General features: G+C 66.0%; 18 protein-coding genes and 1 tRNA gene (1 of these 19 running past the window's edge). 12 read left to right on the top strand and 7 right to left on the bottom strand.

What is annotated here, in order from left to right:
• A protein-coding gene (locus AB4Z47_RS20060) for a sigma-70 family RNA polymerase sigma factor (RefSeq protein ID WP_441952809.1) crosses the window boundary here: on the top strand, nt 1–40,659 show its 3' portion. It extends 21,543 nt beyond the left edge of the window; 40,659 of the gene's 62,202 nt are visible here — the last part of the coding sequence; its start codon lies off the left edge, out of view; its stop codon occupies nt 40,657–40,659.
• Nucleotides 40,660–41,010: 351 nt separating this feature from the next.
• On the opposite strand, the gene AB4Z47_RS20055 is transcribed toward AB4Z47_RS20060, so the two are convergent.
• On the bottom strand, nt 41,011–41,685 hold the full coding sequence (locus AB4Z47_RS20055; protein ID WP_441952807.1) for a FadR/GntR family transcriptional regulator: 675 nt from the start codon (nt 41,683–41,685) through the stop codon (nt 41,011–41,013).
• Between the two features lie 249 nt (nt 41,686–41,934).
• Between AB4Z47_RS20055 and AB4Z47_RS20050 the strand changes: the two genes are divergently transcribed.
• Complete coding sequence (locus AB4Z47_RS20050) at nt 41,935–42,864, top strand: dihydrodipicolinate synthase family protein (protein WP_441952805.1); 930 nt, start codon at nt 41,935–41,937, stop codon at nt 42,862–42,864.
• Nucleotides 42,865–42,887: 23 nt separating this feature from the next.
• Entirely contained in the window at nt 42,888–44,363 is a 1,476-nt protein-coding gene (locus tag AB4Z47_RS20045) for a sialate:H+ symport family MFS transporter (RefSeq protein ID WP_441952803.1), read from the top strand.
• Here AB4Z47_RS20045 and AB4Z47_RS20040 read toward each other — a convergent pair.
• The 4 genes from AB4Z47_RS20040 to AB4Z47_RS20025 all read right to left on the bottom strand — a co-directional run bounded on the left by AB4Z47_RS20040 (nt 44,355) and on the right by AB4Z47_RS20025 (nt 48,168).
• A complete protein-coding gene (locus AB4Z47_RS20040; RefSeq protein WP_441952801.1) occupies nt 44,355–45,332 on the bottom strand; it encodes a DUF5996 family protein in 978 nt (325 codons plus the stop codon). The genes AB4Z47_RS20045 and AB4Z47_RS20040 overlap by 9 nt on opposite strands.
• A 129-nt stretch (nt 45,333–45,461) precedes the next feature.
• Nucleotides 45,462–45,713: a microaggregate-binding protein 1 gene (mbp1, locus tag AB4Z47_RS20035; RefSeq protein WP_441952799.1), complete on the bottom strand. Its 252-nt coding sequence runs from the start codon at nt 45,711–45,713 to the stop codon at nt 45,462–45,464.
• A 116-nt stretch (nt 45,714–45,829) separates the two neighbouring features.
• Nucleotides 45,830–46,576: a glucose 1-dehydrogenase gene (locus AB4Z47_RS20030; RefSeq protein WP_441952797.1), complete on the bottom strand. Its 747-nt coding sequence runs from the start codon at nt 46,574–46,576 to the stop codon at nt 45,830–45,832.
• Between the two features lie 200 nt (nt 46,577–46,776).
• Nucleotides 46,777–48,168 carry a WS/DGAT/MGAT family O-acyltransferase gene (locus tag AB4Z47_RS20025; protein ID WP_441952795.1) on the bottom strand — a complete coding sequence of 464 codons (1,392 nt, stop codon included), beginning with the start codon at nt 48,166–48,168 and terminating at the stop codon, nt 46,777–46,779.
• A gap of 160 nt (nt 48,169–48,328) precedes the next feature.
• Between AB4Z47_RS20025 and AB4Z47_RS20020 the strand changes: the two genes are divergently transcribed.
• On the top strand, nt 48,329–49,231 hold the full coding sequence (locus tag AB4Z47_RS20020; RefSeq protein WP_441952793.1) for a metal-dependent hydrolase: 903 nt from the start codon (nt 48,329–48,331) through the stop codon (nt 49,229–49,231).
• A 71-nt stretch (nt 49,232–49,302) separates the two neighbouring features.
• Nucleotides 49,303–50,334: a PDR/VanB family oxidoreductase gene (locus tag AB4Z47_RS20015; RefSeq protein WP_441952813.1), complete on the top strand. Its 1,032-nt coding sequence runs from the start codon at nt 49,303–49,305 to the stop codon at nt 50,332–50,334.
• 3 nt (nt 50,335–50,337) lie between these two features.
• Here the strand turns inward: AB4Z47_RS20015 and AB4Z47_RS20010 are convergent, their stop codons facing one another.
• A complete protein-coding gene (locus AB4Z47_RS20010; RefSeq protein ID WP_441952811.1) occupies nt 50,338–50,811 on the bottom strand; it encodes a hypothetical protein in 474 nt (157 codons plus the stop codon).
• 610 nt (nt 50,812–51,421) lie between these two features.
• Here AB4Z47_RS20010 and AB4Z47_RS20005 point away from each other — a divergent pair.
• Both AB4Z47_RS20005 and AB4Z47_RS20000 read left to right on the top strand, forming a co-directional pair.
• Entirely contained in the window at nt 51,422–52,411 is a 990-nt protein-coding gene (locus tag AB4Z47_RS20005; RefSeq protein ID WP_441952791.1) for a zinc-binding dehydrogenase, read from the top strand.
• 63 nt (nt 52,412–52,474) lie between these two features.
• Nucleotides 52,475–52,636 carry a hypothetical protein gene (locus AB4Z47_RS20000; RefSeq protein WP_441952790.1) on the top strand — a complete coding sequence of 54 codons (162 nt, stop codon included), beginning with the start codon at nt 52,475–52,477 and terminating at the stop codon, nt 52,634–52,636.
• Nucleotides 52,637–52,642: 6 nt separating this feature from the next.
• Here AB4Z47_RS20000 and AB4Z47_RS19995 read toward each other — a convergent pair whose 3' ends face one another.
• Nucleotides 52,643–53,074 (bottom strand): nitroreductase/quinone reductase family protein, encoded by a 432-nt coding sequence (locus AB4Z47_RS19995; RefSeq protein ID WP_441952788.1) that lies wholly within the window; start codon nt 53,072–53,074, stop codon nt 52,643–52,645.
• A gap of 118 nt (nt 53,075–53,192) precedes the next feature.
• Between AB4Z47_RS19995 and AB4Z47_RS19990 the strand changes: the two genes are divergently transcribed.
• The 5 genes from AB4Z47_RS19990 (at nt 53,193) to AB4Z47_RS19970 (ending at nt 57,414) form a co-directional block, all read left to right on the top strand.
• Nucleotides 53,193–53,266: transfer RNA gene (locus AB4Z47_RS19990), tRNA-Ile, on the top strand.
• A gap of 97 nt (nt 53,267–53,363) precedes the next feature.
• Nucleotides 53,364–53,591 carry a hypothetical protein gene (locus AB4Z47_RS19985; RefSeq protein WP_441952786.1) on the top strand — a complete coding sequence of 76 codons (228 nt, stop codon included), beginning with the start codon at nt 53,364–53,366 and terminating at the stop codon, nt 53,589–53,591.
• A 148-nt stretch (nt 53,592–53,739) separates the two neighbouring features.
• The gene (locus AB4Z47_RS19980; RefSeq protein WP_441952784.1) at nt 53,740–54,237 is read left to right on the top strand and encodes a tyrosine-type recombinase/integrase; all 498 of its coding nucleotides are present in this window, start codon (nt 53,740–53,742) and stop codon (nt 54,235–54,237) included.
• Between the two features lie 451 nt (nt 54,238–54,688).
• Nucleotides 54,689–55,006 carry a hypothetical protein gene (locus AB4Z47_RS19975; RefSeq protein ID WP_441952782.1) on the top strand — a complete coding sequence of 106 codons (318 nt, stop codon included), beginning with the start codon at nt 54,689–54,691 and terminating at the stop codon, nt 55,004–55,006.
• Entirely contained in the window at nt 55,003–57,414 is a 2,412-nt protein-coding gene (locus tag AB4Z47_RS19970) for a tetratricopeptide repeat protein (RefSeq protein WP_441952780.1), read from the top strand. The genes AB4Z47_RS19975 and AB4Z47_RS19970 overlap by 4 nt, the downstream gene beginning before the upstream one ends.
• Nucleotides 57,415–57,671: the final 257 nt, after the last annotated feature.

Here is a 57,671-nt window from a genome sequence, read left to right as displayed (position 1 = left end):
CTGGCCGATCCGGCGGGAACGATCGACCAGTTCCGGACCCGCGGTGCGACACCCGAGGCACTGGCATCGGTCGGATCGGCGCTGGCGGACCACCGGCAGGCGGATGCTGCGCTGGCCCAGGCACAACAGACGCTGGCCGATGCGACCGAGATGCTGCGGGACAGCCTGCCGACGATGATCCGGGGCGGGGTGGGAGTCCAGCAGGTGCTCGCGGCACTGCTCGCCGATCCGGCCGCGACTGTCGAGCAGTTGCGAGCATGGGGTGCAAAGGTATTCGCGCTCAACGCGATCGGCCCGGCTCTCACCGAATACCGCCGCGCGGACGAAGAAGTGCGGCGGGCCGACAAGTCGGGTGCCGAGCGGATGCAGTGGGCGCTCCCGGCAGAGGTCGAGAGGGTCTACCGCGCTCGGAAGGCGCGAGAAGCCGAGCGCATCGTCCCGGCCCGTCAGCCGCGTCCGGTCGCGCTACCGGAGCCGGACGGCGACTGTGTGGTGTTGGCCGGGCAGGCCGCCAACGACTACTACCTTGCGGTGCTGGGCGACGAGTACCGCAGTGTGCTGGGCAGCGAGCGTGCGGTCACGCTGCCGGACGCACCGGTCGACCACGCCACCACGCGACCCGAGGACAGCGGTACTCCGGGTGCGGCGATGTCGTGGCAGGCCAGTGGACACCTCAGCTACTTCGGGGCCGGCGTCGACGGGTTGTTCGAGGTCGAGGCCTGGCTGACCGGAGCCGAAGCAGGGCAGACCCTGACCGGGCAGGAGCGTGAGCAGCAGCGGAAAGCAGCCTCGGGGCGCAGCGTCCTGGTGGTGGAGTCCTACAGCGAGGACCACTTCCACGCTTATTTCGTGGTCAACCACGAGGGCGAGCTGTTGAAGTTCGACCGCACCGGCAACCTGGTCGGCGAGTTCATCCCGGCCGAGGGTGCCGGCCTGGTTCGCACCGTGCACGGTGTGAAACTCGGCGCGGACGGCAAACCGGCAGAGCCGCTGGCCGTCGACGCGGAAGGAAACCCTGCCGACCCGCTGGACCCGGATTCTCAGCTCACCACCCCGCCGGCCCCGGGCCCGCACGTCGGCCAGATCACCGGCAGGCACTCCGGCCGCCTCGACGACGCCGGTTCGGACCACGGCGACGGCGACGCCGGTTCGGGTGACCGGGACGCAGCCGCGGACGAAACGCCGCCGGCGCAGCCGACGGAAGCGGACGACCCGGTCGACGGCCGGCTGCCGGGAGCGCTGGTCGGCATGCGGCGCAACGCCGACGCGCGGGTGGACGAGATCTATGCACAGCTGTTGGTGTACCGGGGGTATCCGGCGGACGCCGGAGCCCGCGAAGAGCTGGCGGAGCGCTATCCCAGGCTGGTTTCGGAGCTGGAAGGCCACCTCGGGCTGGCTGCGGGAACCCTGACCGACGAGCTACAGCTGTCGCGGGCGCTGGACGCCGTCGCGAAGAGGGAAGTCACCTCATGGCGGCTGCGGCACCTGGCGGAAGCGGTTTCCATCTCCCGAAGCCACCGGGCGATGTATGCCGAAGCCGATCGGCTGACCCACCGCAGTCGGCAGCTCAACAGGCTGGAAGCGGAGCTGAACGAGTTGTATCGGGCTGATCCGCGAAGCGAACAGTTCCGGTCTTTGGCCGCCACATCGGCCCGGCTGTCCGAGAAGGCCCGGGAACTCGACGAGCTGTCCGAACCCCAGCTGTGGCCGGAGCAGATCCTCGGAGTCTCCGAATACGGTTGGCGTGCCGGAGCGTCGCGGCCGGATGCGGATGGTGAGCAGGCGTTGCGCGACCGGCAGGAGATCCTCCTGGCCGGACTGCAGCGGGTGCCCGAGGTGGACCCGGCGACCGCGAACCTGGGCGAGCTGCGCCGCGTGCTGGCACAGCAGCCGCAGCGGTTGGCGCGGCTCGAACCACTGGTGCGGGAATGGGTGCAGGTGCGTCGGCTGATAGAGCTGGTCGAGCTGGTCGACCGCCGGGAACACCGGATCCGCCAGCTGGAACTCGATCTGCATCTCGGTCTGGACGGCGCGGTCGGGAACCTCGATGTCTTCTATTCGGCACGGGACACCAGGATCGGTCTCGGAGTCGAACTGGCCGCGATCCAGCTGCGCGTGACGAACGCGAGAGACACCATCGCGCAGGAGGGTCGCCGGTTCATGGTGTCCCCGGACGACCCGGTCGCGGATACGGTGCGGTGGCTGACCGAGCAGCGTTCGGCGTTGACCGACCAGCTCAGGCAGATGGGCGCCGACGAAGGTACGGATATGGATCCGATCTGGGTCGGCATGGTCGCGGAACGGCTCGAAAAGTTCGGCCCCCGAGCCGACCAGGAAGTGGTTGCCCTGATCGAGCCGCTGCAGGCGCTGGACCAGGTGCTGAAAGCCGCTCGACTGCTCGACGACACCGACGACCGAGTGGTCGACGTACTCGACGGCCTGGAAGCAGCACTGGTTACGGCGGATACCCGGCAACGGGAACTGTCCAGGCAGCTCGCCGTGGCCGACCCGGCCCCGGAAGCGGCGGCGCTGCGGGCGAATGCAGCACAGCAGGTGGAGCGGTGGACACGGCGACTGCGGCTGTTGCAAGACCGCCGTGACCGGCTCGAGCGGGCAGCCCAGCGGCTGCGCGAGGTACAAGCCGAGCTGCGGCAGCCGGAGAGATGGCGCCGCATGACATCCGCCGACCTCGACAAGGCCGAACGGGAATTCGTTCGCGAACTGGACCGGGCCTTCGAGCTCGCGAACTCCTCGCCGGGAAACCCGAGGTTCGCGGCGCAGCCCGCGGACCAGACCGAGGCGACGGATGCTCGGCAACCGGCAGCGACCGACCGCCTCAGATTCGAGCCGGACGGGACGACTGAATACCAGCCGAGTGCGGCCGATCCATTCGACACCGGCGACCCTGCCCATGCCCGGGAGGCGCTGACCGAGTCGGTGCGGGTGGGCCTGGACACCCTGCCCGCGCATGTGCGGACCGCAGGGGATGTGCAGGCGATCACCGAGGCCTTGGTGAACGGACGCCAGCGTGTCCTGGATGTGCTGCGGGGCTTGGGAATAGCGCAAGCCGAGTTCGACGCCCTGTCGAGAGCGTTCCGGTGGTTCGTCTTCGCAGACGAGACGGCGCAGCAGGTCGCGCAGCGCTCGAACGCAGCGGTTGCTCCGGAGTCCGACCCGGATGTGTCGCGGGAGCCGGAGGCGGATGCGGCCCGGGCACGCTCCACGGCGAGTGACTCGGCGGATGCGCAGCGCCGGGCTTTGGGGGGCGGGCTTCCAGCCCGCCGGCAGGTGCTGCCTTCAGTCGGCGACGGTGTGGCGTTATGGGTGGACGTCGACGGTCGCCGGTCGGGCGCTACCGTCCCCCGTCCGTTCAACTGCGGTCCGCGGGTGCAGTGGTTCGCGCGTGATGCGGTGGGTGGGGTTGTGGGGGCGGCGATGCGGCCGCGGGATGTGAACCACCCGGGCATCGCTCTGGCCGGGATGGACAAGGTCACCCTGGTCGAAGACATGAACGTCGGCTGGCTCGAGCAGCCGTTCGGCGTCGGCACCACCGGTCTGGCGGCAATGGTCGAGCATGCCCGCCTGACCGGTGGGGTTCTGGTGGGTGGCGTGGCTCCCGCAGGCGGCAAGGGCATGGGTCATGCGTTCGCGGTGGTGCGGGTCGACGAGCGGTTCGCGAAGTTGCTCAACGACCTTCCGAAGTCGGTGCGTGGCCGCAGGCGGGTGAAAGTCGGCGAGGTGGTGGTGTTCGACAACGCCCGCGGCGGCTTGCTGCGGCGTAAGGCGGTCGACAAGTGGATGAAGTCCGGCTGGGTGGGCTCCGAAGATGTGCATGTGGCCGGTTGGGATGCCGCGGGTACGGCGTTGGAAGGGTTCGACGCCGAGGTGCAGGCCCGCCGTGGCCCGGACGAGAATCTCGGTGCGGGGCGGGGCGTCGACGTGCCGACCGAGCCTGCCGCGAACCCACCCGAACCCCGCACATCCCCGATGGGGGATCGGGCTGCCAGCGCTTCCAGTCCGACTCGGCCGCTGGGACAGGGGTCTTCCAACGGTGGAAGTTCCCGTCATGGAAGTTCCCGCGACGAGCCCAGCCCTGAGCATGCTCCGCAACCCGGGCAGCCTTCGGGCCCCGAAGTGGTCGGGTCTCGGGCGCGCGCGGCGGCGCGAGTCGCGGAGTTCCGTCAGCTCTACGCGCTGGACTTGGCCTTGGCCGGTGTCCGGGAAGGCGTCCTCGACCTGGCCGCGCCTCTGGGGCTCGTGCCACAACGGCAGGACCCGGAATCACTGGCGCAGGCGCTTCGGGAACTGCGGGCGGCACAGCCGGGTGAGGTCGATCCCGCTCGTGCCGAGCAGATCCGGGTGCTGACGGAAGCGCTGCGGAATTACCGGCAGGTGTATGAAGTATCGGGTCGCTTCCACGCACTGCACGGCGAACGAGTGCGGGCCGAACTGGACTTCGAAGGTCTTCGGTCGGAACGTGACCTGTATGCGGCCGAGCATGGCTTGGATCCTGAGCGGCTGCCGGATCCACCTCCCGAAGCGATAGCCGAGGTGGTGTCCCGGCTGCACACTGTCCAGGAGAAAATCACCCGTCTCGACGGTCTCCTGAGTGTGCTCTCGACCCGGATTCTGCGGCTGACCGATCCGCCGATCCGCAATACCGAAGGGCCTGCGGTGGTGGCGACTGCGGCGGCGGTCACCGGCAATCCGGAGATCCGCCCGCTGAATCGGGACGTCGCCGACGTCGCGGCACCGATGTTCGAGTTGGCGGCCGCGTTCGGTTCGCAGCCACAGGAACTCGGTGACTACGACGACGTGGTCGATATCTTGAGAACATTGGGGCCTGACGCCGCGGTGGTCATCTGTGACGATCACTCGGACGACGACGGCAGCTACGTTGTGGTCAACAGCGGTCATCGGATCCGGCGGGTGGGGGTCCTCGGCGCCACCAGCACCGAATTCGCGCCGACGCCACGAGAAAAACGAATACCGCTGCGCGGCTTTGTATTCGATCGCCACGGTAATCGCGAGCGCCGTCTGGGCGATGCCGCCCGCGGCGCGCTGGAGGACCTGGTATCGCATTATCAGGAGACGGCGCGAGAAGAGTGGAAGCTGCGACGGCAGGCCCTACGGGAGATGAATATCGAGGCCGATACCGATGACGTCGACCTCGACGAGCTGGTCGCCGAGCTAAGGGGCAGATCCGAGAATACGGATGCGGATCTGCAGGCGATCGCGAAGTTGCAGTCCGTTGTCGACAGCAGCTCGTTCATTCGGCGCCAACTCGCCGATATCGAGACCGCCGCCGAGGTGGTTATGGCAACCGGCGCAGTCGCGGCGCCGGCCGCACCGGAGGTGCCACCGGACTGGTACCGGCATGCGATGACCGCGGGATTCTCGGGCTCGGCACTATTCGATCTCAAGGCTCCCACGGGCAACGGGCATTCCCGCCTCGTTCTCACCGCTGATGTCGTGGACTGGCAGGCTGAGGAACTGCTCGGTAGGAATGCCTGCCATATTCTGGCCGGTGCCCTGCGCAGCATGACCGGATGGGATGTCGTCACGATAGACCGTCTCGAGAACGGGAACTGGGAAACGACGCACAGCGGAATACTCACCCCCGACGGCGATGTCATCGATATCTTCGGGCGCACCGAGCTGGCGGCGGCAAAAGCCAGATATGGCACCGAGGAGACCGTGCGACATCGGATAGTGCCCGGTGACCGCATTCCCGGCGATGTGATGCTCGAAATGGAAGAGGTCCGCGGCAACGGTCTATGGTGGGCGGCTGTCCTGGGGGGACACCACACCGCAGTGGTGAGCCAGTTCGCGCGACACCTGCTGCGTATCCATGGCTATGCGGAAATCGCCGAAACCGTGTTGCGTGGTGAAGACGCGACCGTGCTTGCCCGGAATTATCGATCGGCACGGCAATTCGAGAACATCGACCCGTTGCGCGAACTCCCCGATTTCCAGCGGCGGATGTTCGACGCCGCGGAGGACGACGGCGACCGGCGGGTGCTGGCGCAAGCGAACCCGATATCGATCTGGCAAACCTTCGAGGCATTGCCCGCGCAGCTGCGCGACACCGCGATACTCCGATTCGGAGCAGCCAAGACGATCACCGAGACCGCCGACGAGCTGGGGATCACCCGGGAACGGGCGGCGGAAACGCTGCGCACGGTGGCGCGGACCGTCGCCGAAGCGGTGCGACAGCAGCAGTTCGAGGCGAACATGGCCGGCTGGGACCGTCCGACCCTGCGTGCGGTGGCCCGGCATGCCGGGGTCGGCGCCACCACCGTGCACCGTGTCGTCCACGACCTGCCCGGGGTGTCCACCGAAACCCGGCAACGGGTCCGCCGGGCCATCGTGGAACTCGCCGAGCTGCCAGGTGCCGAACTCGGCGACGGGTTGTCAGTGCATGCGGTGGCTCATTATCTGGGTATCCCGGCCGCCACCGTGGCCCATGCGATTGCCGGCCATCCATGGAGTAGCACCGAGACCCGAATCCGAGTGCATAAGGCTATCGAGGCACTCGGTGGCACCCCACCGGAAACACTGCCGTCCCCGGAGACCGTCCAAGCGAGGCGAGTGTTCGGCAAGCGCGTCATCGAAGTGGTGAACGACGGCGTGTTCGCCGAGGGTTGGGCGGATCTGGCCGCGCATCTGGATGACGGCCGGAAGAACTGCGGACCGCTGGTGCAGTGGCAGGCCAAGGACTTCCTCGGGGCGGCCGGGGAGAACATCGACGCGGCAGATCCGAACGACACTCGTTTCCTCGTGGACGGGATGACCGGCGGCGAGTTCGCGGCGCGTTTCAAAGCCCGCTGGGCGCGTGATCCATTCGGGGTCGGCTCCGCAGGACTGGCGAGGGTGGTGCGCCATGTGTGGTTGCACGGTGGGCTGGTCGCCGGAGCGATGGAGTTTCCGGGCCAGGGTGCACACGCGTTCGCGGTGTTCAAGGTCACCGAAGACTATGCCGCCCGGCATCCGGAGCTGGGCCTGCATGTCGGTGAGATCGTCGTGTTCGACAACGCCGCGGGCGGTTTGATCCGCGGTACGGACGTGGACGACTGGGTCCGCCTGGCCGCCGAGGGCGTCGGCGAGGTGCACGGCATCGTCTTCGACGAAAACGGCAAGCCTGCCCTTCCGTCGGACGGCGACCGGGCGGGTGGCCGCGGTCCAGTGGGGGTGATCGGGGCGCGGCCGGATCAGCACCGGAGCGCGGCACCGGACCGGAGCGCGGAGGTCGTGCCCGAGCCCGAACCCGACTCCGCCGAGGTCCATGCTGCCGGCCGGGATGCGAACGGCGAAGCGTTGGAAGGGTTCGACGCCGAGGTCCAGGCGAACCGCGGCCCGGTCGGCAACCTCGGGGCCGACTTCGGCGGGGTCGATTTTCCGGATTTCGATAGCGTGCCGAGTCGGGTCCGGGCAGATTCGAATGCCGTCGAATCCTTCGCATGGCCAAGAAATCCTCCACCTCGGGAAGGTCCGGAGTGGCATGCATATCTGAGAGCGTGGGAAAGATGGATGGATGCGAATCCATCGATAGCAGATGATTTCCTTGACCTCGACAGTTACCTTTGCTGGGACGATTACCGGGAAATGCAAGCGGAATTGCGAAATCGGCACACCGTCCCACTGACGCCGGAGCGGCAGAGAGTGGTCGATGGAGCCGTCAGGGCGCTCGGCAGAGTGCCGGTATTTCAAGGCCCAGTGGTGCGGCACGTGAACAACCTTTCACCGGAAGTGCTCGATCGATATCAGCCGGGAAATACCGTGACCGAGGAAGCCTTCACCTCTACCACGATGAACCTGGACGGCGTGCCGATTCATAAAAACAGGGCGGACGTCGAGATGCGGATAGTGAGCAAGACAGGAAGGAATATGCTATATGTTCCTCTTGTCATAAGAGGCGACGATGAAGTTCTATTTCCACCCGGAACACAATTTCATGTCACCGACCGATACTTCGACGATGAGTCCGGACACATCGTAATCGAAATGGAGGAGATCACCGAAGCCGTGTTGCGTGATGAAGACGCGACCGTGCTTGCCCGGAACTACCCATCGAAGCGGCAATTCGCAGCAGCCAAGACGATCACCGAGACCGCCGACGAGCAGACCACGGCCGCCGAAGCTACTCCGGTGACCGGTAGCGTCGCCTTGATCCTGCTGGAGGCGATCCACACGCACGACCGCGACGTGCTGTTGCCCCTCGCGGCGGAGTTGGGCGACGAGGACCGAATGGCCTTCGAGTACTACTTCGGGGAGAACGGGAAGGAGCAAAGCTCCAGGATCGACCTGGAGGCACTGCTGGGGTTGAGCCTGCCGGGGGTCGATTTGCGGTTGTATCGGCTGGCTGAACTGCTGATCGGCCGGCTTGCGCCGGAATTCCTGGAGCGCTACACGAGTCTGGGCACATTGCGGCGGCTCACGGTCCGGGATGTGGCCGAGGCCGTGGGTTTGAGTCGAGGGACGACCTCCACCATTCTCAACAGCAACCGTCCCGGAGTGGCATCTAGGGCGGTTGTGGCCAAGACCAAGGCCGCGGCTGCGCGGCTGGGATGGGTGGCCGGTCGGCGCCCGGGAATCGTTGTCGATGCGAGTACGACATCGGTGCACCGATCCTCGACTTCACCCGAGATCCCGGCGGTGGGCCGGCTTGCAGGTGAAGATTCGGACGGTGTCGCCGCATACCGGTCGGCACCGAAACGGAAAGGTGCGGCCACCCGTCGCTACCAAGCGGAGGTCGATCGGCGGGCAGGGAAAACCGACAACGCGCTCCAAGCTTTCCCATCGGGGGATATGTCACAGCTGATGCAGCTGCACAGCAGAGCGGCGCTGGTGCAGTTCGGCCTGCGGAATCCGGTGGTGGGTGCGCAGTTGACCGCCCCCGAACGGCGATACCTCACCCTCCGATTCGTCGAAGGCCTGAACCTCGACGAGATGGCGGAGCGGATGGAGCTGCACCGGTGGATGCTGGGTGGCTTGGAACGTCGGGCCGTGGCCGAGCTGACGGCGGCCATGCTCCGAGCAGACCCCGCATCGGTCGCCTGGTTCGGGCTCGCGCCCGCGCTGTTCGAGGGCCGACCGGTGAGCGAGGTCGAGGCGGCCTTCGGTCATCGGCGGGCTCAGCTGCTGGGGCATGTCGGTGAGGCGAGTGCGCTTTTGCTGGAGCACGGTGCGGAGCTGGATCGCCTCGATCCTGGTTTGGGGGACGGGATTTCGGTGGTGGTGTGCACGCCGCCCGATCCGTCGTCGTCGGACGACACCGGTGTGGTGCACCGGTTGGTGCGGCGCGTCTCCGACGGAATCGCACGGATCGAGCGGTGGTCGGTCACCCAGCAGCTGGACGACTTCCGCCCGACCGCCGCTGTGTCGACCGAGCCGGTGCTCGGCCTGTTCCTGGACAAACTGGGCCGTCCGGTTTCGCTCGGCGGCGAACCCCGGGGCGATCGGGAAGAATTCCGGGTCGCCGACACATCGTTGTTCAACGGATGCGCCGCGGTAGTGGTGGAGTTCGTGCTCGACTTCGTTGAGGGCGTGACCAAGGTGCGGCCGGCGTTGCCGCCCCTGCCGGACACTGCCCACGTGGCCGGGGTGAGCGAGGAACAGTACACGGCGGCCGTCGGTGGGGAGTGGAATCCGCCGTCGGCCGGACTGGATTCGCTGCAAGCGGTGCTCGACTACATCGAGGAGCGCGGTGGTGCGATCGCCGGCGCGATGGAGTTCGGTGCGGCCGGCGCGCATGCCTTCGGGGTGGCGAAGGTGAACGGCCAGGTAGTGGTGACCGAGAAGATCAACGGCGTCAAGCGGACCTGGAAGGGCGCGGCACAGATCGCCGAGTGGCGCCGAGAACGGGAGAACATCGGCATCACCGGAGTGAAGGTGATCGTCTTCACTGCGAACGGCAAGCCGAAGATCAAGTACCGGCCGGGCCGGAATCGCGCCACCCTCATCGCGGCAGGTCAGGCCCCGGCCGGCCAGATCAAAGGCCTGCCGCCGCAAGGTCCCCGGGCAGGGCCCGGAGAGCCGGAACCCGCTTCGGGGCGCCGGGAACTACGTGAGATGGCCGCGGCCGCCAGCATCGACCCCGCTGCGTTCGATCGGCTCCGGGAACGTTTCGAACCGGATGTCCGACGAAAAGTTTCGGGTGTCCGTCAGCTGAGCCGAGACGAGGCGGACCGGCTGGTCGACGAGATCTTCCGCCGGTTCGGCATTGCACTGCGCTCCGGATCCGCGGAACGGGATGCGGCGGCACTGTTCGAGATGATCGAGCGCAATGTGCTCGGCGATCACCAGCGATTGGTGTTGTTGCGTGCCGGGGTCTGGGCCGCGCTGGTCGGTAGGCAGCGCGCGCAGGCCGGGGTTCCGGGTGGTCTGCTGGCCCGGGCCGATCAGCAGATGCTGGCGCGTGCCCTGGCGCGGCTCACCCCGCAGGAGCACCAGGTGGTGATGTTCCGGTTCGGGCAGCGACTGACCAGGTTCCAGGTTGCCGATCGGATGCCGGCCTATCGGAATGCGATCGCGAGCCTGGAACACCGGGGGGTGCGGGTGCTGGTCCGTGAGGTTGCCACCCGACTCGGCGTGCCTGTGCCCTCGGAATGCGATGAACCGCAGCCCGGCAACCGGGGTTTGGAATTCCTGTTGGGGGTGGATCGGCTTCCCTCGGTGGACGCACCACTGTATGCCCAATTGCAGTCGGCAGTGGATAGCCGGGCACCACAGTCAATGGCTATTGCGGTAGATCTGGCGAGTCTGTTGGATGCCTTGAATCAGCTTCCGGACGAACAGCAGAAATTCGCAAGTCTGGTTCTGCTGCTGGGGGTTTCGTCGCATGATGCGGCAACATCGCTGGGGTTCACAGGGCGATCCGGTCGAACCCTGGCCGAGAGGACGTGGACAGCACTGCGAGCAAGGCTCGAAGCGTTCCACAGGCAAGATCTCGAGGATACCGAGGGCCCCGAGCAGTCAGTGCGCGAGCCTGTCGTCGAATCGGTTCAGCCGACTATTGTCGATACCCGGGCCGAAGCGTTGCGCGATGCGGTGACTCGGATGCGTGATGTTTTGCACGCCAATCTGACCCGCATGTCCGATGTGCTGCACGAGTATCTCGAACTGACGGATTCTGCTGTTGTTGCAGCTGTCCCGGAGTTCGGCACCGACCGAGTGGCGGAAAGATACTTCGAGCGGTTGGTGCGGGCTGCACAAGCAGGTAATGCCACCGCATTGTTCCGGTTGAGCGAGTTCTGCTACGACTCGCTGTTGGCCGATACCCGGTTGACGCCGGAGCAGGCCGACGAAGTCTTCGCCGGTATCGTCGGCGGCCGGTTGCCGGACGGGGCGGATGTCGGTGACTGGTTGGGGTCGGTGTTGGAACAGGTACTGTCCGGTGCGCTCCCCGAATCCCCGCCATCTCCGATTGTCCGGAGCGTTTCGGGTGACAGCGACACACCGGTCCCGGTCGACGCCGGGAGCGGGATCGATTCGTTCGACATTTCCGTGTTTCCGGAATCGACTGCCGGCTCCAGGTATCCGCTGCCCGATGTCGTGTTCTCCGAAACATTCGAGGGCAATCCGGAATTCCTGCCCGGAGTGGATGTGTTGCACGCGGTACAGCGTGATCCCGGGCTGCGACCGATGCTGTGGGCCTATGTCGAACAGCTCGGCAGCCAACAGCGGGAAGATTTCATTCGCTGGTTCGTGCACCGACAGCGGATACCGGACATCGCTGAGGCTCATGGCGTTCCGGTGCCCAGGGTCCGGCGGCGGATGCACACGGTGGTGTCCTTGTTGGCAGGGTGGCTGTCGGGAGAGGTCGCCCCCGGTCCGGCTCGCGAGGCCATGGTCTCGGTACAGCTGGCGTACTGGTCCGATTTCACCTTCGAACAAGTACTTGCGCAGGCCGATCGGCTTGCCGATGACCAACAGGATATCTTCGGGCGCTGGTTCATCCGTCGACAGACGATCGAGGCGATTGCTGCCGAGACCGAGACGATCACGATGGCGGTGCGCAGGGTTCTGCACGCCGCCGCAGTCCGGGTGAGCGCGGCACTGCGTGCGGACGCGCAGCTGATGCAGCCGCCGCAGCCGGGGGCGGTCGATGAGACGAGCAGGCCCGGAGGGTATGTCGGACCGTTGCTGCGGGCGGGGCAGACCGAGCCGAAGGACGCTGCGGCGCTGCTGAGGTTGAGCGAGCTGTTCTACAACTCGCTGTTGGCAGATCCGAAACTGACACCTGACCAGGCCGAGAAAGTGTTCATCCGGATTGCAGGCGGCCGCTTGGGTGATGGGGAAAATGTCGGCGACTGGCTCGGCTCAGTAGTGGACCTGGTGGATGCTGTTGCCCCCGAGGTCGCCATCGGCTGGCAGCCGCCGGGCGATCTGCCTGCGGTCGCGGCGGAGGTGGCCGCGCTCGAGCCGGAGGTGCACACCTGGATCGCCGAACTGGAGAACTTTCTTCAATCGCTGCACCCATTGCGGTCGGAGTTGCTGAGGCAGTGGTACTCCGGGAATACGGTGGCCCAGCTCGCTGCGGCGAAAGGGTATTCCGAACAGGTTGTCGCACATCAGATTCGGATTCTGGTTCGGGAGATGGCCGGGCAATTGGTCGATCCCGAAATACTCGAACAGCACCGCAGGCAGTTTGCGCGGCGCAGCCGGACACCGGACGAGACGATGCTGTTCCTCGAAGCGGTGTACGCCCACGAACCGGAACTGGTGATGCAGTGCGCTCGGAAGGTGCGCGGACCGGACCGGGCCGACCGCAAATACTTCCTTGCGTATTTCCGGGATGGCAAGACCGGTGCCGAAATCGCGCGCAAGTACGGCGTGGATGCTCGCGGTGTACAACATCGTCTGAGTCGATTTGTCGGTCAGGTTGTCGACCGGCTTCCGGTGGGCCATGCCGAACGCTATGTCGGCGGCGGCACGCTTCGACGGGTCGAGCTGCGCGATATCGTTCGCGCCTCCGGGCATTCCGAGCTCACCGTCTCGGCGGCGCTGGGGGCGCGCCGCGAACGAGTTGCTCCGGCCACGGCGGAACGGATACGAGAAATAGCACGCCGGCTCGGCTACCAGACGCGGTACACCGGTGTCCGATCGAGTGTGGTCCTGGAAGGCGGTCCGCCGCATTCGCCGGTCACGACCGTCGAAGAAGACGACGGAACCCCTTATCTATTGCGTGGCAAGAGCTTGCGGGTGGTCCGGGCAGCCGATCCGGTGGACCTGGAACCGTTGATTCCGAAACTGGATGCCGGCCTTCACGAAGTGGCCAGGTTGCTGTTCTGCCACGACGTTCCCGTCCCCATCGTGGCGAAGCACCTGGGAATCCCGGAGACCACGCTCTACGCGCAGCAGAGTCGGATAGCGCGAGACCTCGACATACTGTTGTCCGGCGGGATGCTGCTGACCGATCAGCAGGCGACCGCGGTGTTGTGGCAGATTGTGGTCGCCGATCCGCAGCGTTTGCATCCGGAGCAGATGCTGGGCACCGGCTTGCTGCTGGACACCTATCGGCACCATTTCGACGAAGGGCAGTCGGTGGCCGCGATGGCGACCGACGACCCGGACGGTGTCGCCGAGGCCACGATCTACGATCGGATATATCGGGTCGCCCAGCTGATGACCAGAGATCTTTCGCCTCGGCTGGTGGCGAAATACCTGCGGGACAGCGAAAAGGCGCTCACCGACGGCGACGCCGTGTCGGTGGTCCGAAAGATACGGAGCCGACTGCCTGATGTCCTCACGGCGCAGGTGGAGCAGCTGTCGACGGCGGACCGGGCACTGTATGAGCAGTTCTTCGTCCAGAAGCGCAAGATGAAGCAGATCGCAGCCGCGACGGACACCGCCTGGACCGAAGTGCGGGACAGCGTCTACCGGATCGCACAGGGGTTTGCCCGTCAGGTGCCCGACCAGCTGCGGGACTTCGCCTCCGCGGGGCGGTTGGCCGACGGCGCGGCGTTGATGATGATCGAAGCGGTCGCGCGGATCGATGTGGCCGAGTTGACCCCGTATCTGGCCGAACTCGCACCGCGACAGCGGGAATACTTCGAGCTCTATCTGGAGCAGGGGCAGAATCCGACGCAGATCGCGGACGAGCGGGGGCATGAGCGCGAAACGGTTGTCCAGGTGTTGTACGCCATGGCGCAGACGCTGCTGTCGCACCTGGACCCCGAACTCGTCTGGCGTTACCTCGGCAATGGTCCGCTACGCCGAATCACGTTGGCAGACATCGGAAAACTGACCGGATTCGCCACCGTGACGGTCCGGAACGCGCTGAGCGGCCGTTCGGCCGATTCCGGCGCCACAGATCGGATTCGGGAAGTAGCAGCCCGGTATGGCTGGACGCCCGGACACCGAGCCGTGGTCGTCGACGCCGCGGAGGGGCCGTCGCCGGTGCCGTCGATGGATGCCGCTGTACTCGCGGAGAACCCGCCCCGAACTCGGGCCGAACGGGCGGTTCGGGCCGCCGAGGAATCGGCACTGCAGGCGGCGATCGGCCTGCTGCCGCCGGAATACCATGAGTTGGCCGGGTTGTCGGGTGCGCAGCCGCTGACCGACGTACAGGCCGCTGAGCGGACCGGTTTGCTGGTACGGCAGGTCAAATCGATGCGGCGCTACCTCATGCCGCGTCTGGCCACCGCATTGTCGACCGGGCGGCTGTTGACCGACGGGGACGCGCTTTTCCTGATGGAGGCGGTGCAATCGGGTGGAGACGAGATTTCCGCGCTGCGCTCGGTGCTGTCGCCGACCGAATGGCAATACGCCGAGTTGTACCTGGTACAGGGGCTATCGGTGGCCGAGGTCGCCAAACGCACAGGACGGGAGCCGAGCACGGTCCGCACCGAGCTGACGCGGATCGCCCCAACACTGCTCGGGGAGCTGCCGGAGTACCTGGTCCAGGGGTACTTCGACCAGGGCACCCTGCGCCGCGTGACCTTGGACGATGTAGCGAAAAACGCAGGAGTCTCGAAAGCCACGGCGGATCGAGTGTTGAACGGTCGCGGTGGTGGCAACCCGAAAACGGTGCGGCGGGTGCGCGCCGAGGCCCTCCGGCTCGGCTGGACCCTGGAGCGCCGCGGCGTCGTGGTGGTGACCGAGGGCGGGGTTCAACCGGTGCGCGTGCAGCGTCCGCTGCGGTTGCGGGGCACGGTGACCGCCGCGCAGGAACAGGCACTGGCCACTCTGGCCGAGACGGCGTTTGCCGAGGCAGGCGACGGTGCTGTGCCGAATTCCCCGCATCCGCTGCTCCCCGATATGCGGCGCTTGCCGCGGCTGTGTGGCCCGGTGGCCTTGCGGTTCGGCCGCGATGTGTTGGGCCTGGATGTGGACGCACCGTCGTTGTTCGACGCGGCTGTTCGCGCCGAGGGGATGTCGGGGGAGGCGGTTGCGGTTGCGGCGAAGGGGAATTGGGAAGGTTTCGCCGATGTCGCAGCGATGGCGGAGCGGGCGAATGCCGGTGCAGTGGTGTTGGGGGCGGTGAATTTCGGGGGAGGCCTGGGTGGGCACCTGTTCGCGGTGTATGCCGACGAGCAAGGCCAGGTGTGGGTGGTGGAAGGGGTTGGCGACCGGGAACTGCACACTCGGTACGAGGACTGGTCCGAGCCCGAGGGCGTGGTGGGGTATGCGGGGATCGTGTTCCGGGACGGTGTGGCGGTGGATCCGGTGGATCCGGAGACCGGTCCGACGATCGCCGAGCGGATCGCGACAGGGGTGAGCATCCCGGAGTGGGTGGGTGGTCGCTGGGATGTCGGGGGCGACGACGCCGGTCGGAGCTCCGACGGGGCCGGCGCACCCGCCCCGGACGACTCCGGCCGGCCGTTTCGAGGGAGCATCGCAGGGACGGCTGCGGCGGGCGGCGACACCCGCATCCCGGTCGATCGGCGTCGACCGGGCCCGAGTATCGGCTCGGAAACTCCCGGTCCGGTCCCGGGCAAGGTGGGCGACAAGACTCGACGGCTGTTGCCCGACGACCGCACCTTCGGCCGGGACCCGACGCCGGAGGAGGCGGCAGCGCGCGCGGCCCGCGACCGACGCGACCAGGAGCTGGTAGCCGAATTCAAGTCCGGGAATACCGCTGCGTTTTCGGAGTTGTACCGCAGGAACAGGTCGAGGGTTCGCGGGATACTGATCCGGAAAATCAAGGTACGCAGTGATATAGAAGAATTGGTCGCCGACAGTTTCGCGGAAATGTACGAAGTATTGGCTTCCGAAGCCGATGTGGAAAACTTCGGCGGTTATCTGGCGACATTGACTTTCAGGCAGATCGATAAATATTACAACCGCAATAACCGGCAGCTTTTCATGGGCGGCACCGACGCATTGTCGCGGGTTGTAGATGCGAAAGTCGGTAGTCGTGCAGCGCAGAACGATCCGGATTCGATGGACATGGTGTTGGGTCCCGTACTGGCCGGATTGCCTGAAAAGACGCGAATGATATTGCAGCTGGTCGACGTCGAGGGGTATACGCGCGAAGAGTTGGCAGGACTGCTCGGGACGCCGGAGGATGTCGAATCGGTAGCGCAAGTGATCGACAGCGCTCGGGAGGAGTTGCGCCGAGAGCTTATTCGGTCGCAGTTGCACGGCGCGACACTGTCGGAAATATTGACGGCCGGCGGTGGGCCGCTGCGGGCTGTGCTCGCGGCAAGCGGACGGTGGGCGGAGGTGTTCCCCGGGGTTGCCGCGGAAGTAGCGATTCTGCGGGCGGTCAAACAGCTGCGCCTGAACGAGATTCAGGAATTCATGTCGGATCTGCATTCGATTCGACAGGAGTACCTGTTGCGGTGGCTGCTGGGGCAGCCTGCAGCCGATATTGCCGCGGTGATGGACATCCCAGAGAACACGATCCGACGACAGTTGCACGAACTGATCAGGCAATTGACCGGTCGGCTGGTCGATGCGGATGTGGTGGCTCGGCGGCAACGTTCGATGGCTCGGCGGCGCACGTTGACGGCAGGCGCCTCCCTGCTTTTGCTGGAAGCGGTGTATGCGCAGGAGCGGGATCTTGTGACGCCACTGCTGGCGGATCTCTCCGAGGAAGACCGGGAAAACTGCACCCGATACCTCGACCAGGGAAAGACCATGACGGCAATCGCGGCCGAACGGGGAATTTCCCGCGATGATGTCCGGCGAACGCTGAAAAACGTTCTGGTCGCTGTCGCTCCGGTGCTTTCGGAAGAGGTGCGGGAACGGTATGTCGGAAACGGCAGGCTGCGGCGGATGGGCGTACCGGACGTAGCGTTGCGAGCCGGGGTGAGTAAGAACACCGCCAACCGGGTGCTCGGCGACGCGGCCCAGGCTGGATCGGAAAATGATGCGCGAGTGCGGACCGCTGCGGATGAGATCGGCTTCCGGCGGCTGCGCGAGGGGATGCGCTCGGCGGTCACCATCGATGGCGGCCCGGCAGACTCACCGATCCCGCGGGTGCACCCGGCGCAGGATGACTCTCCGTACGGCAAGAAGCTGCGCCGAACCCGTCGAATGGATCGGTCCGAACTGCGGCGGCTGATCAAGAAACTGCCCAGGAAGCGCAGAGAAGTCGCCCACTTGCTGTTTCTGATGGATCTGCCTGCCTCGGTGGTGGCGATTGTGCTGGGGCAAGAACCCGAAGCGATCCATCTTATGAAGAATCGAATCGCCGACTCTCTCGAAATTTTGTCGAGAGGTGGTGTGGAGCTCAGCCCGGTTCGGGCTGCGGCAATCCTGCGAAAAATCATGATTCACGAGCCGTGGGTGGTACAACGCCATATTTCCGAACTGCCCGATCAGTCGAAGAATCTCTTCGAACTCTACTTCGTGCAGGGGCAGAGCCCGAGCGAAAAGAAAGTCGAGAATTCGCTGAATCGGATAGCGCAGGAATTGACCAGTCGGATGCCTTCGGCGCTGATCAAGAACTACCTGCGTGGCGGGGCGTCCGATGAAGCTGCATTGATACTGGTCGAAGCGGTGGCCAAGTACGACTTCGTCGAGCTCGAGCGGCTTCGTCCGAAATTGACCCCGACACAGCAGCAATGCTTCGATCATTACCTGGCCGGGGATTGCACAGTCGCCGAGCTGGCGGTTGCCCGGGAACGTTCGGAAAGCGGAACCAGATTATCCCTCTACCACACGGCACAAGCTCTCATGCGGAATCTTCCGCGAGAGTTGGTGCAGCGGTATATGAGCCAGGGCCCGCTGCGGAGAGTCGAACTCGAAGACATTGCCACCGAAGCCGGGGTGTCTGTAACGACTGTCAAGAAGGTTCTCGCGACAAACTCCGGCGATCCGGAAGTCGTCGAACGAGTCCGGAGGGCGGAAAGCCGGCTGGGATGGCGCGCGGAGCGGCCCGGCATCGTGGTCGATCGCTCAGAGGGGCAATCGCCGGTTACGCTGGTCGGCGGCCTCCCAGCAGCGCCGTTGGCGCGGGACAGGGCTTCCAGCCTGATCCGGGGCGCAGCGCCGGAGCAGTTGGCGGCTGGAATCCGATTGTTGCCGATGAAGCACCAGGACATTGCCCGACTGCTGTATGCAGAGTCGCTGACTGCCGACAAGACTGCAGAGCAGGTGGGTCTGGAGCCGGTTTCGGTCAAGGTTGTGCGCTCGCAAATCCAGTTGCAGTTGGCGGCATGGATTTCCACCGGAGCGATGTTGACCGAAGGGCAAGCCTTGCTGTTGTTGGAGGCGATTCAATCCAGATCCGATGTGTTGACTCTGCACCGGGATCGGCTGACTCCGGCCGAACAGCGACTGGCCGATCTGTACCTTGGACAAGGTCTGTACCCGGGCAAGATCGCCGAACTGATCGGACAGACGCAGGGGGTAATCCGTGATCAGATGGGTCCCATCGCTCTGAAACTTGTCGGGGAACTACCCCAGGAACTCGTGCAGCGATACCTGCGCCGAGGTCCGATGCGACGGGTGAAGAAGGGCGACCTGGCGACCAGGGCTGATGTCAGTGTGGCATTGGTCAGCAAGGTATTCGGCAACTATGGCCGGGTAAAACCGGACTACGTCGCAAAAGTACACGCAGTGGCCGATTGGCTCGGCTGGAGACCGGAGCAGCGAAATGTCGTGCCTACGATTCGGCAGGGCATTGTTGTCGATACCCCTGATGGAGTCGAACCGGTCGGAGTGGTGGGCATAATCGCCGATGGCTTAGGATTGCCTGCCGGGATCATGGCGGCGGAAATCGCCGGTGAAGATCCGACCGCCGCGTTGCTGCCCGAAGAGCAGATCCTGATAACGGCGGGCACGCGTCCGGGACGGGTGTACGACATCACTCATGGGCGCACTTGCGCCCGCCGCGCATTGAACAAGCTCGGTGTCCCGGACACGCCTATTCTGCGGCGCGGGAATGGCGCGACCGGGATGCCGATCTGGCCGACCGGTACGACCGGGAGTATCACCCACACCCGCGGCGCGGACGGCAGATACGCCTTGGCGGTGGCGGCCTCGACCGACCGGATCCGTTCGATCGGCGTAGACGCCGAATTGAATCGGTCCAGAGGGGCGGAAGAACTCGTCCTCCCCGGGGAACAGCAATGGCTGGCCGCCATGGGGACTCGGGACGATATCCACTGGTCCCAAGTGCTGGTCTCGGCCAAGGAGAGCGTGTTCAAGGCCTGGTTCCCGCTGACCGAGCGGTCTCTCCGCTTCCAGGACACACGTATCACCATCGATCCGAAGAGCCGTACCTTCACCGCGGAGCTGGTGGTCGAGGACCGCTCCACGGTGGACGGCGGCCCGCCGTTGCCGCGGATCCTGCACGGCAGGTTCGTGGTCCGCGACGGTGTGGTGCTGACCAGCGTCGTGATCGAGCGCGAAACCACGGACGACCCTGATGCGGTGTTCACCGTCGATGAGTCCGGCGATGGTGATCGTCCATGGCAACAACTGGCCGAGAGCAGTGCCCGGGTTCGGCGCGACGACAACCAGACCGTCGCTCCCGTCGACCGGACCGACGCACTGTGGATCCCGCACGGCGAGGACGGACATCGGAACGACTGTGTCCCGGTTGCCCTCGGTGGCTTGGCGCGCCAGCACGGCTGGGCGAAGCTGGTGAAGCTGTCCGCGCTGGGGCCGGTGGGTCCGGAAGGAGTTTCCGGTGAGCGGGTGGTGGCGGCCCTGAGGGGTCGCCGTCCGGGTGGTTTCGACAATCGCGCCGCTGTCGCACGGGCGGTGCTCGATGCCGGTGACGGCGCCTCGGCGCTGTTGCTGGAGGTGTACGGCCCGCACGGGATGGGGCACGCGGTGCGGTTGGTGAACCGGGGCGGCCGTGTGTTGGTGTTCGACGGCGCTGGCGACAAGGGCACGGATTTCGCGGTGTGGGACCGCAAGCATGCCGCTCCGTCCCAGGTGTGGGCGATGGTGGCGGTCGGCGGTCGGGTGGTGGACGCCGGCGATCGGGATCGGCCGCTGCCCGCGGGCCGAATGTTCGGGCGCAACCCGGATGCGGGGCGCCCACCCGATCCGGCGGGTAGATTGTCCGAATCCCAGATGGTTGTGCAGCTGCGTAACGTCTTCGAGTCCGAAGTGCGGGAACGGGTGCAGCGAACTGTCACGGATCCGAACGCGGTCACGGCGGTCGTCGACGAGGTGTTCACCCGTACGGTGCACCGGATGCGGACCGGACGGCGTTCCGGCGGGGTCGCGGTAGAGCTGGGTCGGGTTTGCGGCGATGTGATGGCCGAGCACCTGCGACTGGGGCGGTTCTGCGCACAGCTGTGGACAGAGTTCCGGTCGGCGAACGACTGGCTGCCGGAGTGGGATTCCTTCCGGGCGCGGATGCACCGGGGGCTGTTCGACCGGGTGCTGGCGCAGATGCCGGCCGTTCATCGGCGCCGGCTGCAGTCGGCACTGCACCAGTGGCAGCCGGAGCACCGACGTGTGGTTGTCCCGGAGGAGGTGGTGACACCGTTCGTCACCCGGCTGAGCATCATGCTGGGCGTTGACCGCGGGGCAGCGGTCGTGCCTCGGCTGGGGTTCTCCGAACGCGATGTTCAAATTCTGAGCATGCTCTCCGAGGGGGTGTCCGCCGCAGACATCGGTGCCGCTGTGGGCTTGTCGGCCGCGGAGGTTCTGGTCGACACGATGCGGGCAGCGCGGGCGCTGGGGGTCGGGAGTCCGATCGCGGCGGTGGCGGCGGCCCTGCGCGAGGAGTTCCTGGGAGCAGGTTCCCGGGCGGCCGATGTTCCGAGTCTGTGGGATCGTTCACTGTTGGACGGGGATGTGGAGTTGCTGCGCCTAGTCGCCCGGGGATTGCCGGAATCTCGGATCGGCGAGATCCTGGGGATGCCGGTTTACCAGGTGTACCAGCAGCTCGAGCTGGTGGGAGAGGGGACCGGCACCAGCGACCCGATGCGGATGGTAGCCACAGCGCTGCGGGAAGGGCTCTTGGACACCGGCCGAGGGCGTCCGGAACATGAGGCCGAGATGCTGAGGCTGTTGGCACGCGGTGCATCGGATAACGAAATCGCGGTCGGACTGGACGTCCCGGCGTCCACCGTGGCGTCCCTGTGGCCTCGTTTCGAGGCACGCTTCGGCACGCGTGACCGGGACGCGTTGGTATTGGCGGGGTTGCGGGAGCGGATCATCGACCCGGCCGAAGCAGCAGGGTCGGCCGTCTGGATGCGTGCTCGGGTGCCCGAGGACCTCGCCCGGATGGTGCCGGACACCGAGCGAGGCCCGGAACTGGCCGAGGAAGTGTTCGCCGTGGCTGCGCGCCGGGCAGCGGAGTCGGAAGTCCCCGCGGGCGCCGCGGTGCTGTTGGCGCAAGCCCTCGACGACGTTTCGGCCGAGCATCGGCGCGTGGTGGAGTTCTGCGTTCGCGTGTGGGAGCGGCACGGAGCAGCAGCGCAGCCGGATGCGGTGCGGTCGCGCTCGAGCAGGCGGGTGTTCGATCGGGTGCTGGCCGCTATGCCCGGCGATCACTGGCGGGTGGTGGCGGCGGAATTGCGGCGGTGGCGGCCGGGAGACCCGATAGATCTGCCGGCCCGGGTCGGACGTTCGTTCGCCGAACGGCTGGGCAGCGAGCTCGGGGTGGACGGTGGCGGTTCCAGCGGTGCCCAGTCGGGCACGATGCCTGACTCCCGCTCTGGTGACTTTGCGCCGTCAAAGGAACCAGAGCGGGGGGGCTTCCAGCCCGACTGGACACCGCTGGGAGATGAAGCATTGGCGACTGCCATGCGGGCCGGGGGACTGGAACTGACCGCAGCGTTGGCCGGCCGCGGTGAACTGGCTCCGCTGCCGGGAATAGCCGGGCATGTGGCAGCGGTGCAGAACGCCGATCCCGCCGATCTGGCTCGGTGTGTGGCGGGGTTGTCCCCGGCCGCGCGCGAGTTGTTCGTGCGCTGGCTGCTGGGGCAGAGCCCGGCGGAAATCGCTCCCGCGGACCCGGTCGAGGTGGAAGACCGGTTGTATTTGGTTGTGCACGAAGTGGTTCGGGGTCTTCCGGACTCCGGCGCCCAAGCCGACTGGGACAGTGTGCGGCGCTCGCTGCGGCTACGGCAGCTGGCACGGGAGTGGCCTGCGCCGGAAAACGAAGTGATATCTCTGCTGGTGCACCGGCAGCTGTCCGAACCAGGTGCTACCGCGGATACAGAATGGGTGAAAACCGCGGTGGTTCAGGTTGCGACGGAGTTGGGCTGGACGAAAGCCGAAGTGGCTCAGGCGCGGCGGAAGCTGATCCAGGCCGTGCAAGCACATGATACTGAAGCGGATACCGCGGCGCTGTACCTGGTCGAGGCCGTGTGGGCGGTTCGCCCGGAATGGCTGTCGGAATGCCTGCCGGTCTTGCCGCCGGAGCAGCGGGCTGCCGCCGGAAGCCATTTCGGGCAGGGCATTTCCTTTGCCGAAATGGCAGCGGCCGACCCGGAATCCGGCGGCGAGAGGGCGGTTCGCGGGCGGATGATCAGCATCGCCCATGCGCTGGTCGGGGAATTGCCGACGTGGTTGTGGGAGCAGTACGGCCGCCACGGCGCACTGCGGAGATCGACGCAGGCGGATATCGGCCGGGAATCCGGGGTGGAGTCGGTCTATCGGATTTTCGCCGGCTTCGAGGAACGATTCCCGCCGGAGACATTGGCTCGAGTGTTCGCGGCTGCTGCCCGGCACGGATGGGTGCGCAGGCACGGCGGGATCGTCGCCGATGGCCAGAAGGTTATCGGTGGTCTCGGGTCATTGCCGGTGCCGACGGTGCGGGAAAAGCCATACCGGCCGATTGCTGAGAGCTTTGGGTTGACCGAGGCCGACGTACAGATACTGGCGATGATGGCGATGGGTGAGATAACCGCCGAAATCGCTGTAACACTGGATCTTCCGGGCTCCACAGTGCGAACCCGGCTGAGCCGGATCATGAGAAAGCTGGGCGTGCGGAACAGCGCCGCAGCCGTGGCAGTGGCGATCCGGGAAGGGATTCTCGACGGCTACCGGCTCGCGCCGACTCCCGAGGGGCGGGCTCGCCGTCTCCGCGACATCGATATCCAGATACTCCGATTGGTGGCACGAGGCCTGGGCCGCAGCGAGATCGTGCCGTGCACCGGGCTGTCGGCAAGTATCGTGCGAAGGGCCTTCGATCGTCTAGGGGACGAGCTCGGCGTGAGATCGCGGCCTGCGATGGTGGCATTGGCGCTGCGTGAGGGACTGCTCGATCCGAACCGGGCCATGCTCGATCTCGCTGTCGCAGTGCTGACCTTGGCGGCAGAGGGGGCTTCCGACCTGCAGATTGCGGTCCGGCAGAACATATCCCCGGAAACGGTGCGCGAACAGTGGGATCGCTTGGCGATCGAATTCGGTACCCGTGACCGGGGTGCGGTGGTAGTGGCGGCCCTGCGGGAGCGCATCCTGGGAACCGACACGCCGCTTCCGGCGGCCGTCGTCGAACCCGGTCCGGATGAGTTCGACGACGTTGTGCATGCCCTGGGCGCCCGACCTGCCGAGTTCGACGATATCGCGACGGTGGTGGCCCGGTTGCAGGAATTGGGGGACAACCGCGATCGGGTCAGCCCCGGCAGCGGCGCCGATGTCACGGCGGTGGTAATCGATCGGGCCCGGCCAGAGCGGAGGTACTGGCTTGTCCGGCGGGTCGAGGCGGGCGCAACAGTGCGGATCGAACGCCGCGATCCCGCGCTGGACGAGGTCACCGCCCACTTCGAACCCGCCCCGCAATCGGCCGGTCGGCCGGCGACGGCCGGTCGGCCGGCGACGGCCGGTCGGCCGGCGACGGCATCGTTCTTCGACAACCAGGGCCACCCGCTTGCCGAGCCTACCCTTGCCGCAGTGGCCCGGCTGGCCGATGTGACGGAGAAGAACGTCCGCCGAATACTGTCCGGTGTCGGTTCGCTGTCCACCGAGCCGGCGCAGCGGGTGCTGACAGCGGCGCTGTGGCTGGGCCATCCGCCCGCCACGCGGCTGCGGGAATTCCTCCACCCTGACTTCGCGCCTGCCCGGTTCACCCCACCGCGCCACGACGGCACTTCCGGACACTTCACCCAGCAGCCGACCCAGGAGCAGCTCGCCGATGCGGTGGGCGTGCACAAGTCGGTGGTCAGCGACGTGTTCAACGATGCAGACCGGGTTGCCGCCGAAACCCGTACGGCGGTGCTGGAAGAGGCTGCGGCACAGGGATATTGGCATCCGAAGACCGGCGGCACGGCCGAGCGGATCCAGGTGCTGCGCCTGGAATTGGCCGAACTGATCGGCGTGCCACCCGATCAAGTGGATCGACATGTGGTGGCGGAGGCTGCCCGGTCGGCCGGAATCGGACCGGAAACAACGCGAAACCGACGCGTGCTCGAATTGGCCGAGTTGTTCCTGCAATTCGACGACCGGCAGTTGACTCAGGACCCGACCCTTGCCGATGTGGCCGACCTGGCCGAAGTGTCGAGTGCGACGGTGCTCCGGGTGTTCTCTGGTCGGCGGCCGGTGTTCACCGAGCCGGAACAGCGGGTATTGGCGGCGGCGATGTGGCTGGGATACCCGGTGCCGGAGCAGCTGCGTCGGGTGATCGACCCGGACTTCGCCGACCGGTTCACCCCCGGGCGATACGAGGGCAGCGAGTTCCACCGTGGTTGGTTCACCCCGCAGCCCTCGATTGCCGAGATCGCCGCCTACCTCGGACGCTCCCTTGCCGCCGTCGCCGGAGTGCTGGCCGGTGAGGCGGAGGCCGACGGCGAGCTGCACCGTTCTGTGATGGAAGCTGCTGTCCGGCAGGGTTATTGGCGTTCTCCCTTCGGAAGGGCGGACGCGGAGCAGGTGCGGGCCTTGCGGCTGGCGCTGGTCGACCGGCTCGGCGTGCCCGCGGCGGAACTGGACCGCGAGCAGGTCCAGCAGCAGCTGGACCGGCTCGCGGAGCAGCCGGACCCCGACGAGCCGCTCGCCGAGCTGGCGCAGCGTTTCCTGGACCTCGAAGATTGGCAGCTCGACCGGCGACCCTCGCTGTTCGATGTAGCTCGCTTGGCCGATGCCGGACGCACTGCGGTGCAGCAGGTGCTTGCGGGCAAGCGCACGACTTCCTCCGAGATAGCGCAGCGAATCCTGGTAGCCGCGCTGTGGCTGGGGTACGAGGTGTCGCCGGAACTGGTCGCGGCAATCGACCCGGTGTTCGCGGCGAGCCGATTCACTCCGGGACATTTCGAACATGGCGAGTTCGTCCCGGGCGCGTTCACCGCGCAGCCGACCAAGCTGGCGGTGCGGCAGCGAGCCGAATTGTCGGAGCGGCAATTCCGCAAGGTTCTCGCCGGCACCGCGCCCGAATGGCAGCCACTGCTGCTCGCCGCTATCGGCGAACTCGGCTTCTGGTACCGGCGTGGCGAGTACGAAGGCCTACCGGATCCGGCGCTGCCCCGCAGGTCCCCGAGTGTCATGACCGCTCGGCACCGGTCGTGGCTGCACCAGATGAACCTGTGCGGGCAGCTGGTGGTGACCGATATCGCCGCCGAATACCGCCGCCCGGTAGGGAGTCTGCCGGATGGTCGGCTGGCGGGGGTGCTGGTGAGCGAGGTCGAGACGGCGTTGGGGGAGCACCGTTCGGTCCACCTGGACGACGCTGCCCAGGCAACACAGTGGCTGCGCACCTGGGGAGCCCGGCTGGACGAGCAGGACCCCGGCAGCGGGAGCGGCAACGGCATCGCGGTGGTGGTGTTCGAACCGACCCAGTCCGGCACAGCCGGGCACGGTGACCTCGGCCATGCCTACTGGTTGGTGCGCCGCGTCGATCCCAACGGAGATGTCCGCATCGAACGCCGTGACCCGGGCGCAGGCCAGTTCCAGCCGAACTTCCGCCCGTCGCGCACCGGCGGCCCAGCGACGGCCCTGTTCCTGGACAACCAGGGCAGGACCGTGGATGCCCACGACGTGGCCGGCCCGAACCAGCATGTCGTATTGCGCGAGAGCGATTTCCGCGTCGGCCGGGCCCAGACGCCTGCACCGGTTCCGGTCGAAGGTACGCCGGCGACACCCGAGCCAGCGGATGCAACGGCTCCCCGGCCGGACCCGGACAACCGAATCATCGCGGCGAGAGTGCGCGATTTGCTGCCCGAGGATCGGCGTGCGGTAGCCCGGCTGCTCTTCGTGGACGAACTACCTGTCGAGGAGGTGATGGAACAACTCGACATGTCTTCGACACAGGTCGCTAATGCACAGAAGCGACTCGGCCCCCGGTTGGCCTTGGCGCTGTCCATCGGTGTGGTGTTCACCGATGACCAGGCGATGATGCTGCTCGAATCGATCCAATATCGGGTGGATGTGGTGACGGCACTGCGTTCCCGGTTGACACGGAACCAGTGGAAATATGCCGAATCCTATTTCGTGCGGGGTCGATCCCTGCGCGAGACAGCCGACGGCGCCAATCTGCGGAATACCCACGAAGATCTGGGCAGAATAGCCTTCACGGTGCTCGCCGAACTGTCTCCGGAGTTGCTGCAACGTCACCTGAATCAGGGGGACATGCACCGGGTGAACCAGGAGGATGTGGCTACCGGTGCCGGAATGACCCGGGGTGTGTTGAAACGTGTTCTGGGTAAGCCGGATCGGTCGAATCCGGAAGAAATCACCGCGGTCGAAACGGCGAAAGCCTGGTTGGGATTCACCCCCGATCGGAAGGGCCCGGTGGTGCGGACCCCGGATGGCGTGCACCCGACTGGAACGGTGGGCATGGTCGCCGACGGGCTCGTCCTGCCCGCCGGGGTGAGCCCGACCGAGCATACCGGCGCGGACGCCGAGCAGGCCGTCGCCGAACTCGGGGACCGGTCGACCTGGCCCCCGACCATGGTCGGCAGTGTCACCTACACGCACACGCGCGACTACTGGCTGTCTGTGACGGCTCCACGGGAACAGTTCCGTGCGATCGCGGTCGACGCCGAGGCGAACAGGCCCGCGGCGAATCCAGCCCTGGGATGGCTTCTCGAGGACCTCGACTGGCTCGCCGAGATGGACGGTGCGGACGGCATCCACTGGGACACGGTGCTGCAATCCGCCAGGGCGAGTGTGACCGAAGCATGGTCCACGCTGACCGGACGGCGATTGTTGCCCGAGCACGCCCAGATCACCGTCGACCCGGACACCCGCACCTTCACCGCCCAGCTGCGGGTGCACGACCGCTCCACGCTCGACGGCCCGCCGCTGCCACGTGATCTGCACGGTCGGTTCGTCGTCGGCGACGGCATTGTCATCGCCGCCGTCGTGATCGAACGGGAAGACCACGGCGCGGCGAAGACCGAGCCTGCCGGGGAACCGGCGGCAGGCGCGAAGGCCGGAATGCCGCCCGTCCCGCTGGTGGATCTGCTGCCGACAGCCGAGACGGCCTCGATCCCCGATCCCGTACAACCGTGGGTGCCGCACGATGATCCGGGGCACGTGAACGACTGTGCCGAGGTGGCGCTGCGCAGGTTGGTGCGCGATCACGGGTGGACGGATCTGGTGGATCTGTCCGAGTTGGGGCCGGTCGGTCCGGGCGGTGTCTCCGGTGCCCGGATCACTGCGGCGCTGCGTGGTGTCCGTCCGGGTGGTTTCGATGATCGTGCCGCGCTCGCGCAGGCGATGCTCGATGCCGGTGATGGCGCTACTGCATTGTTGTTGGAGGAGTATGGCGGCTCCTCGATGGGGCATGTGGTGGTGGTGGAGAATCGCGGTGGCCGGGTGGTGGTTGTGGACGGCGCGGATGAGGAGGGCATCGATTTCGCGCGGTGGGATGTGGAGCATGGTGCTCCGAGCCGGGTTTGGGGTGTGGTGGCACTCGAAGGCGAGTTGGTGGCCGTCGGTGATGAGGGTCGGCTGTTGCCGATGAACGCGATGTTCGGGCGCAGCCCGGACGAAGACGAGCGGTGGTCATCGGATGAGAGAGGCGACGACGGCGCACCCGACAGTGCGCGCATGCGGGTGAATGCGGCTCGCGATGGCGAGGAACGGGATCCTCGTGCGGCCGCATCGGAAGCACGGGTTCAGGCAGGCGGCGCCCGAGCGGTGTCTCCCGAGGAGTTCCGGCGACGGATCCTCGACGCCTTCCGCGGGCTTGCGACATATACGGAATCCAGCCTGGAGACTGCAGCGCTTACGTCGGCAAGCCTGCCGGAATTGGATGCCGCGTTCCATCAGCTCGAACGTCCGGAACAGCAGGTTTTGGTCCAGCGGTTCGGCCCCGGCGGCTCGCTCGGCAATGTCGCTACTGCGCGTCGGCTGCCGGTGGATCTCGCACGGATACAGGTAGATCGGGCACTGGCCCGGCTGTCCGAAGCGGCTACCGCTGCCAAGCATCCCGTGCTGATGCCGCTGTGGGCGGACCGGCGCACGGACCCGGAGTTGTTCCACCTTGCGGCACAGCTTATTGCGGCACACCAGCGGAACCAGGAGGGGTTCTGGAATGCGCTGTGGCCGTTGACCGACGACGAGCGCGGCTGCCTGGAACAGGTGCTGCGCGGCCAGCCCTCGAGTGTGATCGCCACTGAGATGCGCGCAGGCGCAGTGGAAGTCAGGATGCTGCGGGCCAGTGCCATTCGGAGTGCAGTTCGACAGCTGCCGGAACCGGCCGCGGCCGGTGACGACTCCCACACCGATCGCACGGAGGTGGTCCGCGACACCGAGGACATCGACACGGTGGCTCGTCGTCGGCGGGTCACGGCCGCGCTCTGTGCTGTGGAGGGATATTCGCAGGCGAGCCTGGAGGTTGTGGCGCTGGCCGAGGCGACGGACGAGGAGTGGAGTCAGGCTCTGGCTCAACTTCCCACCACTCAGCGGGAGATGCTCGGCCGGCGCTTCTACGAGGAGGATTCGGACAACGACGTCGCGGAGCATGCTTGGTCGAAACCGGATCGTTACTGGATGATGGAAGATCATGCGCTGGCCCAATTGGCGGCGGCGGTTGCGGCGCAGCGATATCCGGCGCTGGCGCTGTTGCGGAAGGAGCTGCGGCTACCTCCGGGCTTGTTCCGTGTGGCGGCAATGGTTGTCGGGGCACATCAGCATGATGGTGACACGTTCGGGGCTGCGGTTCACGATTTGCCGCCGGAACATCGGGCCGGTCTGGAGTTGTTCCTGCGTGGGCATGATCTAGACGACGTCGCCGCCGATATGGGGTTGAGCCGCATGAATGCCAAGTCGCTTCGCAGTCGCGCGATCCGGCGGGCGGCGGTGGCACTCGGCGCGCAACCCTCGGTTGCGTGGGTCACCGTGGAACAGGCCCTGGGTCTGGTGACCGCGTTGAGCGCCCTCGGCCCGAGAGCGGCGCGGCGGGCGCTGCTCTCGTTCCCTGACATCACGCGCCAGATTGCCCGCCGCTTGGCGCAGGGGAAGTCAGTCGAGTCCATAGCGGCCGAATTGGGTGTGACAGTCCCAGAGGTCGAAGCCGTACGGCTCGATGTGGCCGAAGGGTTGGCTCGGCGACTGGTCGGGGCTTGGGCGGTCGGTGGCGATGAGGCGAAGATTCTGGCGGTGTCGAGCGCACACAACACACATCTCCAGGAGTGCCTCGAGCTGTTGCCGCCACCGCAACGAGAGTGGATCACGTTGCGTTTGCAGGGCTGGTCCGGCATTGAGCTCTGGGACGAGCTGGGGCACAGCCCGGCTTTCGGGCAGCAGGCTATTGCCTTGCTGGCCACTTTGTTGGAGCCCGATTCCGCCGACCGGTTGCCGAGCGAGGACCATCGTGACGCCGATAACGACATGCCAGAGGCCGCCGAGGGCGACAGTGTCCGTCGCCGAATCGTGGCCGCATGCTGTGCGGTGCAAGGGTATTCCCAGGAGAGCCTGGAGGTGACTTCGCTGACCGAGGCGACCGAGTCCGAATGGAACGAGGGTGTCCGTCGCCTCGACCGTCTCCAGCGCGAAGTGTTGCATCGGCGCTTCCGCGAGGGGCGTACCCCAGCACAGGTCGCCGCGGCATTGGGTGTAGGGCCTGACCTGTATCCGGTGTTGGAAGGCCGTGCCGTGGCATGGTTGGCGGAAGCTGTTGCAGCGCAGCGTTATCCGGCATTGGCGGTGCTGTGTGCCGACCCGCGGCCGGCTCCGGGATTGTTCCGTCTCGCGGCGGGTGTTGTCGCAGCCCATCAAGGCGACGAGGACGGTTTCCACGCCGCGTTGCATCGGCTGCCGGAGGAGCTGCGGATCTGTCTCGATCAGTTCTTGTCCGCCCGCGATGCGGAGGAGATCGCGGACGAGACAGGGATGACGGCCGGGGAGGCCAGGAGGTTGCGTGCGCGTGCTATCCGGCGGGCGGCATCGTTGCTGGGGGTGGAGCCGACAGCGGTATGGGTGACCGAGGAACAGGCATCGAGTCTGGTGACGGCATTGAGCGCAGTCGATCCGGCGGCGGTGCAGGGCGCGCTCCACCGGCTCGGTCCCTTCCAGGAAAAGGTCGCCCGGCGGCTGTTCGTGCAGCACCGTTCGGTGGCGGATACGGCGAACGAATTGGGTGTGGAGGTCGGTGCGGTCGAGCCGATCGAGGCCGAGGCAGCGCGTTTGCTGATTCGGAAATTGGTTGGGGTGGAGGTGGTCCGGGGTGGTGAGGCGAAGGTTGTTGCCGCCTCGGATGCGGATGAGGTGGATTTTCGGGCTTGTCTGGATCTGTTGCCGCCGCGTGAGCGGGTGTGGATCATGTTGCGGCTACAGGGGTGGACGGTGCTCGAGCTCACCGAAGAGCCGGGTTTGTACGAGAGTCTGGGCAAGCGGGCTATCGAGCGTATGGTCTCGCTGTTGGAAACCGACCCGGCCGACCGAGTGCCGCCTGGACGATCTCGTTATCGCGACGACGACCTGGTGGAAGCCGGTGACACCGATGTCCTCCAGTGGCTTCGGCACGAGGGCGATCGGGATAGCGATGTCGATCTGGTGCCGGCCGATGGAGGGGAGAGTGTTCAGCAGCGGATCGTGGCCGCCTTCTGTGCCCTGGGAGGGCATTCGGAGGCGAATGTGGAGGCTGTGGCGTTGGTCGAGGCAACAGCGACCGAATGGAACACCAACTTCTTCGCCCTCGACGGTCTGCAACGGGAAGTCCTTGCACTGCGCTTCCGAGACGGGCGTTCGGTAGCGGAGGTCGCCGCGGTGCTCGGCATCCAGCCGCAACTCTGTGCGGTGCTGGAGGGTTGCGCCGTGATCGGCTTGGCCGAAGCGGTTGCCGCGCAGCGACACCCGGCGTTGGCGGTGTTGTGGGCCGATTCGCGGATACCTTCTCCCGGGCTGTTTCATCTGGCGGCGGGTGTTGTTGCGGCGCGTCACGGGGACCGGCTGTGGTCGGTATCGAATCGGTTGCCGGAGGAGTTGCGGACTTGCGTGGAGTGGTTCTTGTCCGGTTGTGATGCGGAGGAGATTGCGGAGGAGATGGGGGTGACGGCCGGGGAGGCCAGGAGGTTGCGTGCCCGTGCCATTCGGCGGGTGGCGGATCTGCTGGGGCTGGAGCCGTCGGTGGTACGGATCACCGAGGAGCAGGCATCGAGCCTGGTAGCGACATTGCGCGAGGTCGATCTGACGGCGCTACAGCGCACGGTCGACACACTCGGTGTGAACCGGAAAAAGGCTGCCCGGCAGTTGATCTTGCGGCGGCGTTCGGCCGGGGATGCGACGGCCGGTGTGGAGGTGGGTGAGGTCGAGGCGCTGAAGCGCGAGGCGGAGGGTGCGTTGGTTCGGAAACTGCTTGGGGTGGAAGTGGTTGGGGGTGGTGAGGCGAAGGTTGTTGCAGCCTGGGGTGCAGATGAGGTGGATTTTCGGGCTTGTCTGGATCTGCTGCCGGCGCGTGAGCGGGTGTGGCTCCAGCTGCGGCTCCAGGGGTGGCGGGTAGTCGAGCTTGCCGACGAGCTGGGTTTCCACGAGAGCGTGGGGAAGCAGGCCGTCGAGCATATGGTCAGCGTGTTGGCGACCGATCCGGCCGACCGTGTACCCCTTGGCAGTCATCGGCACGATGATGTCGACCTCATGGCGGCGTATGCGGACCGTGAGGTGATCGACGATATCCGCGAACGCCTCTTGGATGCGTTCGGCGCAGCGGGAACGTCGGAACGGCCCCTGGAAAAGACAGCACTGGCTCGGGCCACACCAGCGCAATGGAACAACGGCTTCCGCCGGCTCGGTGCCTTCCAGCAGCGGCTGATCGCACAGCGGTTCCGGGACGGTCGTCCGATCGCGGACGTTGCCGCGGCATCGGGGCTCGACGTGGACCTGTGCCGGGTGTTGGAAGATCGTGCCGTAATTCGCTTGGCCGAGGCGATTGCGGCGCAGGAGCATCCGGCGCTGGCGGCATTGTGGCCGGACAATCGTGAAGTCCCGGCTCTGTTCGGCGCGGCGTCAGCAGTCGTTGCGGCGCATCGGGAGGGCGGCAGCCGCTGGCATTCGATGCGTCGACAGCTCACCGGCGATATGCGCAGATGTCTCGAACTATTCCTCGCCGGCAGCAACGTCGACGAGATCGCGGCCACGATGCGGCTCGACGTCCCGAACGCCCGCAGATTGCGTGCCCACGCCATCCGGCGAGCGGCGAACCTGCTCGATGTGGCCCCCGCGCCGGTCTGGATCAGCGCCCAGCAGGCATTGGATCTGGTGGCGGCGGTGGGACAGGTCGATCCGACACAGCTGCGACACACAGCCAGCCACACCCTGGGCAGCGCCAAACGCGAGCTCACCCGGTTGCGGTTCATCAATGGCCGCACGGTCGAAGAGACCGCCGACGCACTCGGTGTTCCGGTCGATGACATCAAAGACGCCCAGCGCGACGCCGCGAGGCGACTGGCCCGGAAACTGGTCGGGGTCGAGGCAGTCGGGGTCGGCGAAGCGACGATTCTGGCTGCCGCACACGCGGACGGTGCGGACTTCCGGGCTCGTCTCGATCGGCTGCCGCCGCGGGAACGGGCCTGGATCATGTTGTGGCTGCAGGGCTGGCAGGCCAATGAGCTTGTGGACGAGCTGGGCGGTCGGGCCGGTCTGTGGCCGCGTATCGTCGAGCGCACGGTCACCGCGTCGACAACCGATCCGGCCGATCCGATTGCGGGACAAGGAGATCGGCGCACCAGTGCCGCCTTGGTGGAGGCCACCGGCGATAATGTTGTGCGGCAGCGGATTGTCTCCACGTTCTGCGCCGCGTCGGGGCGTCCGCAGGCGAGTCCGGAGGCCGTGGCGCTCGCCGAGGCGACCGAGGCGGAATGCGACGCCGCCTTCTTCGGTCTCGACCGGTCGACGCGGGAAGTGCTTGCGCAGCGCTGTTACGAGGGGCGTTCGGTCGAAGAGGTCGCAGCGGACCTGGGGCTGGAGCCGGGTGTGTTCCTGGTGCTGGAGCGACGTGCTGTGGTCGCCTTCGCCGAGGGGATCGCCGCGGCGAAGTACGCCGCATTGGCGGCATTGCGTGCGGATTCACGGGTGGCCCCGGAACTGTTCGGTGCCGCAATGGTTGTTGTGGCGACACACCAGGACGGTCGCGACCATTTCCGGGACGCGGTGGCCGAGCTGCCGGACGAGCTGCGGACCTGTCTGGACCGGTTCCTGTCCGGATGCGATGCGGCGGAGATCGCGGCTGAGATGGGTCTCGGGGTCTGGGAGGCCAGACGGTTGCGTGCCCGCGCTATCCGCCGGGCGGCGCAGCTGCTCGGCGCGGGTCCGACGGTTGCCTGGGTGACCGCTGAACAGGCGGTGCACCTGGTAGAGGCGTTGCGCACGGTCGATCCGACCGGGGTCGGGCGCGCGGTGCAGGCACTGCGTGTCGACAAGCAAAAGATCGCTCGACGGCTGTTCGTGAAAGGGGTGTGGCCCGCGGATGCCGCGGCCGAATTGAGTATGGCGGTCGAGGACGTCGAGCAGAGCCGACTCGACGCAGCAGGGCTGCTGGCCCGGAAACTGACCGGGGTCTGGGTGGCCGGTAACGACGAGGCGACGATTCTGGCAGCATCGGACAAGGCAATATTTCGACGGTGCCGCGAACAGCTGACCCCCGCCGAGCAGGTCTGGATCACTCTGCGCCTGCAGGGCTGGTCGGATCAGGAGATCATCGACGAGCCGGGCGGATACCCGGGTCTGGGGCAGCGAGCGGTCCGGAAGATGGTCACACTGCTGCAGAACCGCCCCACCGACGAGGCCCGGCCGCGCTCCCGGCCTGCCGTCGACCGTACCGACGAGGTCAGCCACGATCGTCCCGACGACGCGGAGTCGGTCCAGGACGTATTCGAACTCGATCACCACGGCCTGGTGGACACCTTCCATGCCGTGGAAGGGCGAGTGCCGGCCGGTCCGGAAGATCGCGCACTGGCCCAAGCCACACCGAGCGAGTTGACCGCGGGCCTGGATCGGCTCGGTGGCCTTGCGCGACAGGTGATTACGTGGCGGTTCCACGAGGGGCGGTCAATCGACGAAGTCGCCACGGCGCTGGGGCTCGACGTGGACCTGTACCGGGTGTTGGAGGGCCTCGCGGTGGTTCGCTTGGCCGAGGCTCTCGTCGCGCACGAGTATCTCGCATTGGAGGTGCTGTGGGCGGATCCTCGCGAGGTCCCGGCGTTGTTCGGCGCGGCGGCGGCTGTGGTTGCGGCGCATGAGGACCTGGGTGACGGCTTCTGGGATGCGTTGCGACGGCTGCCGGACGATATGTGGACCGGCCTGGAATTGTTCCTGCAGGGGCGAAATGTCGAACAGATCGCGAACGAGATGGGCCTCGAGGTCGCTGCCGCCCGGCGGCTGCGTGCCCGCGCGATCCGCCGGGCGGCGCAGCTGCTCGCGGTGGCGCCGCCGGTCACCTGGATCAGCGTCGAGCAGGCGCAAAACCTGGTCGAGGCCGCCAGTCGGATCGATCCGATGGAGTTGCGGCGCGCTGTCGACTACAAGCCCAGACACGTCACAGGATGGGTGGTCCGAAGACTGGTCGGGGTCGGGGTGGTCGACGGCGACGCGGCGACAGCCGTCGCCGCCTGCCGGGATCCTCAGGATCGCCGGTTCTATCTGAACCAGCTCAACGCCGAACGGAGGGCCTGGCTCGCCCTGTTCCTCGACGGCTGGTCGTCGGCCGAGATCGCCGACGAACTGGGCCGCTCCCGCTCCGATATCGAAATTCTGCGCGCGCGCACCGTCGCATCGGCGGCGGCCGAGTGGCGCCGGTTCCGCCGCAGACTCTGCCACGAGCTGGGTCCCGCAACCGAAGACATTGCGGCGGCGGAGTTGAACGCCGCCATGGATCGGCTGGACGACTATCAACGGCTGCTGATCAGCTGGCGGTTCCGCGATCAGGATTCGGACGACACGGTCGCGGCGCGACTGGGTATCGAGATGAGCCGGTATCGGATCCTGGAGCAGCACGCGCTGACCCGGTTGGCCGCGACCGTCGCCGCCGCGAAAGGCGCCGTGTGGGCGGCAATATCGGCGGACCCGGTGCTGTCGGCGGAGACGGCTGCCGTGTTCGGTGCGTATCGTGCGGATTCCGACGGGTTCTGGACGTCGCTGCAGATGCTGACCGCCGACGAGCGAGAAGCTCTGGAATCGTTCCTACAGCAACAGGATTCGGATCTCGAAACCACTACCCGAGCCGTCCGGCGCTCGGCCGTGCTGCTCGACGCGCCGGCTCCGACCGTATGGGTCACCGCACCCGAGGCACAGGCACTCGTCGAGACGGTCGGCCGGGTCGATCCGACCGCCGTGTCCAACGCCATGCGCGCCCGAAACATCGGCAGCGCATTCACTCAGCAGCGATTCCTGGCGAGCCCCTTTGCCGCCGCCCCGGATATCGCCGACGGTGATCAGGAGCATGTCGACCGCGACATGCGATTGTTGGTCCGCGAACTCGCCGGGGTCCGGGTGCATCGCGGCGACGAGGAGACCGCCATCGTGGCGGCCCACCGCGACAATCCCGCGGACTTCCAGCATTGCCTGGACCGGCTCACCCCTGATCAGCGGGCCTGGGTGGAGCTGTTTCTGCGGGGCTGGCCGGACACCGACATCGCCAGGGAACTGGACCGTGCGGCCAAAGGCGCCACGTCGATGCTGCGCAACCGCGCCCTCGGCCAGATGATCACACTGCTGGCCAGCGATCCGGTCGACCGGCTTGCCTCGCGCTGGGGATGGCAGCTGGTCTGGCAGACCGGGCGCCTGCACCCCACCGTGCTGTTGGATGCCATCGCGGCGGTGCCCGATCAGGAGATGTCCGCCGAGGTGCGGGAACTGCTTCGGCTGCGGTTCGTCGATGGACTGTCTCCGAATGCGATCGCGAGCGAACTGGGCCGCACCTCGGCATGGGTTCGGTTCAACCAGTCGAAAGCCATTCCCTTGGTGGCCGCCCGGTTCGAGGACACCGGTGACGGAGTCACCGCCTTCCCGCCGCCGCATCCGTTGGTGCCGGATGCGCGGCGGATGCCGCGGTTGTGTGGTCCAGTGGCGTTCCGGTTCGGTCGGGATGTGTTGGGTCTCGATGTGGATGTGCCGTCGTTCGACGATGTGGGTATTCGCGCCGGGGGGTTGTCGGGTGTTGCGGTTGCGGTTGCGGCGAAGGGGAATTGGGAGGGTTTTGGCTCGGTTCGGGAGATGGCGGATCGGGCGCGGGATGGGGAGGTGGTATTCGGTGCGGTGAATTTCGGTGGGGATGCGGGTGGGCATTTGTTCGTGGTGTATCGGGATGAGCATGGTCAGGTGCGGGTGCATGAGGGGGTGGGGGAGAACGAGCGGGATGTGGCGTTCAAGGATTGGGTGGAGCCCGAGGGCGCGGTGGGGTTCGCGGGGATTGTGTTCGGTGCGGACGGTCACCCGGTGGATCCGGTGGATCCACAGACGGGTCCGAAGATCGCCGAACGGCTCGCCGAGGGCGTGAGTATTCCAGACTGGGTCGGCGCCCGGCGAGACGGCGAAGACGATTCCGTAGAAAATGCACGGGACAACTCCGATGGTGCGGTGCCCGATGATCGCAGCCGCCTGGGCGACGAGGATTCGCCGCTGCCGGAAGACCGGTTCTTCGGCCGGGACCCCGGACCGCAGGACTTCGGGGGTCGACCTTCGAAGTCGAATCAGCGGCCGGGGCGGCCGATCGCCGATGCGGACGACTCCCAGCGAGAGCGGGAGAACGAACGGGACGCGCAGGACATAGCTGCTCTGCGGTCGGGGGATTCGGCAGCCTTCGAAAGGCTTTACAACCGGTATGCCGGACTCGCTCGTCGAGAGGCTATGCGGCGGATCGCAAACAAGGCCGATGTGGAGGATGTGGTCGAGGACAGCTTCACCGTCGTCTATGAAGGGTTGCTCGGCGAGCGTGAGATCGACAGTTTCCGGGGCTATCTGATCGGCACGATCAAATACACCGCGGCGGGTTATCGCAAGCACGCGGAACGGAACCGACCGATCGGTGAAGACGAAATCCTGGAGCGGCTGGCCCCGCAGGACGACACGGAGCCGAGTGACTCGCCGGTGTTCGACGTGGCGGATTCGCCGGTAGAACAGGCGCTGGGCAGGCTATCGGACAAGTCGCAGTTGTTGCTGCGGATGGTCGAGTTCGAGGGGTACACGCCGCAGGAGTTGGCGGAACTGCTCGATGTGTCGGAGGTCGAAGTCGATCGGCTCCTGCACGATGCCCGTCGCGATCTGCGGGAGCAGCTGCGGCAGGACCAGCTCCAAGGCACGACACTGTCGGCTGCGCTCGAGGAGGGCGGCGACGCATTGCGCAGGGTACTCGCCGCCGGTGGCGAGGGGGTGCAGACCTTTCCTGCGGTAGCGGCCGAAGCGGCTGTGATCCTTGCTGCCCGGCTGCCGCAGAGCACTGATCTGCAGGCTTGTGTGGCCGGGTTACACCTTGTCCAGCGGGAGTTTTTCCTGCGGTGGTTCCTCGGCCAGTCGGTGACCGACATAGCCGGGGCGACCCAGTACTCCGAAACCATAGTGCGGCGGCATCTGATCCAGTTGATCCGGAAAGTGGCCAGGCGGCTCGCCGACACCGAAACGCTGGACTGGTATCAGCGGAACCTGCACCGCAGGCGCAGGCTGACCGAGGGGGCGATGTTGCTGCTGCTCGAGGCCGTCTACCCGCATGAGCCGGAGCTGTTGACCGCCGATCTTTCGTATCTTTCCGAAGACGGTCTGGAGATTTTCCGACAGTATTTCGACGAGGGAAAGACTGTCATTGCGATATCACGCGAACGGAAGATCACTTCTCGCACAGTCCGATGGACCCTGAGCCGGGTCATCGACCACGTTTCCCGGACGTTGCCTCCGGATCTGGCGCAGCGTTATATCGGTACCGGCACGCTGCGCCGATCCTCTTTGGGGGACGTAGCGGTAGAAGCAGGCGTGGAAAAAGGTGCTGTCCGGAAAGCATTGGCGGGCAGCGCGGAAGTGGGACAACAGACACGAGACGCCGTGCTGGCCGCAGGGCGGCGGCTCGGCTACCACGGCGAGCGGAGCAGCGTTCTCCGCTCGGCCGTGGTGATCGACGGCGGCCCGGCCGACTCCCCGGTTTTGTCGGTGCGCCCGGCGGTCGAGCCGGGGCCATACGGCAAACGGATGCGGCGAATCATGGCGCTGTCACGGGAGGAGAGAACAGCGCTGATTCGGAAACTGCCGAAAGAAGAGCGGAAGCTCGCTCGGCTGCTCTTCGTGGACGAGTTGCGCCCCGATATCGCGGCCAGACAGCTGGGATGGCCGCGTGCGAGAGTGCGCAGTCACAAGAATCTCCTCACCGAGGCATTGGACACGCTGGCGGCAGGCAGGCTGTGGCTCACCGATTCGCAATTATGGGCGATCCTGCCGCGGATGCTGCGCCATGACCCGGATCTGGTGACACCGCACCTGCCGAGTCTGTCTGCTACGGAGCGGGAATCCTACGAACAGCATTTCGAGCAAGGGCTGTCCGTGACCGAGATATCTCGGGCACGGGGGATCGTCCATGAGACGGTCCGCAAACACATCCTGAAAGCGGCCCGGAAGCTGATCAGGCCACAGCCCACTGCCGTGGTGCAGAATTATCTACGTGGTGGCGTGTCCAACGGTGCCGCGCTGATGTTGGTCGAGGCGGTGGCGAAATACGACCGCGACGAATTGCTCCGGCACCGTTCGGTGTTGACGCCGGTCGAACAGGAGGATTTCGACCGTTATCTGCTCGAGGATCTGACGCTCGGGGAGATGGCGAAAAGGCGGGGAACCTCTCCGGACGCACGTCTCAAGTCCTTGCACCTGATGGCGCAGAAAGTGATGCGCAGACTGCCCGAAGATCTGGTTCGACGGTACCTGGACAATGGCCCACTGCACCGGGTCACCGAGAAAGATGTGGCGCTTGCCAGCGGAGCCGACGTCAAGCATGTCTGGCGGGTGCTCACCAACAGTTCGGTGAAAACATATACCGCAGAACGGATCCGAGCCGAAGCGGAGCGTCTGGGGTTGCGTCCGGAAAAGCCGGGAGTGGTGGTACGAGCAACCGGCGGGCGATCGCCCGTGCCGTCGGTGCTCCCGGCCGGTCCCGCCCTACGCTCGCGTCGTCACAAGACGGCCCGAACATTGGAGAATGCGAGTCCAACGGAGCTGGAAGCCGGTGTCAGGCTGCTGCTTCCGGAGAAGTACCGGCCGGCTGCCCGGTTGTTGTATGTGGACGGGTTGACGGGAGAACAGGTCGCGGAACGGCTCGGTGTCTCGGCCAGCCATGTCAAAACTGTGCAGTACGCCGCGAGCCCACAGATGCTGGCCTGGGTCGCCGTGGGAGTGATGTTCACACCCAAGGAAGCACTGATTTTGCTGGAGGCGATTCAGGCCGGCTCGGATGTGGTATCGCTGCTTCGGGATCGGATGTCGACAACCGAATGGGAAGCTGCCGAAGCCTACCTGGTTCGCGGTTTGTCGCTGGAAGAAGTCGCGGCTGTGTGTGGGCGCGACCGGACGCCGCTCTCTGGGGAATTGTGCAGGCTGAGTCTGTGTCTGATCGCAGAACTGCCACCGGAACTGGTGCAGCGCTATGCGCGCCGGCGGCTGCGTCGAGTCGAGTGCCGAGACGTGATGGTGGCCACTGGGAAGAATCAGGGGACTGTCCGCCGAGTCGCCGCAGGCAAGCAGGCGCCGAATCCAGACGACACCGCCTCGGTGCGCGCCGAAATCGAACGATTCGGCTGGAATCCGGCGCGCAAAGGCATCGTGGCCGAAACCCCCGCAGGCGCCATACCTGCCGCAGAACTCACCCTGCCCACCGACCTGGCCGCGGTTGCCCTGAACCTCGACGGGTCGGCGGTTTCGGGCCCGATTCCCGACGTGGTGCAGCCATGAGTGCCACACGAAGACTCCGGGCATGCCAACGACTGTGCCGAGGCGGCGTTGGGCAGGTTGTTGCGTGGCCACGGGCGGGCGGATCCGGTGGACCTGTCGAAGTTGGGCCCGGTCGGTCCGGACGGTGTCTCCGGTGCCCGGATTACCGCGGCGCTGCATGACGTCCGCCCGGGCGGATTCGATGATCGCGCTGCGCCCGAGCAGGCGGTGCTCGATGCCGGGGATGGCGCCACTGCGTTGTTGTTGGAGGAGTACGGCGTCTCCGATCCGTGTCTGCGGAAACGCACTCGGGCGCTTGGTTATCGAGGATATTGCAAGTATCAGGCCGTGTTGGTGGTGCTGCGGATGGTGTCAGGCGGACGCGGGTATGGGCCGTGGCAGTCGCCTGGAGCGCGTCTCGAGATCGGCGAAGTGGGCCGACATCGCCGCTCGCGCGGCCTCGGGGTCACCTGCACGCAGGGCGTGCAGGATCAGGCGGTGTTTGGCGATGATCTCGGAACGATTCCACTCGGTGGGACGTAGATCGGCGTCGACCTGGTGGTAAACAGTCCAGAACAGATCGATGAGCTGGGTGGCGATCTCGTTGTCCACCCGCTGGTACAGCGTCAGATGGAACTTGCGATCCGTTTCGGCCAGATCCCCGGTCTCCATTTCGGCGATCGCCTCTTCGAGGTCCGCCAGGAACTGGTCGTCGGCCAGCCGCGTCGCCTCGTCGATCAGCGCGACCTCCAGTATTCGGCGCACCTGGACCAGCTCCGCCAAGTCGTCCGCGTCATGCCGGACCGCCTGCTGGGCCCGGAACCGCAAGGCGGGCAACATCGCGGTCATCGGCGCATGCCCGACCACGGTGCCGTGGCCGTGGCGAATGTCCACGATCCCCAGCGTATGCAGGGCCCGCAACGCCTCTCGCACCGAGTTGCGGCTCGCCCCCAGTTCAGCCATCAGCTGCGGTTCAGGCGGCACCACATCGCCCGGCCCCAGTCGGCGTTCGAGAATCAGGTTGACAACACGCTCCTGCAGTGACATCCCTTGCGGACCTCTCCTGGCACCCACGCCCTCGACTCGTTCGTCTCGTAGGACATCCTACGACTCGAGACTCGGTAAGTCGCTTCCCGTCGGCCTTGACTCGCCTTCGCCCGCGCCCTACTGTCGTTGGACATCCTACGTCCTACGTCCAAGGCGTTCCAGGCCTGGGTCGGGATGACGGACTGTTGAATCGGCGCCGAGCGTGCTGCGGCACCCCGGTTCACTCATCCAGAGGCATTGGAGCCGACCATGGCAACGACGTTCCGGGGCATCATCCCGCCGGTGTGCACTCCGCTACTCGACAACTTCGGTGTCGACGTGCGATCTCTGTGCAGGACGGTGGATTTCCTGCTCGCGGCGGGTGTGCACGGTCTGTTCGTACTCGGCTCCACCAGCGAGGTCGCCTATCTTCCCGATCGCCATCGCGCGCTGGTGGTGCAGACCGTGGTGGACCACGTCGCCGGACGTGTGCCGGTGCTCGTCGGATGTATCGATACGACGACGTTGCGTGTCGCCGAGCACATCGACATGGCCGGGCAAGCAGGCGCGGACGGTGTGGTGGTCACCGCGCCGTTCTATGCCCGGACCCACCCCCGCGAAATCGAGCTCCACTATCGGATGTTGCGTGACCGGACCGAGTTACCCATCGTCGCTTACGACATACCGATCGCGGTACACAGCAAACTGGACTCGGACTTGGTGCTCCGTTTGGCCGAGGACGGAGTGCTGGCCGGAATCAAGGACTCCAGCGGTGCCGATGCCTCGTTCCGTGCTCTCGTGCTGGGTAAGCAGGATCGCAGGTTGCACGACTTCGTCGTGCTCACCGGTTCGGAGCTGTTGGTGGACGCGATGCTCGCACTAGGCGCCGACGGAGCGGTCCCCGGGCTGGCGAACGTGGATCCGGTAGGTTTCGTCGCCATTCACCGCCTGATGAGCAAGGGCGATGTGGCGGCAGCGCGGTCTGAGCAGGAGCGGCTGCTACGCCTGTTCTCGATCGTTGATATCGGCGCACCGGACCGGATGGGCCGCGGCTCCGCCGCGTTGGGGGCATTCAAGTCCGCGATGAAGCTGCGCGGCGTGATCGACAACGCCGTGACGGCACCACCACAGCTTCCGCTCGATGACGGAGAGGTCAAGCAGATCGAGGCGATCCTCGCCGAAACCGGCCTGCTGCCCTGACGAGATTCGGTGTGGACGCCCCCGTGACAAGTGATGCGGAATCCACTCGGGCCCAGACACTTCCGTGGTACCGGCAGATCGATGTGCGGCAATGGAAGTCACTCACCGCCGCCTGGCTCGGCTACCTGCTCGACGGTTTCGATTTCGTGCTGATCACCTTGGTGCTGACCGAAGTCGAAGATACCTTCGGGCTGACTACGGCCCGGGCGGCGAGTCTGGTGTCGGCCACGTTCATCTCCCGCTGGGCGGGTGGTCTCGCGCTGGGCGCGGTGGGCGACCGTTACGGCAGGCGGCCCGCCATGGTGGCTTCGATCGGACTGTTCAGCCTCGGCACCCTCGGCTGCGGGCTGGCGCCGTCGTTCGGTGTGTTGTTCGTCGCGCGGCTGATCATCGGGCTCGGGATGGCCGGAGAGTACGGTGCCAGCTCCACCTATGTGATCGAGTCCTGGCCGGCGCGGCTGCGGAACAAGGCAAGCGGGTTCCTGATTTCCGGCTATTCGATCGGAACCGTCGTGGCGGCCGGTGCCTATGCCCTGGTGGTTCCCGTCTTCGGCTGGCGCGCGTTGTTCCTGATCGGAGTCGCGCCGATCATCGTCGCCATCTGGTTGCGGCGCAGTCTGCCCGAGTCACGAGATTGGGAAGCCGCAGTCGGTCCGCAAGAGTCGTCATCGGCACTGCATGTACTGTTTCGCGGTCGTAGGGCGGCCGTGAATGTCGTGCTCGCCGCAGTGGCGTTCGCCGCACTGCTGCTGATATTCACCAATTCGGCGCATGGCGTCGTGGTGGCTGTGCTGGCGATAGCGGCGGCACTGGTCTTCGTGTGGTACACGGTGCAGCTCAATGGTTCCCGCTGGCCTACCGCCGTCACCTTGATGGTCACCGTATTCGCCGCGTTCCTGTACTCGTGGCCGATCCAGGCACTACTGCCCACGTACCTGAAAAGTGATCTCGGATACAGCCCTGGCCACGCCAGTATGGTGCTGTTCTTCGCCGGATTCGGTACCGCTGTGGGCTGTTGCGTTGCCGGATTCGCTGGTGATCGGTTCGGGACGGCGCGGGCATACTGGGTGAGCCTGGCGCTGTCGCAGCTGCTGATCTTCCCCGTCTTCGCCGTCGGCGGCGCGAGTCTGGTCCTGCTCGGTGTTCTGCTGTTTCTCCAGCAGGTGTTCGGCCAGGGAATTTCCGGCCTGCTACCGAAATGGATCGGCGGATACTTCGCCGTTCGCGATCGCGCCGCGGGCTTGGGATTCACCTACAACGTCGGAGCTCTCGGCGGTGCGGTGGCACCGGTCCTCGGCGTCGCTTCGACCGGGCGTATCAGCCTGGGTACCGCACTGGCGATGTTGTCATTCGGGTTGACCCTCGTGGTCATGATGCTCATTGCGGCCGACGCCCCGACCCGCGTACAGCGATGGCTGCGGCCGGATGCTGTGTGGGTCGGAGACACCATAGACGGCAGCACGCGCAGAGTGGTTCCCACCCAGTCGGATCTAGAGTGACCACCTTCGGCGAGTCGAACCGGCGCGCTTGTGATTCCAGCGCCCCGGGTCGGCCTCCAGGGCGGAGCGGTCCCAGTGGCCGAGTTCGGCGGCGGCCTCATATGTCGTGTCGAGGAACTCCAGTAGCGCCCGCTCCGGCGCTTCGGCGGTCCGCACCGCCTCATACGGCAGCAGAAACTGACGGTTGTCTCGGCTGTAGAAGGCTTCTCGCGGGCCGACGCGGTAGTCGGCGAATCCGTCGGGTTCCGGATATGCGTAGGCGTAGAAGGCGCCTTCCGCACCGCCGCCCGGCCAGAATCCGCAGCTGCTCAGTTCATGGGAGTAGCCCTCCACCATGACCCAGTCGCCACAGTTGGGGGCACCACCCGGGTGCTTCGGTGCTGTCCGCCCGGAGAATCTGGTGCACGCCAGATCCATCGCTCCCCAAAATAAGTGCACTGGGCTCACCTTTCCGATGAAGCGCGATCGGAACTCGTGCAGGATGCGGTCGGCGGCGACCAGTTGCCGCCAGAACAGGGTCGCGGCAACGGGATCGTAGGATCGATGCTCATAGTCCTCGGCAAACGGGATCGCCGGATCGACCTCATTGGGTCTGGCTTGGATCTGCACAGGAATTCCGAGTTGGCCCAGGGCGCGGATGGTTTCGGCATAGAAAGCAGCTACCGGCTTGGGTTCGAGCACCACATGCCGGGACCGGCCATCGCTGGATCGGATGTGCAGCCTGTGGTCGACGAAGTCGAACTCGATGTCGAATGAACCCGCAGGGTGCGGAATGGCAGAGGTGGTCAGTCCCCGCGGGCTGACATAGAGGGCGGCTTGCCACCAGTGGTTGACCAGCGGAGCCCGGGAAAGTCTGATTTTGCCGACGATCTGCGTCCACATATGCAGGGTTTCGCGTGTGGGCGTCCAGTCATCGACGCGCAATGCCGGCCACGCCCGCACTTGACGTGTCGGCTCGGTGTCTGTCACTGCTGCTGCACCTCGATTCACCCCGCTATTCGCCAGGTTCTGCGACTGCGGAGACGATATAGCGGCCCGGCGGCGGCGGATCGCCGCCGACCGGGAACGGGTCGTATCGCCCTACCGCCGGGTCGGAGACTAGACGTCCTTGCCGCTCTGGTGCGCGCTCTGGCGCGCCTCGTCGAGCTTGGCTTCCCCGCGTGCCTTTTCGGCCTCCGCTTCCTTCTGCGCCGCGTCACGCTGGGATTCCGCCTTGTCCTGCTGCGCGCGCCCCTCCTTCTTCAGGTCTTCGTCGCCGGTGACGACGCCCGCAGCCTCCTTCGTCTTGCCCTTGATGTCCTCGACGACACCCTCGACAGCTTCCCGAGGTCCGCTCTGGTGCTCCGGCATGACATACCTCCGAATCGTTTGTCGGCTGACACCGACCGCATACCCCGGTCCGAAAGGCCCAATCAAGCGCCGCCAGGTGGTGGTTACCGCCGCTGGGTGAATCTTCTCGGCATCGGTCAGCTGTCGAAGGACTTGTGCGGGATGCCCGCCGTCAGGCCGCCGTCGATGACGAACTCGGCGCCGGTGGAGTACGACGATTCGTCGCTGGCCAGGAAGGTCACCAGGGCGGATACCTCGGACGGGTCGGCGGCGCGGCCGAGCGGGATCTGCAGGATGTCCTCGGGGATGTTCTCGGTCATCGGGGTGCGGATCAGGCCTGGGTGGACCGAATTCACCCGAATGTTGTGCTGCGCCAACTCCAGCGCCGTGGACTTGGTGAGCCCACGCACCGCGAACTTGGTGGCCACGTAGCCGTGCAGGCCAGGGCTGCCTTGTATGCCCTCGACGGAGGAGATGTTGATGATCGAGCCGCCGCCCGCCTCGATCATGGCGGGCGTCGCGGCTTGCATGCCGAGGAACGTGCCGGTCAGGTTGATGTCGATGATCCGCTGCCATTCGGCGAGTTCGAAGGCGACGAGCAGGTTGCCGTTGGCGATGCCCGCGTTGTTCACCAGCACGTTCAGCGAGCCGAAGCGCTGAACGGCTTCGGCGACGGCCGCGTGCCACTGCTCCGGCTCGCGCACGTCGAGGTGCACGTAGGCGGCGTTGTCACCCAGTTCCTCGGCGACCGCGGAGCCCTCCTTGTCGAGCACGTCGCCCAACACCACACGCGCATCCTCGGCGACCAGTGCCTTGGCGTGCGCGGCGCCCATGCCGCGCGCTCCGCCGCTGATCAACGCCACCTTGCCGGTCAACCGCCCCATGGCGGTACCTCCGTCTCTCTGAAATCGTCTGCAACACGTGACAGAAATGCGCCGTTCGGCGCATCCCGCGACAGTAGCTCAGGTCGGTTGAATCCGGTCGCCGTCCCCAGATCGACTGCGACCCGAGGTTCATCGAGGCGGCCAGGTCCGGCTGCGGTGGCGAAAAGGCGCCGCGGAGAATTCCGCAGGATGACCGGCGATCAGACCGAGTTCCGTGCCGCGGACAGCAATTCGGTGACCGCGTCGGGAACCGCGTCGGCCAGCTCCGCGATGTCAGGCACCAGTTCCTTGCAGGCGATGAAACCGAAATGCAGCTTGCCGTTGTTCGACAGCACGGTCACGGTCAGCCCCGCGCCGTGGAACACCGGTCCGAACGGGTACATGCCGTCCACGCGTATGCCGAGAAAATACAGCGGCATCGGCGGGCCGGGCACATTGGACACGACCAGGTTGTGCACCACCGGGTGCATCTCGGCCAGTTTCAGCGACGAGTACATCCGTGCGGCGAGCCGAAAGGTGTTCGGCGGAGCGTACTTCGACCAGTCCTGCAGAAAGTCCGAGCCCATCAAGTCGTGTTCCTCTTTGGCTCCGCAATTGGCCTCGGCCACCTGGCGAAGCCGTGCCACCGGATCGGCGACGTCGGTGCCGAGCTGCGCGAACAGCGTGGACACCTTGTTGATGCCCGCGGTGTGTCGCGTCGACTCGTGGACCGACACCGGTACCGCCGCGATGAGCGAGCGATCCGGTAGATGGTCGTGCTTTTGCAGATAATCGCGCAGCGCACCCGCCACGACGGTCAGCACCACGTCGTTCACCTTCACCCCGAACGCGGAACCGATCTCTTTGATCTCGCCGAGCTCGGCCCGGGTGAACGCGACGGCGCGATGCGGGGTTATGGCGAGATTGAACGGCGTGCGTGGGGCGGAGAACGGTATCGCCATGCCGGTCTTGTTGTTTCGGCGTCGCTGCGCGAAACCGGCTACCACGCCGAGGGTTTTCGGCACCATGCCGACGATCCCCATCTTCGCCGGCAACTTCACCACCGCCTCGGCCAGCAGTTGCCACTCGCTCGGCCTCGGCTCGGGCTGCCAGTCCTGCTCCGCCTCCGGCCTGGTGACGCCTGGTTCCAGGTCGCACAGGTGCGTCATCATGTTGGCGGCGGCGATGCCGTCCACCGCGGCGTGGTGGTATTTGCAGATCACCGCGACCTTGCCGTGGGCGAGGCCCTCCACCAGGGACATCTCCCAGAGTGGGCGATCGCGGTCCATCGGGCGGCCGGCGATGTCCCCGACGAGTTCGGCGAGCTCGCGGTGTCCGGCCGGTGCGGCGATCGCGATGCGGCGGACATGGTAGTCCAGGTCGAAATCCTGGTCCTCGACCCAGACGGGGTGGTCGAGGTGGAACGGCACTTCGTACACCCGGCGGCGCAGCTGCGGAATCAGGGGTAGCCGACGACCGAGTTCGGCCTTGACTTTGTCGAACGAGTAGTCCCCCGGGGAGGGGGCCAGGATCAGCAGTCCGCATACGTGCAAGTACTGGGTCCCGGTTTCCAGATAGAGAAAGCTGGCATCCAATCCCGTCAATCGTTCCATAGCGAAAGCCTACTGGAACGCGTTCTAATTCCTGGCAACTCCTGGCGCATTTGTGTGTTACTTAAAGTTCTATATATGTGTATCATCTTTGCTACAGCAGTGCAGGAAGGCGCGCACGAGACGGTCGGCCGCGCGGACGAGTGATAATCGAGGAGTACCGATGAAGCTACTTCGCAGAGCTGGGCAGCGACCCGACACGGATCCGGGCGACGTGGCGCTGCATGCTCGCAACGTGCGATTCGACTGGGCCGGCACGCCGCTGCGCTGGCTGCCCACCGAGCCCATCGCCTCGCATCTGATCAATTCGCTCAACCTGCTCCTGCCCGAGGGCGAGCGCATGTTCTGCGCCGCCTACGCCGAGGCGCTCCCATATGTGAAGGACGAGAAGCTGCGGGAGGCGATGCTCGGCTTCATCGGCCAGGAGTCGATGCACGCCGAGACGCACGACAAGGTGTTGCACGAGGTGCTCGCCGTGCACGGCATCGATCCGGCGCCCTACCTGCGACAGGCCGAATACCTGTTCCGCAGGACGCTAGGGCCCGAGGACATCGAAGGCGTCGCGCAGCGGCAAGTGCTGGTCGAGCGGCTGACCATCATCGCCTGCCTCGAGCACTTCTTCGCCTACCTGGGCGACTGGGTGCTCAACGCGGACCTCGAGCAATTCGGCGCCGATCCGCGCATGGCGGATCTGTTCCGCTGGCACGGCGCCGAGGAGGTCGAGCACCGACATGTCGCGCACGACGTCGCAGTGTACTTCGGCGCCGGCTACCTGCGGCGCGCGGCGCTGATGACGATCGTGTTCCCGATCTTCCTCACCCTGGTGGTGCGCGGCACCAAGTTCCTGGTCCACCAAGACGCCGACCTGCCCGACCTCGGCTACCCCCGGTTGCTGACACGGGTGTTCGGCGCGATGTGGCGCGGTGCGCTACCCGGTGTGCCCTCGCTGCTGTGGAGCGCACTGAGCACAGTGAAGCCCGGGTACAACCCGGAGTCGGTCGGCTCCACCGCGCAGGCTGTGGCGTATCTCGCCAAGTCACCGGCCGCGCAGGCGCGCGCCTCGTGAGCTCACGGCCCATCCCGGACCGACTGCCGGCCGATCTGTTCGGCAAGCGCGATCGAGACCGCGCGGTGCAAATGGTCGACGTGGTCGCCTCCGCGCGGATGCGGTGGACCGCCCTGATCAACCGCCGCGACTTGTGTCCTGAGGTGGACGACCGGCGGATCGTGCTCGTGGTGACCGAGCGGCGGATCGAGGCGCACGACCAGGATGTGGTGAGCTTGCGGCTGGCGGCGCCTGGCCGGCGCATGCTACCGCCGTGGCGGCCCGGAGCCCACCTGGATCTCGAGTTGCCCTCGGGCAGGCTGCGGCAGTACTCGTTGTGTGGTGATCCGGCCGACACCCGCTCCTACCGGATCGCGGTGCGCCGCGTTCCCGAAGGCGGTGGTGGATCGGTGGAGGTGCACGATGCCCTGCGGGTGGGGTCGTCCATCGTGATGCGCGGCCCGCGCAATGCCTTTCCGTTTGTCGTACCGGGGCACGGATCACCTGCTACCCGTTTGCATTTCGTCGCGGGCGGCATCGGGGTCACCCCGATTCTCCCGATGGCCAGGCTAGCGCATCGACTCGGGATCGAGTGGTCGATGGTGTACACGGGCCGCAGCCGCGACACCATTCCGTTCCTCGACGAGATCGCGGGATTCGGCGACCACGTCGTCGTGCGCACCGACGACGAGCACGGCATCCCGGACGCCGCCGCGCTGCTGCCCGGCATCGGATCCGACACCGCTGTCTACTGCTGCGGCCCGGTGCCGATGCTCGCGGCGATCGCTCACGCCGTGCGCGACATCCCGTACCTGGAACTGCATTCCGAGCGGTTCTCGCCGCCGGCGATCGTGCATGGTAAGCCGTTCGAGATCGAATTCGCCTCCACCGGAATGGTGGTCGAGGTCGCCGCCGACCGCTCCGCACTCGACACCATCCTGTCGGTCCGGCCCGACCGGCCGTACTCGTGCCGACAGGGATTCTGTCGCACCTGCAAGGTCCGGGTGCTGGCGGGCGAACCCGACCATCGGGACAGCGTGCTCACCGACGCAGAACGCGAGGCGGGCGAGATGCTCGTCTGCGTATCCCGTTCCGACGGTGGGCGACTCGTGCTCGACCTGTGAAACTCACATGAGTTTCCGAGCCGTCCGGGCGAGTTCGGTCTCGACGGCTTCGACTCGCCCGGCGTCGATGCCCCACGGATGGTCGACGCCCACCCTGCGGTCCAGGTCCCACAGCACACACTCCTCGTCCGGCGCGGCCACCAGCGACCATGCCACCACGGTGCGGCCGAGCTGCTCAGCCATCGTGCCGTGCGAATTGTTCGGCGGCCCAGCGCCTTCCGGGAAGTGATGGAGGAATCGACCGTAGGCTGCCGCGCAGAACCGGGCGTAGCGCTGCGTGCACAGGATGAATCCGTGCCATGCCTCGTCGACCGCGTGCGACGGCATGCCGATCACCTGGTCGTCGCGCATCGCGGCGCCGCAGCAGCGCAGCCACTGCCGCAGGCCGGTCTCCACCAGCTCACGCGGCTGCCACGGGCAGGTCTTGTACACGGCCTCGGGCAGTTCCAGCGCGTCGACGACGGTGCGGACCGTCATCCGGTCGATCGTGGACTTGCGGAAATGGAAGAACGCCACAGTTCACTGTACGCAGGCGCATTTCTGCGGCTACCGTTTTGCTATGAGCGCCACCATCATTCTTGTGTTCCTCGTATTGGTGCTGGTGGTGTTGTTCGGGGCCATACCTGTCGTCGTGGTACTCGTCGTGCGCCACTCGCAACGCAACCGGCACCTTCCGCCGCCGTACGGGCCGTGGCGCGGAGGACATCACGGCGGAGGGTATTACGGTGGGGCGCCCAGCAATCCGGACCCGTTCTGGGCGGCTGGCGGCGCCGGTCTCGGGGGCGGCAACGACCCGAGTCAGTCGAATGGCTGTAGCGGGGGCTGGAATCCCGGTGACGGGGGCGGCCATCATCATCACCACAGCGGCAGCTGCGGGGGCGGTAGCAGTTGTGGCGGTGGAAGTGGCAGTAGTTGCGGCGGAGGAAGCAGCAGCAGCAGCAGTTGTGGTGGTGGCGGCAGTAGTAGCGGTAGCAGCTGCGGGGGAGGTTCCTGACCGGGGCCCGGCGCACATGACTTGACCTCAACCCTGCTTCAGGTTCCATGCTGGTCGGTGTCCGATGCGGCAAGGAACTATGGAGGTTGTGTCATGCGGGCTGTACAGGCCAGTGAGTTCGGTGGACCGGAAGTGCTCGCGGTGCGCGAGCTGCCGGAGCCGGTGGCCGGACCGGGTGAGGTGGTGGTCGACGTCGCGGCCGCCGACGTGATGTTCTTGGATACCCGGCTGCGCGGCGGCTGGGGCACCGGCTTCTTCGCGATCGAGCCGCCATACGTGCCAGGCGGTGCGATCGCGGGCGTAGTCGCGGCGGTCGGCCCGGATGTCGATCCGGCCTGGGTGGGGAAGCGGGTGTCCGCTCCGACCGCGGCCAGTGGGATCGGCGGCGGCGTGCCGATCGGCGGATACGCCGAGAAGGCGCTGGCCAAGGCGAACACGCTGGTCACCGTGCCTGATGGGCTGAGTCTGCCGCAGGCTGTCGCGCTCGCGCACGACGGCAGAACCGCGCTGGCGGTGTTCGACCGCGCCGCCGTGCAACCAGGGGAGTGGGTGCTGATCACCGCCGCCGGAGGCGGGCTCGGCACCTTGCTGATCCAGCTCGCCCGTGCGGCGGGCGCGAACGTGGTCGCCGCCGCCCGCGGCGCCGCGAAGCTCGAGCTGGCCGCACGGCTTGGCGCGAATGCCGTGGTCGACTACTCGGAACCCGACTGGTCGGCGAAGGCGCACGCGGCCAGCGGGGGAGCGCAGGTCGTCTTCGACGGCGCGGGCGGCACACTGGGCGAGGCCGCGTTCGCCGCCACCGCGGACGGTGGCCGGTTCTTCGGCTACGGCGCCGCGGCAGGCGAATTCGCCGCACTGGATCGCGAGGCGGCCACGGCGCGCGGCATCACCGTGGACGGGCTGTTCGATATCACCGGCGCCGACATCGACTGGCGGGCGCTCGCCGAGCGCGCTCAGGCCGAGGTTGCGGCGGGTCGCCTGGAGGTCGTCATCGGTCAGACCTTCCCGCTCGACCAGGCCGATCGGGCGCACGCCCTCATCGAATCCCGGGCGGCCTCAGGGCGCACTTTGTTAACAGTGTGAACTAGCCTGTAACTGGAGAATTGTTGTAGTGCGTGGTGTCGGCGACGGCGCTAGGGTGCCTGCGTGGAAACTCTGATCATCGTCGGCGTCGTCATCGTGGTCCTCGGCATCGTCGTAGCTGTGGTGCAGTTCGCCAGCAGACCGCCGAAAGATATCGAGCCCTGGCGCGGACGTGATGTCGAGGACTACGAGGACGACTGGGAAGACGATTACCGCGACAGCTGAGCCCGCTCAGCCGACCGGGGCCAGTACCACGACCGCGATGGGCCGCTTGGTCAGCTTCTGATAAGCGCTGTAGCGGCCCCGATTCACCTTGTCGACGATCGCCCACCGCCGGGCGTAGTCCGGATCATCCGGCAGCGTCGGCCGCGCCAGCACCGTCAGTTTCCGCCGCCCGACCTGAATCTCGCACTGCGGCTTCGCCTTCAGGTTCGCCAACCACCCCGGCGGACGCGGCGAGCCACCGTTGGACGCCGTCACCAAATAGTCCTCGCCGTCGCGTCCATAGGTCAGGGCCGAGGTCCGCTCCCTCTCGGTCTTGCGGCCCACCGTCCGCAGCAGCAGCGTCGGATTCCCCAGCAGCAGCCGATGCCCCACCAACCCACCACTGTGCTCGTACACCCACTGATGCACCCTCAGCACGGTCATGAGCAGACTGGCCATATCTGACCCTCCAGTAAGTTTTCCGGACCAACCGCATCCTAAGCCACTGACCATTCGACTGGTCCTTACGCCGCCCGACCCGGTAACATCCCCAACGCTCGCGGATTCGCCGCGGCGAGGGGCGGTAGCTCAGTCGGTTAGAGCCGTGGACTCATAATCCATTGGTCGTGGGTTCGAGCCCCACCCGCCCCACAAACGCTATCTGACCAGCGGAAACGCTGAACTCGACAGCCGAGTTAGTCCAGAACAGCGCTCCGACAGCAATGTATTTTGCCAGTAGAATCCGGTGATGGGGCTGGATCTGGACGAGATCCGAGAGCTTGCGGAGGACTTCGCGACCGAGCTGCCTCGCAAGAACCGAAGCAAGCAGACCATCGACGGCTACCTCGCCCGAATCAGGTACTTCGCCGACTTTCTCCAGCAGCGCGAGCCGCCGACCACGGCACCGGACATCACCCGCCCACATCGGCGGCTACATCGAGGACCTGCTCACGCGACCCAACCAGCGCACCGGTGAGCCGCTGTCGCCGGAGTACGCACGCGGTCAGTACCGGTCGCTGCAACAGTTCTTCAAATACCTTGCAGCGGAGGAGATCATCGACACGAATCCGTTCGACAAGATGAGCCCGCCAGCGGTACCTGATCAGCAAGTGCCGGTGCCGAGTATGGACGCGGTAAAGGCACTCCTCGCAGAGTGCGACGGTGTCGATTTCGCCGACCGACGCGACAACGCCATCATCCGACTGTTCGCCGACACCGGGATGCGGTGCGGCGAGCTCGCACCGCTCGAGGTGGACTCGCTGGACTTCAACGAGAACACCGTACTGGTGCTCGGCAAGGGTGGCCGGCCCCGGACGTGCCCCTTCGGCGACAAGACCCGGACGGCGCTACGGAGGTACCTCCGGGTTCGGGCCAAGCATTCCGGCGCGAAGAACGACAACCCTGCGCTGTGGCTTGGATACCGCGGCTCGATGACCGACTCCGGCATACGACAGATGCTCGAACGCCGTTGCGACGCTGCGGGTATCGAGCGACTTCACCCGCATCAGCTCCGCCACTTCTTCGCCCACACCTGGCTCGACAGCGGCGAGGAAGGAGACGGACTTACACCTCAGACTGGACAGACCCGTCCGGCGGAGGGAACCGGGCACCTCATTGGTTGATGCACGACCGTTGGCCTCTGTTGCTGAACGAGCGACTGAGTGGCACGCAATCGGTCGATCGGCTGTTTAGTACGCCTACGCAGGGGATTGCCAGGGACGACTTCGTCAGGGCGTGGGAGATAGTTGTCTCCCTGTGTGGTTCGTGGGGGCGGCGCCTACCTGCCGTTGATTCCGCTTGAACGCGGCCGACCGATTGAAGACCTCTGGGTTGGGCTTCTCGACCGCAGTCCCGAGGTGACCTTGGGTCAACCCTGGGCGGTATGGGTTAGCGGCCGTTGAGACCGTATCCAACTCGAAGGAGCGGCGGCAGGCCATAGGGATGGTCATCGGTTGCTGCACACTACAATTGACGCGATCCGGAGAGTTGCCGAGTCGCGGCGGCGCACGGTTCTGAACGATCCTGTGGGAGGTTCTTGCGGTGGCTCGTGGATCGGTGGTCCGGAGAGTTGCGTTGCCAACGCTGGGGTTCGGCGTTGCCGGGACAGCGTTGGCGATCGCCATCAACTTCGCGACCGATGGTCGTTATGGTGTCTGGGCGTGGGTGGCGGTCGGGGCGCTGACGCTCGTTGTTTTTGGGATGTCGTTGTGGCTGAACAGCAGGCAGGGCGCGCCCACGGCTCCTGCTGCCAGATCTTTCCAGGTCGCCGGCAATGCGACTGTGACGGCTGTACACAATTCAGTTGCGGCGTTGGCCATCGACACAGTGAATATGGGTAGTGGTCCATCGACGGGCAGCTCGCCGCAGCCTGCAAGCCAGCAGACGCCGTGACGCCAGTGGATCCCGCAGAGAGTCTCGCTTCTATATCGATCACCGCTGACCACGGCGGGGTCGCCGCCGGCTCCATCACGAATGTCAATGGTTCCTTCACGAATTTCAATTACCACGCACCAGAGAACCGCCGCAGCGCGGCGGTAGTGCAGTTGCTCACCGCTGGTTCGGTTGAAGTTGACCTCGTTGGGCGTGACGATGAGCTGGCAAAGCTCACTCACCTGTTGCAACAACCTGCCACCGGCAACGTCCGCGCCGGAGTCCCGGTGGTGACCGGGCATCCCGGCGTTGGGAAGTCGGAACTTGTACGGCACATCGGATTGGCGATGTTGCAGTCTGGCTGGTTTACGCATGTCCCGTTCGTCGACCTGCATGGTTACGACCCGGATCCGGATGTCCGCGTCGGGCCGGAGTCGGTTTATGCGTCAGTGCTGGTTCTGTTGGGCTTGAGCCGCTCGGATCTGCCGAACAATGTCGCTGAATTGGCTTCGACATACCATCAGCACCTGGCCCATCTGGCCAAGACCGGGCGGCGAGTATTGCTGGTTCTAGACAATGTCGGGGATGTCTCGCAGATAGCGCCACTTCTCCCGGCCGACTCGGCACACCGGCTGATCGTGACCTCGCGTGAGACTTTGGCTGCAGTCCCGCAGGCCCGAATCGTTGACGTCGGTGTGCTGTCGCCGGCAAGTGCGATGAGGCTCGTCAGAGACGCAGTCGACGCACGAGTTCCGGGCGATACTCGACTTGATGCCACAGACGTTGCAGAGGAACTAGTCGCGCTGTGCGGTCATCTACCGTTGGCGTTGCATATCGTTGCTGCGTTGCTCGCTGACGAGCCGACGAGGCCCGCTACCGAGCTCGTAGCTGAGTTTCGAGTGGAAACCACAAGGCTCAGCGGCCTGGACTATGACCGTGACTGGTCGGTGCGCGCCGCGTTCGAGCTATCTTACCGTCGGCTCGATAATGATCTGGCTGAGCTGTTCAGGCTTCTGCCGGCTGTTCCTGGAGTGGACACGGGATTGGTCGCGGTGGCCGCCCTGACCCAGGAAAGTGAGACTGCGGTTCGGCGCAAGCTGATGCGTTTGGTGCGGGCGCATCTCGTGGAGCGCCCGGTTAACGATCGCTGGCATATGCATGATTTGATCCGACTCTATGCGCAGGAGCTGTCGGAATTGGATCCGCAGGCGACCGATGCCGCCTTCCGTCGCGCCGGCTTCGAGCTTTTGCTTCGATTTTTTGGCGCTGGTGCCTGGTTACGAGGGGAGTCGGTACCCCAGGATCTGCTTCGCCTGATCCCGCCTGTAGCGGATGCGATGGCATGGTTCGATCTCGAGCGGCAGACGATCGTGGCTCTCGTTGAACGCATGGCTGATCACCAGGATTTTCGCGATGGCATTGCGGACTACGCGTATCCCATTTGTGTGATATTCGAGCGGCTGCGATTTATTGATGAATGGATCGCTGTTGCGGCCGCGTGGACGAGAGCAACCGTAGACTCTGACGATCGCGCCGCGGAGGCCGCTGCGTTGAATAACCTTGCCGTCGGATTGCGGAACGCGCAGCGGTACGAGGATTCTCTGGAGATCGCTTCCCGGGCGCTGTTGATATACCGTGCGCGGGGAGATCGCGCCGGACAGTGCGCGGCATTGAACGAGAGCGCCACTGCGTTGCAGGACTTGCTGAGGTTCGAGGAGGCTATCGAGCTATACCGCGCCGACATCGAGATCTGCCAGGAATCAGGTGATCTAGCTGCCGAGGCCAGCGCCTCAAACAACCTGGGAGCGGCGTATATCAACGCGGGGTGCCCGGACGAAGCTGTCCCGGCAATCAAGCGCGCAGCCGAGCTGTTCGCCCAGGTCGGTAATCAGCTCGGTGAAGCCCAAGCCTTGAACAACGCCGGGGTGGTGCTGTCCTCCGCTGGCAAGTGGACGGAAGCGGCCTTTTTATTCCGCTCCGCCGCGAGCGCTTTTTTGCGACTGGGTGACCGTTACACCGAGATTGGTGCTCTAAACAACCTGGGCTTCGCGACGATTATGGAGGGTCGGAGCGACGAGGCCGTCGAGATCCTGCAGGGTGCGCGTGAGCGCGCCCGACAGATGAACGACCGGCATCTTGAGGCGAAGGTGCTAACCAATATTGGTCTGGCACATCTGTGCGCGGGTCGAGTGGATGACGCGATCAGCACGTATGTGGAGTCGAGCGCGGTCGCCGCCGAGATTGGTGATCAAGGCCTAGAAGGCCGGGCGCAGCACCTACTGGCGGACGCGCTGCTGACAGCACTTAGGCCCGGCGAAGCCCGTGCGGCATTGCGGCGAGCGGTGAGCTTGCTCGAGCAAACTGGGGCTCCTGGAGCCGCTCGGGCACGCGAGCAACTCCGCGATCTGGAGGCCGACAACAACGACTAACTGTGCCATCTCGTGAGGTTGGTGCCACGCTCTGGTGGTCAGCGGCGTCGCTTGCTGGTCCGACCGCCGGTAATTGAGGAGTGGATGCTTGACCGGTCGGGCCGTCGGATCTAAGACCGTGTCTCATGTGGATGATTTTGCGAGTTTCTTGAAGCCTGTCAGTGTGGCGGCGAGGGTGAGGAAGGCGAGGAAGTGGCTGGCCTTGCGGTCGTAGCGGATGTTGAGGCGGTGGTAGCCGGTCAGCCACGAGATCGTGC

This window comes from Nocardia sp. 2TAF39, assembly GCF_052114905.1.
Classification (GTDB): domain Bacteria; phylum Actinomycetota; class Actinomycetes; order Mycobacteriales; family Mycobacteriaceae; genus Nocardia.
The sequence above is the reverse complement of the archived record's forward strand: the minus strand, read 5'-3'. Positions and strand labels throughout refer to the sequence as shown.

Bases quoted from the DNA above. Each gene is read 5' to 3' on its own strand.
- AB4Z47_RS20055 (WP_441952807.1), bottom strand. From the start codon at position 41,685: ATGTCACTGCAGGAGCGTGTTGTCAACCTGATTCTCGAACGCCGACTG.
- AB4Z47_RS20050 (WP_441952805.1), top strand. From the start codon at position 41,935: ATGGCAACGACGTTCCGGGGCATCATCCCGCCGGTGTGCACTCCGCTA.
- mbp1 (WP_441952799.1), bottom strand. From the start codon at position 45,713: ATGCCGGAGCACCAGAGCGGACCTCGGGAAGCTGTCGAGGGTGTCGTC.
- AB4Z47_RS20030 (WP_441952797.1), bottom strand. From the start codon at position 46,576: ATGGGGCGGTTGACCGGCAAGGTGGCGTTGATCAGCGGCGGAGCGCGC.
- AB4Z47_RS20025 (WP_441952795.1), bottom strand. From the start codon at position 48,168: ATGGAACGATTGACGGGATTGGATGCCAGCTTTCTCTATCTGGAAACC.
- AB4Z47_RS20020 (WP_441952793.1), top strand. From the start codon at position 48,329: ATGAAGCTACTTCGCAGAGCTGGGCAGCGACCCGACACGGATCCGGGC.
- AB4Z47_RS20015 (WP_441952813.1), top strand. From the start codon at position 49,303: ATGGTCGACGTGGTCGCCTCCGCGCGGATGCGGTGGACCGCCCTGATC.
- AB4Z47_RS20010 (WP_441952811.1), bottom strand. From the start codon at position 50,811: ATGACGGTCCGCACCGTCGTCGACGCGCTGGAACTGCCCGAGGCCGTG.
- AB4Z47_RS20005 (WP_441952791.1), top strand. From the start codon at position 51,422: ATGCGGGCTGTACAGGCCAGTGAGTTCGGTGGACCGGAAGTGCTCGCG.
- AB4Z47_RS19995 (WP_441952788.1), bottom strand. From the start codon at position 53,074: ATGGCCAGTCTGCTCATGACCGTGCTGAGGGTGCATCAGTGGGTGTAC.
- AB4Z47_RS19985 (WP_441952786.1), top strand. From the start codon at position 53,364: ATGGGGCTGGATCTGGACGAGATCCGAGAGCTTGCGGAGGACTTCGCG.
- AB4Z47_RS19980 (WP_441952784.1), top strand. From the start codon at position 53,740: ATGGACGCGGTAAAGGCACTCCTCGCAGAGTGCGACGGTGTCGATTTC.